Origin of the sequence: Streptomyces sp. NPDC005302 (genome assembly GCF_040607345.1) — a bacterium.
Classification (GTDB): domain Bacteria; phylum Actinomycetota; class Actinomycetes; order Streptomycetales; family Streptomycetaceae; genus Streptomyces.
In genome coordinates this window covers 402,101-458,994 of record NZ_JBEXGN010000004.1, presented here as the reverse complement: position 1 = coordinate 458,994, position 56,894 = coordinate 402,101, and the positions used below count along the sequence as shown (strand labels likewise).

The following is a 56,894-nucleotide window of genomic DNA, read 5'->3' as shown; positions in this document are numbered from 1 at the left end:
GACGGTGACGACCGCGCGGCCCAGGTCCCAGCCGAGGGACGTGGCCAGGCAGTAGGCCAGGAACCGCGAGAGGTTCGCTGGCAGGGCGGCGTGCGGGTCGAAGGCGACGTTCGAGGCCAGCGCGTCCATGAAGGGCCAGCCGGACAGGTTCATGACGGTGCCGTACGCGAAGGCGGCCAGGAACCCGTACCCGGCGAGCATCAGCAGCTCCCCGCGGCCGCGCAGCCGGTCGGGTCCCGGCAGCAGACCCGCCCCCATCGTGAACCACCCCATGGCCAGCATCTGGAACGGCATCCAGGGCCCCACCCCGCCCGTGAGCAGGGCGGAGGCGAACATCGTCACGGAGCCGAGCACGAACCCGAAGCCCGGCCCGAGCACCCGCCCGCTCAACACCATCAGGAAGAACATCGGCTCGATGCCCGCGGTCCCCGCCCCCACCGGGCGCAGCGCGGCGCCGGTCGCGGCCAGCACGCCGAGCATGGCGACCGCCTTCGGGCCGAGCCCCGACTCGGAGATCGTCGCCGCGACGACCGCGACCAGCAGGACCAGCAGCCCCGCGAACAGCCAGGGGGCGTCCTGGGCGTGCGCGCCGACCCGCGAACCCGGTCCCGCGAGGAGCGGCCAGCCGAACCCGGCGACTCCGGTCGCGCTGACCAGGGCCAGGGCGGCGACGGAGCGCGGGCCGAGGCGGACGGCTCTGGCCTGCGGCTGCACGGGCGGGGCGGTGGTCCCGGCCGTTTCCGGGGTGCTCATGCGAGGGCCTTCGCGACCTGGGCGACAGTGAGCCACGGCTCGGGCGCCAGGATCTTGGCGACCTGCGGGGCGAAGGACGGCGACGCGACGACCACCTCGGCCGTCGGCCCGTCGGCGACGACCTCGCCGTCCGCGAGGATCACCACGCGATGGGCCAGGTCCGCCGCGAGTTCCACGTCGTGGGTGGCCAGCACGATGGCGTGCCCCTCGGCGGCCAGCCCGCGCAGCACGGCCACCAGCCGGGCCTTCGCCGCGTAGTCCAGGCCGCGGGTCGGCTCGTCGAGCAGCAGCAGCGGGGGCCGGGCCGTCAGGACCACGGCCAGCGCCAGGGCCAGCCGCTGACCCTCGGACAGATCGCGGGGGTGCGTGTCGTCCGCGATGTCCGGCAGCAGCTCCGACACCAGCGCCCGGCAGCTCCCTGCCGTGGCCCCGGCGTCCTCGTCGGCCGCCGCGCACTCGGCGGCCACCGTGTCCGCGTAGAGCAGGTCCCTCGGCTCCTGGGGTACGAGTCCCACGCGGCGTACGAGATCACGGGGCGCCGTGCGGTGCGGCACCGCGCCGCCGACCCGTACGGACCCCGCCGCCGGTTCGACCAGCCCGACCAGCGCCCCGAGCAGCGTCGACTTCCCGGCACCGTTGCGGCCCATCAGCGCGATCGTCTCGCCGGGGCCGGCGGTGAGGTCCACCCGGCGCAGCGCCTCCACGCGTCCGCGCCGGACGGCCAGCGAGCGGACGACGGCCACCCCGGCCGGGTCGGACGAGGCGGGAGCGGGGTCGGTGTCGGGGGTGCGCCTGCCGAGGAGGCGGGCGCGCAGGGAGCGGGAGGGAGCCGCCGGTGCGGCGGCCGCCGGGTGCCCCGTCGGGCCGTGCGGTGCCGTGATTCCCGTCGGCGCTGCGGCGCCGGGGGACTGCCGCGTCCCGCGGACTGCCGCCAGGCGCTCGCGCAGGGGTTCCGCCCGGCGGCGGGCGTCGCGGACGGTCAGGGGGAGCGGGGACCAGCCGGCCAGCCGGCCCAGCTCCACCACCGGCGGGCGGACCGGGGAGACGGCCATGATCTCCGCCGGCGTGCCCAGCGTCAGGGGTGCTCCGGGCGCGGGGAGGAGGGCGAGCCGGTCGGCGTACTGGACGACGCGCTCCAGGCGGTGCTCGGCCATCAGGACCGTCGTGCCGAGGTCGTGGACGAGGCGCTGGAGGACGGCGAGGACCTCCTCCGCGGCGGCCGGGTCCAGCGCCGAGGTGGGCTCGTCGAGGACCAGCACCCGGGGGTGCGGGGTCAGCACCGAGCCGATCGCGACGCGCTGGCGCTGGCCGCCGGACAGGGTGGCGATCGGACGGTCCCGGAGGTCCGTCAGGGAGAGCAGGTCGAGGGTCTCCTCGACGCGGCGCCGCATCACCGCAGGCGCGAGGCCGAGCGACTCCATGCCGTAGGCGAGTTCGTCCTCCACCGTGTCCGTCACGAAGTGGGACAGCGGGTCCTGGCCCACCGTGCCCACCACGTCGGCGAGTTCACGCGGCCGGTGGGTGCGGGTGTCCCGTCCCGCCACGGTGACCCGGCCGCGCAGCGTTCCGCCCGTGAAGTGCGGGACCAGTCCGCTCACCGCGCCGAGCACCGTCGACTTGCCGACCCCGGACGGGCCGACGAGCAGCACGAGTTCACCCTCCGGGACGTCGAGATCCACTCCCCGGACGGCGGGTCCGGCCGCGCCGGCGTACGTCACGGAGACGTCCTCGAAGCGGATCATGAGGGCTCCTCCGGTGACGGGGTTCGCTGGGGGGACGGGGCCGCGAAGGCGGGAAGCAGGCCCAGCAGGACCGCCGCCGCGGGCCCGAGCGGCAGGGCGGGAGCGACCAGCGGGACGACACCGGGGCGCAGGGCGGCGGGGTCGCCCGACGCGGCCACGATCATCAGGGCCGCCACGGCCACGCCCGATCCGGCGACCAGCCAGGCCCGCACCCCCCACGGGTCGGGCCGGTAGCGGGTGCGCAGGGAACGCCGGCCGCCCAGCCACAGGCCGCCGAGCGCCGCGGCGAGCCCGGCCAGCAGCACCGGCAGCCCGTACGTGCCGCCCTCGGCGGTCAGCAGCCCGTAGGTGCCCGCGCAGACGCCGAGCAGCCCGCCCAGGGTGAGGGCGCCGGTGGTGCGGCGGACGGCGGGCGGGACCTGTGCCGTCCGTCCGTAGCCGCGCGCGTCCATGGCGGCCGCCAGCGCGACCGAACGCTCCAACGCGCCCTCGAGGACCGGCAGTCCGACGTGCAGCAGACCGCGCAGCCCCCGGTCGGGACGTCCCCGGAGCCGGCGTGCGGCGCGCAGCCGCTGGGCGTCGGCGATCAGATGCGGTGCGAAGGTCAGCGCGACGACCACCGCGACACCCGCCTCGTACAGCGCCCCCGGGAGCGACTTGAGCAGCCGCGCCGGGTTCGCGAGGGCGTTCGCCGCGCCGACGCAGACGAGCAGGGTGGCCAGCTTCAGGCCGTCGTACAGCGCGAAGACCACACCCTCGGCGGTGACCCGGCCGCCGATGCGGATGCCCTGCGCCCAGTGCGGCAGCGGGAGTTCGGGGAGGGTGACGATCACGTGCGTGCCCGGGATGGGCGAGCCGAGGATCACCGCGAAGGCCAGCCGGATGAGCAGGACCGCGCCGGCCAGTTTCACGAAGGCGGCGTAGGAACGGGCCCAGGGCGCGTCGCTGCGGTGGGTGGCCACCACATAGCCCGCGACGGCGATGAGGAGGGCGAGGAGCAGGGGGTTGGTGGTGCGGGAGGCCGCGGTGCCGAGGCCCAGGGCCCAGATCCACCAGGCACCGGGGTGCAGGGCGCCCGCGCGGTTCGACCACGGCGCCCGGGCAGGGGATCCGGGGTGCCCGGCCGGTCCGCCCTCGGTTTCCCGGCCCTGTTCCGGCAGGCCGGAGACCCGACGCCCCGCGGGACGGCGCAGGCGGCCGTGGTCCGTGGTCGCGGCGGTGGGATGTGCACGGTCGCCGGTGTTCATGGCCGGTGCTCAGCTCCTGCGGCGGCGGGCCTGCCGGACGGCCGCCGCGCCGAGCGCCGCCACCGCGGCCACGCCGGCCCACAGGCCGACCGAAGGACCGTGACCGGACGGCTCGGCGGCGCCCGGACGGGCGGACGCGGTGGGCCGGGACGCCGAGACCTGGTCGCCGCAGCCCGTGCGCGGATATCCGGAGATCGCGCACAGCAGGGCGTTGGTGTCGTAGCGCAGCGGCTTGGCGACCGAGGCCAGCGCCTCCGCGGTGGTCGCGTCGGGGGCGACGCGGGCACAGACGGTGCGCGCGGCGGGCGGGCGCTCGCCGGACGGCGCGTCCGCGGCCGTACCGGAGTCGATGACCAGCGCCACGCGCTTCTTGCCCCGCTCGGCGGCGGTGCCGGCGCAGATCGTGGCGAACTCCCGCTCCCCGCGCGGCTGCACGGCGTGCCGGGAGTCCTCGCTCACGGCGAAGCGGAAGCCCTCGACGTCACCGTCGGACGGCCGCGCGGTCGACGGGCCCTGGGTCGCGTACGTCCACTTCCCGCCGGCCAGGTCCCAGAAGGACCAGTAGCGGTAGCCGACCGCCCGGGCCTGCCCCGCGCCGCCGAGGACGAGGAGCAGGAGGGCGAGTGCGAGCGCCAGGGCCGGCGCGGTCGTCCGACGGACGGTCACAGCTGCCGGTTCTTGTTGCGGGCGCTGATCAGGAAGCCGATGCCGATACCGGCGACCAGGCCGACACCGACGATCCACCACACGCCGAGCCCGCCGCCGTCGTCCTTCTTCTCGTCGTCCTTCTTCTCGCTCGGCGTGGCCGAGGCGCCCGCCGTGCTCGGCGCCGGGCCCGTCGCGTTCAGCTTCGCGACCAGGTCCTGGCCGCCGAAGTCACGCGGGTCGGTGCCGGCGCTGTGCGCGGCGAAGATCAGCTGCGCGTACGCGGCGGGGCCGGACTTGGCGGCCCAGGCGGCGGAGTTCTTCTCCAGCCAGGCGAGCGGCTTCTTCGTGTCCTTCGTCGCGCCGATGGCCGACAGGGCCACGACCGCGTCGGCCGTGTTGCCGTAGTCGGGCTGGTCATCGGCACCGGGGAGCGCGGACGTCAGGTACGAGGTCTTCGCCATCGCCCCGGCGAGGTAGTTGGCGCCGTTCCCCGCCGCGTCCGCCATGTCGGGGGTGTCGGCGACGACGCACCCGGTGAGGGCGAACGCGTTCCCGGTCTGCGCCACGAAGCCCTGGCCCATGCCGGCCGTCACACCCGCCGCGGTCGCGTCCGCGTTCGCCGCGAGCCCGCCCTTCTTGTCGGGCTGGTAGGCGAACGCGCCGTCACCCTTCCCCTTGCACGGCAGGGACAGCTTCAGCAGCGCGTCGTAGGGGGACTTGCCGTCCTTGGAGACACTCTGGGGCTTCTTGCCGACCGCGTGCAGCGCGCCGATCACGACGGACGTCGAGTTGGTGTCGCTGGGCCCGCCGGCCATGTAGCCCCAGCCGCCGTCCTTGTTCTGCGCGGACTTCAGCCAGGTCACGGCCCGGCCCGCGGCGTCGTCGTGCCCGCCGAGCGCGGCGAGCGCCTGGACGGCGGCGGCGGTGCTGTTGGTGTCGACCTGCGTCTTGGCGTCGCACGCGGCGGAGGCGTCCGCGCGGAACGCGGCGAACGCGCCGTTCGAGCACTGCTGCCCGGTCAGCCAGTCCACGGCCTTCGCGGCGGGCCGGACACCGACGGTGTGCTGGGCGAGCAGCGCGAGGGACTGGCGCCACACCCCGTCGTACGTCGGGTCGGCGGAGCCGTAGAGGCCGGAGGGCGTCGCCGTCGACGGCGAGGGGGAGGAGTCCGCCGCGAGGGCGGCCGGTGCGAGCACCGCTCCGATCGCGGTGGTGGCGGCCAGTACCGCGGCGGTGCGGCGAACGAACATGACTCTCCCTGCGGGGAGCCGGGCAGCACCGGGCGCGAAACGCTCTCCCGGGCGGCTCCGGCTCCGTATCCCTCGACGGTGCCGGCCGTCGGCGGGCTGCCGAGGGCACGAGCCGGTCACATCCCGGGCGAGGCGATCCGGCTCACCGCCGAAGCGGCTCACGGTTGCGGGTCAGCGCCGGATTTGCACCGGCTTCTCCTCGTACGGGTGTGATGACGACGGGCTCACTCTACCGGCCGTACGAACGGACCTTCGTGCCGCCTGTGCGCCCGCCCGGGGTGGGGCTAGGTTCGGGCCATGCGGACGGGGAGACTGATCGGTTCGGGGCGTTCGGCGGACGTCTACGAGATCGACGAGGCGTGGGTGCTGCGCCGGGAGCGTGGCGACTGGGGCGACGCGACCGCCGAGGCCGCCGTCATGCGGCACGTCCAGGAGCACGGCTATCCGGTGCCCGGCGTGCGGGCCGCGACCCGCGCCGATCTGGTGATGGAGCGGCTGCCGGGGCCGACCATGCTGGAGGCGTTCGGGCAGGGGCTGCTCTCGGCCTCCGAGGCGGGTCTCGTCCTGGCCCGGCTGCTGCGCCGGCTGCACGCCGTGCCCGCGCGCCTCTCCGCCGATCCCGCCGTCCGTGTCCTGCACCTGGATCTGCATCCGGACAACGTGATGCTGACCCCGGACGGCCCCAAGGTCATCGACTGGGCCAACGCCGAGGAGGGGCCGCCCGGCCTCGACTGGGCCATGTCCGCGGTGATCCTCGCCCAGGTCGCGGTGGGCGGCGGGCCGATCGGCGACGTGGCGGGCGAGACGCTGGACGCCCTGCTCGACGCGAACGAGGACCAGGTGACGGACACCGCTCTGGCCGAGGCGCTGCGGCGGCGGGCGGCCAACCCGACGATGAGTGAACGCGAGGTCGAGTTGCTCGGGGACGCCGAGGAACTGATCCGGGTGGTGCTCGGCGGGCACTGAACGGGCGGCTGCCTCACCGGACCGGGGGCGGTCCCCCCCCCCGCCGCGCGGCGACGCGGGCGGCAGGAGGCACTGCCCGCGGGCCGCACGAGCCCGGACTCATCCGGCCGTCGCACGCCAGAAGTCGCGCATCAGGGGGGTGGGCGCCGGGCCCGTCATGCCGGTCTGGGTGAGGAGCAGGGCGACCGTGCCGGTGGACGGGACGAGGTGGCCGGTCGTGCCGGTGCCGCCCACCCAGCCGTAGCGGCCGGGGACGTTCCACGGCTCGGTCGGGGCGATGTCGACCTGGGCGCCGTAGCCCCAGCCCTGGCCCTCCAGGAACAGTGCGCCGATGTCGCGCTGGGCCCGGGTGAGGTGGTTGGTGGTCATCCGGCGTACGGAGTCGGCGGACAGCAGGGAGCGGCCGTCCACCGTGCCGCCGGCGAGCAGCATCCGGGCGAAGGCCAGCCAGTCGTCCGCCGTGGAGGCCAGGCCGCCGGCGCCGGAGGGGAAGGCCGGCAGGGCGCTCCACTCACCGTCGGAGCCGTCGGCCAGGGTGAGGCCGCCCTCCTCGTCGGGCCGGTAGTAGCTGGTGAAGCGGGCGCGCCGGGCCGCCGGCACCTCGAACGCGGTGTCCTTCATGCCGAGCGGCTCCAGGACCCGCTCCGAGAGGAACTCCGGCAGCGGACGGTCCGCGACCCGGGAGACCAGCACCCCCTGAAGGTCGGAGCAGGTGTTGTACAGCCAGGCCTCGCCCGGCTGGTAGAGCAGCGGAACCCGCGCGAGGTCCGCGAGCCACGTGTCGGGCGACGGGAGGGCGTCGGGCTTGCGGCCGTCCGGCTGGACCGTGAACAGCGCCCGCACCTGCGGCAGCGTGAAGTCGGAGGGGAAGCCCCAGCCGGCCCGGGAGGAGAGCAGGTCGGCGACGGTGATCGGCCGCCGCGCCGGGACCACGTCGTCGACCGGGGAGGCGGGCGTCCGGACGACCGCGGGCTTCGCCAGCTCGGGCAGCCACGCGTCGACCGGGTCGTCCAGGGCGATGGTGCCGTCGTCGACCAGCATCATCACGGCGGCGGCGACCACCGGTTTGCCGATGGAGGCGATCCGGAAGATCGAGTCCCGGGCCATCGGGGCACTGCCCTCGACGTCCAGCGACCCGACGGCCTCGACGTCGACCCGGTCGCCGCGTGCCACCAGGGCCACCGCTCCCGGCACCGTGCCGTCGTCGACGTATCCCTGGAGCAGGTCGCGCAGGCTGTTCATCGATTCGCACCTTCCGTACCGGTCCCTGGTTCCGTCCTCTGTCGGTACTGAGACTGCCGGGCCGCGGGGGAATCATCGGTCCGGCACGCGCCGGTGAGGCGGAGGGGCCGACGGGACCGGGGCACGGTGGGCCCGGGCGGAGCGTCGGGGCCACCCGTTCCGTCGATGGTGTCCGTCCGGTGGAGAGCCGACCGCATCGCGCCCGAAGATGCCCGGAACCGGTCTCGGTGTGCGGCCTTTCTGTCCGAGTGCGCGGAGCGGGACACCGGGCGCGTGTCCTGTGGTCACACTGGTGCGCGTGTCCGACAAGACGACGGGTGGGCGGCCCGGCAACCTGACCCCGCAGACGCGGAGCTTCGTCGGCCGGAGCGAGGAACTCGGCCTGCTGGAAGCGGAGCTGGACCCGGGGATCGGGATCGACCGGCTGGTCAGCCTGGTCGGTGCCGGCGGAGTCGGCAAGACCGGGCTCGCCCTGCGGGCGGCGGGCCGGGCCGAGCACCACTATCCGGACGGTGTCTGGCTGGTGGAGCTGTCGCCGCTGCACACCGCCGGCCTGGTCGGCCTCGCGGTCGTGGAGGCGCTGGGCCTCTCCGACCGGTCCACCCGGCCCGTCCCCGAGATCCTCGCCGCATGGGCCGCGGGGAAACGGCTGTTGCTGGTCCTCGACTCCTGCGAGCACGTCCTCGCGGACTGCGTGTCCTTCGCCGAGGCGCTGCTGCCCCTGCTGCCGGGCCTGCGCGTCCTCGTCACCAGCCGTGAACCGCTCGGCCTGCCCGGCGAACGCGTCCTGCGGCTGGATCCCCTGCCGGTCGCCGACGACGCGGTGGCGCTGTTCGCCGACCGCGCGGCCGACGCAGGCCGCACCCTCGACGCCGCCGACCGCCCCGCCGTGGAGGCCGTCTGCCGACGCCTCGACGGCATTCCGCTCGCCCTCGAACTCGCCGCCGCCCGGCTCGTGGACCTCACCCTGGACCAGTTGTGCGCTCTGCTCGGCGAGCGGCTGCCGTCCCGGCTCGACCTGCTCGCCGCCCGCGACGGCGACGGACCGCCCCGCCACCAGACCCTGCGCACGGCCATCGGCTGGAGCCACGAACTGTGCGCCCCGCTGGAACGACTGCTCTGGGCCCGGCTGTCGGTGTTCGCCGGCGGCTTCGGCGCGCGGGACGCCGAGGACGTCTGCGCCGGTGGCCCGCTGCCCGCCGGGCGCATCCCCGGACTGCTCGCCCGGCTCGTCGAGCAGTCCATCGTGCGCCGCCGGACCGACGACCCCTCCCGCTACCGACTCCTGGACACCGTGCGGGAGTTCGGCGCCGACTGGCTGCGCGCGCTGGGCGAGGAGCACACCGTACGGATGCGGCACCGGGACCACTTCCGGCGGCTGGCCCGCGAGGGCTGCGCCGAGTGGAACACCGGACGCCAGGCGGCCTGGTGCGAGCGCACCCTCACCGAGCACGCCAACTTCCGCGCGGCCGTGGACTGCGCGCTCACCGAGCCCGACGGACCGGTCGCCCTGCAGATGGCGGCCGACGTCGCCTTCCTGTGGCGGCACTGCGGCGCGCTGCGCGACGCCCAGCACTGTCTCGATCTCGTGCTGGCCGCCGACGCGCCCGCCGGGCCCGACCGCACCCGCGCCGCGTGGACGCGGGGCGCGGTCGCGCTGCTCCAGGGGGATCTGGAGGCCGCCGCCAACTGGGCGGTGCGCTGCGCCGACGCGGCGAACGCGCAGGGCGACCCGGTGGCGGTGGTGGCAGCCGTGTACCTCAAGGGAGGCCAACTCGCCCTGAGCGGGCGGTTGTCCGAGGCGGTAGAGGTGCTGGACGCGGCCCCCCGGCTGCCGGTGCGGCGGGACGCGCTCGGGGCCGCGCAGCTCCAGGTCCGGGTGGCGCTCGCCTTCGCGCACCTGCTGCGCGGCGACGACGAGCGGGCGCGGGCGGTCGCCGAGGAGGTGCGCGCGGCGAGCCGGGCGTGCGGGGAGTCGTGGGCGGGGGCCTTCGCCGACGGCGTCGTGGCCCAGGCCGACCTGGTCCGCGGCGATGTCGCCGCCGCCGTCGTGAACGCCCGCACCGCCCTGGCCGGGCACGCCCTGCTGCACAACACCGTGGGCGCGGCCATGGCCCTGGACGTGCTCGCCGCCGGGGTCGTCGCGGCGGGCGACGGCCGGCGCGCGGCCCGCCTCCTCGGCATCGGCGAACGCGTGTGGGAGCTGACCGGGCGCGCCCAGATGGACTCGCCGGACCTGATCGCCACCCGCCGCTCGCACGAGCTCCGCGTCCGCGCCGAGATCGGCGACCGGGCCTACGAGCAGGCGTACGCGCGGGGGCGCGCCATGCCGTACGAGGAGGGCTTGGACTTCGCGGCGCACGGCGGGTGAGGACCGCGCCGCCGGAGCTGCCGCCGGAGCCGCGTACGGGCAGGGGGCGAGGCGGCGGGCGGGCGGGGACTCGGGGCTGTGGGCGCCGGGGCGCTAGGTCGCCGCGTACGTCACCGGATCGGTGCCCGCCACCGCTTCGGCCCGGCCCAGTTTCACCAGGCGCCGTACATGCGCCTCGGCCTCCGAGACGGCGATGTTCCGTGACCCGTACGGAATGTCGGCCCAGGGCCGGTTCCACTCCATGCGCTCGGCGATCTGCCAGGCGGTGAGCGGGGTGGCGAGGAGGGTCAGCAGACCGGTGAGGCGCTCCTCGTGGTGGCTGAGCAGCTCGGCGACGCGGGCGGGCGCGTCGGTGAACACGTGCTGGTGGGCCGGGAGCACCTCGGCGGGGCCGAGCCGGCCGACGCGCTCCAGGGAGTCGAGGTAGTCGCCGAGCGGGTCGGCGATCTCCGCGAGGCCCTCGTCCCCGTCGGCGTACGGGGGGCGGCCGTGGGTGTCGGGGTCCTCGTACAGGCCGATGTGCGGGGTGATCCTCGGGAGCAGGTGGTCGCCGGAGAACAGACGGCCGTTGCCCGCCAGCCGGGCGGGGTGTTCCTCCTCCAGGTGGAGGCAGACGTGGCCCGGGGTGTGGCCGGGGGTCCAGACCGCGCGCAGCCGGCGGCCGGGCAGCGGGAGGAACTCGCCGGGGACGATCTCGCGGTCGGGCAGCGCGGGGGAGAAACCCGGCAGTGTGCTGGGGCGGCGCAGGGAGGTGCCCGCCTCACGCAGGGGGGCGATGTGGTCCTCCGGGGCGCCGGACGCCTCCAGTTTGGCGACCATGTAGGCGAACCAGCGCTCGGGGCGGTTCTCCCGGGTGCGCCGGACGATCGCGGTGTCGGCCGCGTGCATCGCGATCCAGGCGCCGGACGCCTCGCGGACGCGGCCGGACAGTCCGTGGTGGTCGGGGTGGTGGTGGGTGATGACGACGCCGTGGATCTCCTCGACGGAGGTGCCGCAGGCCGTCAGTCCTTCGGCGAGGGTGTCCCAGGACGCGGGGTCGTCCCAGCCCGTGTCGACGAGCACCGGTCCCGCGTCGGAGTCGAGCAGGTAGACGAGCGTGTGACCGAGGGGGTTGTCGGGGATGGGGACGCGGATCGACCGTACGCCCCCGCCGTGATCGCTCACCTGCGCCATGCGCTCCCACCCATCGCCGAGTTGCGGACACTATAACTAGAACGGGTTCCAATGGGAGCCCAAGTCGACTGTCCTGTACGTGGTGTTCGCCGGTCGGGTCCGCGCCGTGGACTCATGTGACCGGAACTGGTATCAGTTCTCGTATCTGATGAAGCGTCAGAAGCGCTGGCAGTGAGCGTCCCTGGGAGGCAGTCGGCCATGACCGAGCTCGTGGAACACGGACAGCTGTTCATCGGCGGGGAGTTGACCGACCCCCTGGGCAAGGACGTCATCGAGGTGATCTCGCCGCACACCGAGGAGGTCATCGGACGGGTGCCGCACGCCGCGACGGCGGACGTCGACCGGGCCGTCGCCGCGGCGCGCGAGGCGTTCGACGAGGGGCCCTGGCCGCGTATGAGCCTCGACGAGCGGATCGCGGTCGTCACCCGCATCAAGGACGCGATCGCCGTACGGCACGAGGAGATCGCCCGCGTCATCTCCTCCGAGAACGGCTCCCCCTACTCGTGGAGCGTCCTCGCGCAGGCCCTCGGCGCGATGATGGTCTGGGACGCGGCGATCACGGTCGCGCGCGGCTACCCGTACGAGGAGGCGCGCGACGGGGTCCTCGGCAAGCTGATCGTGCGGCGGGAGCCGGTGGGAGTGGTGGCGGCCGTCGTGCCGTGGAACGTCCCGCAGTTCGTGGCGGCGGCGAAGCTCGCGCCCGCGCTGCTCACCGGCTGCACCGTCGTCCTCAAGCCGTCGCCCGAATCGCCCCTGGACGCCTACCTGCTCGGGGAGATCGCGAAGGAGGCCGGACTGCCCGAGGGGGTGCTGTCGATCCTCCCGGCGGACCGCGAGGTCAGCGAGTACCTGGTCGGACACCCCGGCATCGACAAGGTCTCCTTCACCGGCTCGGTCGCGGCGGGCCGACGCGTGATGGAGGTCGCCTCGCGTCATCTCACCCGCGTGACCCTGGAGTTGGGCGGCAAGTCGGCGGCGGTGGTGCTGCCGGACGCGGACCTCGACACGGCGGTGCCGGGGATCGTCTCGGCGGCCTGGATGAACAACGGCCAGGCCTGCGTGGCCCAGACCCGCATCCTCGTCCCGCGCTCGCGCTACGACGAGTTCGCGGACGCCTTCGCCGGCGCCGCGAACGCGCTGGTCGTGGGCGACCCGCTCGACCCGGCGACCCAGGTCGGCCCGCTCGTCGCCGAGCGCCAGCGGCGGCGCAACCTCGACTACATCCGCATCGGCCAGGAGGAGGGCGCCAAGATCCTGGCGGGCGGCGGCCGCCCGCAGGGCCTCGACCGCGGCTGGTACGTCGAGCCGACCCTGTTCGGCGACGTCGACAACTCGATGCGGATCGCCCGCGAGGAGATCTTCGGTCCCGTCATCTGCCTGCTCCCGTACGGCGACGAGACCGAGGCCGTGAAGATCGCGAACGACTCCGACTACGGGCTGAGCGGCAGCGTCTGGACGGCGGACGTCGCCCACGGCATCGACATCGCCCGCCAGGTCCGCACCGGCACCTACTCGGTCAACACCTTCAGCCTCGACATGCTCGGCCCGTTCGGCGGCTACAAGAACTCGGGCCTGGGCCGGGAGTTCGGACCCGAGGGGTTCGGCGAGTTCCTGGAGCACAAGATGATCCACCTGCCGGCCGGCTGGGAGGCGTGAGGATGGGCGACCGCTGGCAGGTCGAGGTCGACCGGTCCGTCTGCATCGGCTCCGCCCAGTGCGTCCACCACGCCCCGGACGCCTTCCACCTCGACACCGCCCGCCAGTCCCACCCCGTCACCCCGGAGACCGACGCCACCGAACAGATCCTGGAGGCGGCCGAGGGCTGCCCGGTCGAAGCGATCATGATCACCCTGCTCGGCAGCCGGGAGCCGGTGTTCCCGCCGGAGGAGTAGGGGGCGGGGGACGGCAGGGGCAGCCGGTGGCCCGCACGGTCCCGCGTGCGGGCGGCCGGTCCCTACCGTTCCTCCGGGGCCGTCAGGTCGATCAGGCGGCAGACCGTCTCGATGTCTATCTTGACCTGGGCGATCGAGGCGCGGCCGGAGAGCCAGGTGATCAGGGCCGAGTGCCAGGTGTGTTCGATGACGCGGACCGCGGAGAGCTGCGCCGGGGTCGGGTCGTCGAGGCCCATCGCGTCCAGGATGATCACCGTGGTCTGCCGGGACACCTGGTCGACCTCGGGGCTGACGCTGCGGTCGGCGAAGGTGAGCGCCCGGACCATGGCGTCGGCGAGGTGCGGCTCGCGCTGGAGGGCGCGGAACGCCCGCATCAGCGTCTCCGCCACCCGCTCCGCGGCGCTCTCGCCGGCCGGCGGCCGCTTGCGCAGCGTTCCGTGCATGTGCTCCAGCTGGTCCTGCATCGTGGCGACCAGCAGATGCACCTTCGAGGGGAAGTACCGGTACAGCGTGCCGAGCGCGACCTGCGAGGACTCCGCGACCTCGCGCATCTGCACGGCGTCGAAGCCGCCCCGGCTGGCCAGTTGCGCGCTCGCGTGCAGGATCCGGCGACGGCGCGCCTCCTGCCGCTCGGTGAGCGGCGCGGACGCCGGGCGGGAGGTGATGTGCGGGGTGGAGTGCGTGGGCGCGTGGCGCGCGCCGGAGGGCGTGGCAGGCGTGCCGGCCCCCGGCGCCGGTCGCGCGTTCTTCGAGTCCGCCTTGGCTTCCGCAGACATGGGTCCGTTCCGTGACATCGGCTAGGGAGCGAGGAGTCGGCACGGCAGGGCCGTCCGCCGCGCCGCGGACCAGCCGACCCCGCCGCGCGGTCGTGGCGTGAATCACCTGATCCACCGCTCACACTGGCGCTACCTGCCGGTAGATTCAATGCTCCTTGAACGATCAAGTCTGAAACTTGTTCTAGATTAGCGTCCCGGCGTAATCTCGCGGGAAAGTGCAGGGAGAAGGGGGCCGGAAGTGACCGCTGAGGCCATGGAGGCGGGCCCCGGAGAGGGTGCGGCAGCCGACGGGGAACCACCCCTGAGCATCGCGCTCCTCACGTACAAGGGAAACCCGTTCTGCGGCGGCCAGGGTGTGTACGTACGACACCTCTCGCGCGAACTCGCCCGTCTCGGGCACCGGGTCGAGGTCATCGGCTCGCAGCCCTACCCCGTCCTCGACGAGGGTCTGCCCGACCTGAGCCTCACCGAACTGCCCAGCCTCGACCTCTACCGCCAGCCCGACCCCTTCCGCACCCCGGCGCGCGACGAGTACCGGGACTGGATCGACGCCGTCGAGGTCGGCACCATGTGGACCGGCGGTTTCCCCGAGCCGCTGACCTTCTCGCTGCGCGCCCGCCGTCATCTGCGCGCCCGCCAGGGTGAGTTCGACGTCGTCCACGACAACCAGACGCTCGGGTACGGCCTGTTGGGCGACGTCGGCGCCCCGCTGGTGACGACGATCCACCACCCCATCACCGTCGACCGGCAGTTGGAACTGGACGCCGCCGAGGGCTGGAAGCGCCGCGCGTCCGTCCGCCGCTGGTACGCCTTCACCCGGATGCAGAAGCGCGTCGCGCGCCGCCTCCCCTCGGTGCTCACCGTCTCCGGCACCTCCCGCCAGGAGATCGTCGAGCACCTGCGGGTCGAGCGGGATCGTATCCACGTCGTCCACATCGGCGCGGACACCGACCTTTTCTCGCCGGATCCGTCCGTGCCCCAGGTGCCCGGCCGCATCGTCACCACCTCCAGCGCGGACGTGCCGCTCAAGGGCCTGGTCTTCCTCGTCGAGGCGCTCGCGAAGGTACGCGCCGAACACCCGGGCGCCCACCTCGTCGTCGTCGGCAGGCGCGCCGAGGACGGACCGGTCGCGCAGGCCATCGAGCGCTTCGGTCTCGACGGCGCCGTCGAGTTCGTCAAGGGCATCTCCGACGCCGAACTCGTCGGCCTCGTCCGCTCGGCCGAAGTCGCCTGCGTGCCCTCCCTGTACGAGGGCTTCTCCCTGCCCGCGGCCGAGGCGATGGCCACCGGCACGCCGCTGGTGGCCACCACCGGAGGCGCGATCCCGGAGGTCGCGGGTACCGACGGCGAGACGTGCCTCGCCGTTCCTCCCGGCGACTCGGGCGCCCTGGCGGCCGCCCTGAGCCGGCTCCTCGGCGACGCCCCGCTGCGCGCGCGGCTCGGCGCCGCAGGGCGCGCGCGGGTCCTGGAGCGCTTCACCTGGGCGCGGGCGGCCGAGGGCACGGTGGCCCACTACCGCGCGGCCATCGCGCTCTCCGCACCCCGGCGCCCGGCCCGCCGGACGACCCCCGCGGTGACGCCGGCCGCGGCCGTCCCGGCCGTCGTCCCGGACGCCGGGCGCGCGGCCGTCCCCGACGCCGGGCCCGCCGACACCGCGGCACAGACTCCCGCCACCGAACCCGTTGCAGCCAACCGCGAAAGCAGGGCCACGTGCTGACCGTCGACTTCTCCCGGTTCCCGCTCGCCCCGGGCGACCGTGTCCTGGACCTCGGATGCGGTGCCGGCCGGCACGCGTTCGAGTGCTACCGGCGCGGCGCCCAGGTCGTGGCGCTGGATCAGAACGGTGAGGAGATCCGCGAGGTCGCGAAGTGGTTCGCGGCGATGAAGGAGGCCGGCGAGGCGCCCGCCGGGGCCACCGCCACGGCCATGGAGGGCGACGCGCTCCATCTGCCCTTCCCCGACGAGTCCTTCGACGTCGTCATCATCTCCGAGGTCATGGAGCACATCCCGGACGACAAGGGCGTCCTCGCCGAGATGGTCCGCGTGCTCAGGCCGGGCGGCCGGATCGCCATCACCGTCCCGCGCTACGGGCCGGAGAAGGTCTGCTGGTCCCTGTCCGACGCCTACCACGAGGTCGAGGGCGGCCACATCCGCATCTACAAGGCGGACGAACTGCTCACCAAGATCCGCGAGGCGGGGCTGCGGCCCTACGGCTCCCACCACGCGCACGCCCTGCACTCGCCCTACTGGTGGCTCAAGTGCGCGTTCGGCGTCGACAACGACAAGGCGCTGCCCGTGCGGGCGTACCACAAGCTCCTGGTCTGGGACATCATGAAGAAGCCGCTGGCCACCCGGGTCGCCGAACAGGCGCTGAACCCGCTGATCGGCAAGAGCTTCGTGGCGTACGCGACCAAGCCCCACCTGCCGCGCCTCGCCGGTGCGGCGGACTCCGGCGCGACCACCCCCGAGGCGGACGCCACGTGACCACTCCCCGGACAGAACATCTCGTCCTGCCCGGGGTCCTCACCGCGGAGGAGGCCGCCGTCACCGTGCGCGGCATCCTCGCGGTGCAGCGCCCCGACGGAGCCATCCCGTGGTTCCGCGGCCACCACCTCGACCCGTGGGACCACACCGAGGCGGCCATGGCGCTCGACGCGGCCGGGGAACACGAGGCCGCCGAGCGCGCCTACGTGTGGCTGACCCGGCACCAGAACGACGACGGATCCTGGTACGCGGCCTACGCCGACGGCCAGTTCGACGACGTCACCGACCGCGGCCGGGAGACCAACTTCTGCGCGTACATCGCGGTCGGCGTCTGGCACCACTACCTCGCCACCGGCGACGACGGGTTCCTGGACCGCATGTGGCCCGCCGTCCACGCGGCCGTCGAGTTCGTGCTGCGGCTGCAGCAGCCCGGCGGGCAGATCGGCTGGAAGCGTGAGGACGACGGGACGGCCGTCGACGACGCACTGCTGACCGGGAGTTCGTCGATCCACCACGCGCTTCGCTGTGCGCTCGCCATCGCCGAGCAGCTCGAAGAGCCGCAACCCGACTGGGAGTTGGCGGCCGGCGCACTGCGCCACGCGATCAGGTGCCACCCGGAGCGGTTCCTCGACAAGGACCGCTACTCCATGGACTGGTACTACCCGGTGCTCGGCGGCGCGATGACCGGCGCCGAGGCCACGTCCCGCATCGAGGAGGGCTGGGACCGCTTCGTGGTGCCCGGCTTCGGGGTGCGGTGCGTGGTCCCCAACCCGTGGGTGACCGGCGGCGAATCGGCCGAACTCGCCCTCGCCCTCTGGGCGGTGGGCGAGTCCGACCGTGCCTTGGAGATCCTTCAGTCCATCCAGCACCTGCGCGATCCGAAGACCGGCCTGTACTGGACGGGGTACGTCTACGAGGACCGGGCCGTCTGGCCCGAGGAACTCACCACCTGGACGGCGGGCTCCGTGCTGCTCGCCGTCGCCGCACTGGGCGGCGACGAGCCCACCTGCGCCGTCTTCAGCGGTGAGCGCCTGCCGACGGGGCTGGACCCCGACTGCTGCGCCCGGGTCTGACCGGCGGATCGGACCCGGGGTCCGCTGGACATCCGGACCCTCCGGATGTTCCCGGTCGTCAGTGCCGGTGCATGCGGTTCGCGACCGCGTGGCCCACGAACAGGTAGACGACGGCGGCGAGACCGTAGCCGGCGACGACACGCGCCCACTGCTCGTCGAAGGTGAACAGGTCACGCGACCAGCCGGCCAGCCAGCTTGCCGCGTCGTGGATGAACTGCACGAGATCGTTGCCACGGTTGGCATCGAGCAGATACATCAGAATCCAGAGACCGAGGATGACGGCCATAACATCCGCGACGATCGCGATGACCGTCCCCGCAGAATTCGAGCCGTTGCGATATCGAGGGGACATGACCAGCGTGTTGCCCGCTCCTGCCGAATGAAACCCGAACGGGTTCGGTCAAGTGGCGCACGTGTGCGAACCGGGTGAGGCTGCCGTGGAGAGCCGTGTCGCCCCGGGACAGGGGAGGACCGGCGGACCAGGGAGAACCGTTGCCCACCCGGAGGATCCCGTGCCCGCACCCGTACGGCGCCTGTTCGTGGCGTTGACCCTCTGCTGTGCCCTGATCGGCGGTGCCACCGCCTGTGGCAGCGGCAGTTCCGACTCCTCGCAGCAGGACACCGCCGTCGTCGTCCCCGCGAAAGGGACGCCCACGCCGACGACCTCCGCCGAGAAGCAGAAGTTCGCCAAGACCCGTTTCGTGGCGAACGCGGGGCTCGCGGCCGGCGCGACCTACCAGTGGATCGTCAAGCCGTACAAGGCGGGCACGTTCAAGAAGGGCGCCAAGGGGCGCAGACTCGCCCTGGTCAAGGCCGGACTCGCGGGCGCCTTCGCGTACAACCGCCTCAAGGCCGCCTCGAACAACGCCAAGGGCGACCCCGCGCTCGCCAGGGCCGTCGCCCCGCTCACCGCGGGCATCGATGCCCTGAAGGGCCTGCCGGCCAAGCTCCGCAAGGGCGACTCCACCGACTCCGTCGCGAACTCCTTCGACGACATCATCAACAAGGTGAAGGACGCCGGCAAGAGCGCGGGCGCCGAGGTCAAGGACAAGGTGCCGTCGGCGTCGCAGCTCAGCGGCGGCTGACCGTATCGGGTCCCGTCCTCCGTCGCCCGCCTAGGAGTTGAGCTCCGCGAGCACCCGGAGCGTGTGGGGGTCCGGGGACAGGACCAGCAGGTCGGTCACCGGGCCCTTGCGCCACGACTCCAGCCGTTCGGCGATGCGTTCACGCGGTCCGACGAGCGAGATCTCGTCCGCGAAGGCGTCCGGCACGGCCATCACGGCCTCCTCGCGGCGCCCTTCGAGGAACAGCCGCTGGATCCTGCGGGCCTCCTCCTCGAACCCCATCCGGGCCATCAGGTCGGCGTGGAAGTTGCGGGCCGCGTGCCCCATTCCGCCGATGTAGAAGCCGAGCATCGCCTTGACCGGCAGCAGCCCCTCGGCCACGTCGTCGCAGACCCGCGCGCGGGCCATCGGCGCCACCAGGAAGTCCGCGGGCAGGTCGTCGAGCGCCGCCCCGTACGCCTGCGGCCGGTTCGGCGCCCAGTACAGCGGCAGCCACCCGTCCGCGATCCGGGTCGTCTGCGCCACGTTCTTCGGGCCCTCGGCACCGAGCAGGACGGGCAGGTCCGCCCGGAGCGGATGCGTGATCGGCTTCAGCGCCTTGCCGAGCCCCGTCCCGTCCGGTCCCCGGTACGGGTGCGAGTGGAAGCGCCCGTCCAGCTCGACCGGACCGTCGCGCCGCAGCACCTGGCGTACGACGTCGACGTACTCCCGGGTCGCGGTCAGCGGCGACGTGGGGAACGGCCGCCCGTACCAGCCCTCGACGACCTGCGGACCCGACAGACCGAGCCCGAGCATCATGCGCCCGCCGGACAGATGGTCGAGGGTGAGGGCGTGCATCGCGGTCGTGGTGGGGGAGCGGGCCGCCATCTGCGCGACGGCGGTGCCCAGCCGGATGCGCGAGGTCCGCGCCGCGATCCAGGTGAGCGGTGTGAACGCGTCCGAACCCCAGGACTCCGCCGTCCACACCGAGTGGTAGCCGAGCCGCTCCGCCTCCTGGGCGAGCGGCACATGGTCCGCAGAGGGGCCGCGGCCCCAGTAGCCGAGCGCGAGACCGAGCCGCATGTCGCCTCCAGAGCAAGCGTTCTGACGGACCGTCAGTTCACGGGTGCTGCGACTGTACGACAACGGCCCCCCGCCGGAAAGGGCGAGGGGCCGGTGCGAGGGCGAAGCGGGGGTCAGCCGCGCTGGATCCCCGAGGTGTCCTGCAGGACGCCACGACGGCCGTCCTGCGTCTGCGCCACCAGGGAGCCACCGCGCTGCTCGACGGCCAGGTACCAGGTGCCCGGCGCCAGTTCGGCGATCGGCGACTGCGCGCCGTCCTCCGAGAACAGCGGCCGCGCGACCGGCACGGCGAACCAGAACGGCGAGAAGTCCTGGGAGGCCTGCTGCGGCGGCGGGGTCGACGACTGCGGCTGCGGCTGGCTCGGCTGCCCGCCGAACGGCTGCCCCTGCTGCGCCGGCTGCGACGGCTGAGCGCCGTACGGCTGACCGGGCTGCCCCGGCTGCCCGGCACCCGGGTACCCGTAACCACCCTGCGGCTGACCGCCGTAGGGCTGGGGGGTGGGGGGCTTGGGGGCGCCGACGAGGGCGGCCTGGAGCGCGGGAACGAGGGGGGTGGCCACGGCGGCGGCGGCGAGGACGAGGGCGGCGATGAGGCCGAGGATGGCTCCGATGCCGGAGTCGATGTTGCTGCCCGCGCCCGATCCGCCGTTGTCGAAGCCGGCGGCGGGGTCGAAGATGTTGCCGAGCGCGCTCCAGGCGGCGAACACCGTGAAGGCGACGCCGAACTGGCCCATGTCGAGGCCGGCGACCTTCAGGGGCTGCGGCATGCCGCGCGTGACGACGATGAGCGCGGCGCCGATGATGCCGGCGAGGAACACGCCCATCAGGAGCTGCGCGTTGCCCCACGCGTTGGGGAAGTCGGCGCCCGAGACACCGTCGACGGAGTAGATGTCGAGGAACGACGCGATGAACAGCAGTACCGCTGCTCCGATCACCACGCCGTCGCCTCGAGTGAGGGAGCGGATATTCACTTCAGGTCCTTCGTCAGTCGTCTCGTCATCGGTGGAGGCATCGCTGTTCACCGTGGTGCCGTCATGGTGTCGCCGTCGGGTCCCGGTGTGCAGCGCGGGGGCGGCCCCTCATCGTACGGACGACACTATCGCCCGCCCTATGGGGGTGTCCGCCGGGTTGCACGCGTCGATCACTACCCGTGCAGGAAGCTCACGATTCCCTCAGAGATCCCCCGTGCCGCCTTCTGTCGCCAGGCGCCGCTGGTGAGCAGCGCGGCGTCCTTGCTATCGCGCATGTTGCCGCACTCGATGAACACCTTGGGAACCGTTGACAGATTGAGACCGCCGAGGTCCGTCCGCACGTCGAGACCGGTGCCGTCGCCGATGTAGTTGGAGGGGGCGCTGCCCGTCTCGCGGACGAAGAGGCCCGCGATGCGCTCGCCCAGTTCGCGCGAGGACGCGACGATCGGGCGGGTGTCGGCGCCGCCCGCGTGCACGGAGCCCGGCAGGATCACGTGGAACCCGCGGTTGCCGGACGCCGAGCCGTCGGCGTGGACGGAGACGACGGCGTCCGCGTGCGCCTTGTTGCCGATCCGGGCCCGTTCGTCGACGCAGGGTCCCCAGGAGCGGTCGCCGTCCTGGGTCAACTTCACCGTGGCGCCCTCGCGTTCGAGGATCGTCCGCATCCGGTTCGCCACGTCGAGGGTGAAGATGGCCTCCGCGTAACCCGCGTTGGTCGACGTCCCTGTCGTGTCGCACTCCTTGCGGTTCGTGCCGATGTCCACCTTGCGGTTGATCTCGGACGTGTGCTGGAAGTTGCCGGGGTTGTGCCCCGGGTCGATCACGACGACCTTGCCCTTGAGGGGGCCGGAACCGGCGGGCTTCGCGCCGGAGGCGGAGGCCGAGGGGGACGGCTTCGGGGACTTCCCCGGTTTGCCGTCGTCCCGCGCGGTCGCGGAGGCGGAGCCCGCCGCGGAGGGGGCGCCGGAGCCGGGCGCCGAGGACGACGTGGCGGGGGCGGCCCGGTCGGACCCGCCGCCCGAGTCGTCCCCCACGGCCATCCACACCAGCCAGCCGGCCAGTGCGCCCGGGACGAGCGCGGCGGCGGCGACGGTGAGGGGTCCGCGCCGGAAACGGCGCGGCTGGGGCGGATCGAAGTCAGGGCCTACGTACGACACGTCAGCCACCTTAAGGGCCGTGCGTGTACTCCGCAGACTCCTTCAGGTCTCCGAGGCGCGACCGTGTCCTCAACCGAGGGCGTCGACGGCCCTCACGATCAGAGCACGCGCGTCCGGGTCCGCCTGGTCTCGGCAGGGATGACGCCGAGGGAGACCGTGGGCAGGGCACCGGCCGTCGGGAGGTTGCCGAGCTGGGCGGCCATGCCGAGTACGGCGCGTGCGTAGCCCTGCCTCTGGAGCAGGCCAGGTGCGAGGCTGGAGGAGTCCTGCCAATGCCGGTACAGGATTCGGCGTTGACCGACTGGATGACGAGATCCTGCGCCCGGTCCTCGGCTCGGGTCGCGGTGCACCACCGGCGGATGTCCGTTGCCGAGGGGCCGGTGAGAGCGTTCTCGATGCGTGAGGTCTTGGAGTAGTGCCATCCGCAGGCGGCAGCCAGTTCCACGACCGTCAGACCGGCTTCCTTGCGCAGGTCACGCAGAGTGTCGGCGACGGTCTGGCGTGCGGCTTGTGCGGATGAGGAAGGCGAGGCGGGTATGGGCTGGCTGCCGGTGCTTTCTGTTCAGCGAATCGTGTACTGGTCGTGCGGGACGGCCCGGCCCCAGACGGTGTCGAACGCCTCGGAGCACAGCTTGGCGGCGGCCTGGTCCTCGGAGACTTCGTGCCCGACCATGGCGCCGTCGCCGGAGAAGTGGCCCCAGCGGATCACCTTGTCGTCGAACAGCCAGAAGTCGTTGCCGGGCAGGGCGATGTCCGAGGCGCGGCGGCGGGGAAGCCAGCGCACCTCTTCACCCGCGTGCACGTTGACGACGGTCGAGGCGTGCTCGTACCGGATGTAGTCGGTGACCGGTTCGGACACGATGCGCGCCCGCCGCACCGAGACCCCTCGCGCGACGGCCTGCGAGACGAGAGCGACCCAGGGCGCCCACTCCGAGGAGTCGGGGTCCTTGTCGAGCCGCCCGGTGTCGAGCCAGGCCCGGAAGTCCTCGGCTTCGGCCACGGTCCCGTACTGATCCCGCATTTCCAGGTGGACGGCGGACCGTGCGCAACCGCTGACGAGTTCAGCGATCGTCGGTTCGCTCGACGGCATCGCACGCCTCCCTGATCATCGGGACCATCCTCGCGGGGATAAGGATCACAGCGTCGTCCGTCGGGATGCCGACCGCGTGCCCGGCGACCTCGAAGGCGGCGCACTCCGCTTCGCGCCGCTCAGATCCCCGCCCCGGTCCGCCGCAGGACGCGCAGGGAGTCCGTGGCCGCGAGTTCGGTGAACGCGCCCGATTGCAGGGCCCTGAGGTAGACGCGGTAGGGGGCCTGCCCGGTGAACTCGTCGGCGGGGTCCGGGAACACGTCGTGGATGACGAGGAGGCCGCCCTCGGCGACATGGGGTGCCCAGCCCTCGTAGTCGCCGCTCGCGTGCTCGTCGGTGTGGCCGCCGTCGACGAAGACGAGGGCGAGCGGTGTGCGCCAGAACGCGGCGATCTGCGGCGAGCGGCCGACCAGCGCGACGACGTGGTCCTCCAGGCCCGCCCGGTGCAGGGTCCGGCGGAAGGTGGGCAGGGTGTCCATGCGCCCGATCTCCGGGTCGACCGTCGAGGGGTCGTGGTACTCCCAGCCCGGCTGCTGCTCCTCGCTGCCCCGGTGGTGGTCCACCGTGATGGCGGTCACGCCCGCCTCACGTGCCGCGCCGGCGAGCAGGATCGTCGAGCGGCCGCAGTAGGTGCCGACCTCCAGGAGCGGCAGCCCGAGCCGTCCGGCCTCGACGGCGGCCTCGTACAGCGCGAGCCCCTCGGCCGTCGGCATGAACCCCTTCGCGGCCTCGAAGGCGGCGAGGATCTCGGGCTTGGGTGCCGCGGGCATGGGGGTCCTCCATCGGTGCGAACGGCGTCAGGGGTGCGGACTTCGCGAGCGGTGCAAGCGAAAGGCCGCCCCATCGTGCACCACACCCCCGCCGCGGGGGCGACGGGGGTGTGGGTGATCACGTACGGAGCGGCGGGGTCAGGCCGTGACGCCCGCGTTCTCGCCGGGCAGCGCCAGGTCGAGGTCGACCGCCCGGTCGTCGCCCGCGTGCGTCGCCGACGAGGCGAGCGGGCCGTGGCCCGCGGCCCGGGCGGCGAGCACGTACGCGCCCTGCGCCGGGACGGCGAGCGCGTAGCCGCCGTTCTCGTCGGAGAGGGTGGCGCCCGCCTGGCGGCCGCGCCGGTCGATCAGGGTCACCTTGGCGCGGGCGACCGGGTCGCCGGCCGCGTTCAGGACCCGGCCGCGGAAGCCGCCGAGCACCTCGTGCGCGCGCTCCACCGCCGCGTCCTCCTCGCTGCTCGCACGCAGCTGCGGCGCGGAGGCCTGGCGCTGGCGGGGCAGGAAGAGTGCCATGACGAGGCCGACCGCGACCGCACCGGTGGCGATCATGAAGGACACCCGGAAGCCGTGCATGGTCGGGATCGCGGCACCACCGACGTGGTTCGCCGTGTTGGCGAGCACCATGCCGATGACGGCACTCGACACGGACGTGCCGATGGAACGCATCAGGGTGTTCAGGCCGTTCGCCGCACCCGTCTCCGAGGCCGGGACGGAGCCGATGATCAGGGCGGGCAGCGAGGAGTAGGCGAGGCCGATGCCCGCGCCGAGGACCACGGCGATGACCAGGGACTGCCAGGCGGCGCTCATCAGTCCGAGACCGGCGCCGTAGCCGATCCCGATGATCACCATGCCGAGGATGAGGGTGACCTTGGGGCCGTACTTCGCCGACAGCCGCGCGTACACGGGCGCCGTGACCATCATCGTCAGGCCGAGCGGCATCACGAGCAGACCCGCGCTCACCATCGACTGGCCCAGGCCGTAGCCGGTGGACTTCGGGAGCTGGAGCAGCTGCGGCAGGACGAGGGAGACGACGTAGAAGGAGACGCCGACCATGATCGAGGCGAGGTTGGTGAAGAGGACAGCCGGGCGGGCCGTGGTGCGCAGGTCGACGAGCGGGGCCTTCAGGCGCAGCTCCATCACGCCCCACAGCAGCAGCACGGCGACGGACGCGCCGAACAGGCCGAGCGTGGTGGGCGCGGTCCAGCCCCAGTCGCTGCCCTTGGTGATCGGCAGCAGGAAGAGCACGAGCCCGATGGACAGGCCTATCGCGCCGAGCACGTCGAAGGTGCCCTGGGCCCGCATCGGGGACTCCGGGACGACGAGCAGGGTCAGGACGATGGAGATGACGCCGAGGGCCGCGGCACCGTAGAAGAGGGCGTGCCAGTTCGCGTGCTGGGCGACGAGGGCCGCGGCGGGCAGCGCGAGACCGCCGCCGACGCCGATCGAGGAGCTCATCAGCGCCATCGCGGAGCCGAGCTTCTCGCGGGGGAGCATGTCGCGCATCAGACCGATGCCGAGCGGGATGGCACCCATCGCGAAGCCCTGGAGCGAACGGCCCACGATCATCGGCAGCAGGGCGCTGGTCAGCGCGCTGACCAGGGCGCCGACCACCATGATGGACAGGCTGGTCAGCAGCATGCGCCGCTTGCCGAAGAGGTCGCCGAGGCGGCCCATGATCGGGGTGGCAACGGCGCCCGCGAGCAGGGTCGAGGTCAGGACCCAGGTGGCGTTGCTGGGCGCGGTTCCCAGCAGTGCCGGCAGGTCCTTGATGACCGGGACGAGCAGGGTCTGCATCACCGCGACAACGATGCCCGCGAACGCGAGCACCGGCACGGTCGCGCCGCTCGGCCTCCGCGCGGGCTGGTCGGTCGTCGTGTGCGTCATTGCGTGGGGCCTCCAGGCCGTAAGAAAGCGAGCGCTCAAGGAGCGCTCAGAAGAAAGGTGGAGCGAAAAGGGGTGATCCGTGCGGATTCGAGGGACGGTCGGTCGGGCTGATCCATGCGGATGCGGGGACGTCGGTCGGCTGATCCGTGCGGGATACGTGCAAGGGGAACCCGGTGTGCCCGGGCAACTATTCCGATGCTTCGGCGTACTAACGAATTCTTGACCGTCTCATGGGGATCTGACCTACCGTCAGAATGGAACGTGTTCTAGTCTGGCGCGGATCCACGCACCTTGGGCCACGTCGGGGAGGCACGCATGGGCATCGCGATCACGCCGGAACAGCGGGAGCTGGCCGAGGCCGTCCGCGGCTGGATCGCCCGCGCCGTGCCACCCGAGGAGGTCCGCAAACTCCTCGACGCCCCGGGCGCCGGGCGGCCGCCGTTCTGGGACGCGCTCGCCGCACAGGGACTGCTCGCCGTGCACCTTCCCGACGCGTACGGCGGGGGCGGCGGCGACCTCCTCGACCTCGCCGTGGTCGTCGAGGAGGCCGCGCGGGCGGCCCTGCCGGGACCGTTCCTCGCGAACGTCCTCGCGGCAGCGGTCCTCGCGTCGGCCGTCCCGGCGTCCGCGGCTGTGGCCGCAGGGGATTCCCGCGGAACGGGCGACCGGAGCGGTGACGGGCTCGGCGATCTCCTGCGCGACCTCGGATCCGGGGAGCGCGTCGGGGCCGTCGCGTTCGGTGCCGGCTCCCTCACCGCCGTCGCCACGGCCGGCGGCGGATACGTGCTCGACGGGGTCGCACCCCCCGTCCTGTCCGGCGCCGACGCGGACGTCCTGGTGCTCACCGCCTCCGTCGTGGACGGCGGGCCCGCCGGGCATCCGCAGGCCGGTGACGCGCAGGAGGGTGAAGCGGAGGTGCGCGATCCGGCGGCCGGCGAAGAGACCGCGTCCGCGAGCGGGCCCGTCTGTCTGGTCGTCGACACCCGGGATCTCGTCGTACGGGCGCACGAGAGCGCCGATCCGACGCGGGGGACCGCCGAGGTGCGCGCCGCGGGGGTCCGGGTCGGCGCCGACCGGGTGCTCGCGGTGGCCCCGTCGACGGTCCGGGACCTCGCCGCCGTCGTCCTCGCCGCGGACGCCTGCGGCACCGCCGCGTGGGCGCTGGACACGGCGGCCGGGCACGCCCGGGTCCGCGAACAGTTCGGCCGCCCCATCGGACGGTTCCAGGGCGTCAAGCACCTGTGCGCCGGCATGCTCGTCCGGCTGGAACAGGCCGGAGCCCTCACCTGGGACGCGGCACGCGCCGGACGGGAACCGGCCCCCGTGCGGGAACTGGTGGCGTCCCTCGCCGCGGGCACCGCCCTCGACGCCGCCCTCGGCTGCGCCGAGGACTGCGTCCAGATCCTCGGCGGCATCGGGTTCACCTGGGAGCACGACGCCCACCTGTATCTGCGCCGGGCCCTGGTGGCACGTCAGCTGTACGGGGCCGGGAGCGGACACCTGCGCCGGGCCGCGCGGCTCGCCCGGGACGGCGTACGACGGGAACTGCGCCTCGAACTCCCGCCGGAGGCCGACCGGTACCGGTCCGAGGCCCGCCGGGTGATCGACCCGGTGCGCGGTCTCGACCCCGCGGCGGTACGCCGGTCGCTGGCACCCACCGGTTACGCCGCCCCGCACCTGCCCCCGCCGTACGGACTCGGCGCGGGCCCCGTCCGGCAGCTCGCCGTGCAGCAGGAACTGGCGGCGGCGGGCGTACGGATCAGCGACCTCGGGATCGCCACCTGGGTCGTGCCGTCCCTCATCGCCTACGGGACCGCCCTCCAGCAGGAGCGCTACCTGCTGCCCACGCTGCGCGGCGACCTGCTGTGGTGCCAGCTCTTCTCGGAACCGGACGCCGGCTCCGACCTCGCCTCGCTGCGCACCCGCGCCGAGCGCACCGCCGACGGCCGGTGGCGGATCAACGGACAGAAGGTGTGGACGAGCGCGGCGCAGTGGGCCGACCACGGCATCCTGCTCGCCCGGACGAACCCGGACGCGCCCAAGCACCGGGGGCTGACCTACTTCCTCGTCGACATGAGGACCACGGACGGCATCGACGTCCGGCCGCTGAAGGAGATCACCGGGGACTCCCTGTTCAACGAGGTCTACTTCGATGACGTCCTGCTGCCCGCCGACGCGGTCGTCGGCGAGGTCGACGACGGCTGGCGGGTCGCCCGCAACACGCTCGGCAACGAACGCGTGCACATGGCCGACCAGTTGACCTTCGACACGGATCTGGAGGCGCTGATCCGGGCCGACGTCGACGAAGCCCGGCTGGGCGCCCTCCTCGCCGAGGCGCACGCCCTGGCCTGCATCGGGCTGCGCACCACACTGGAGCGGGTGTCCGGCACCGAACCGGGTGCGGGCGCCTCCGTACGGAAGCTGGTGCAGACCGCCCACCAGCAGCGGGTCGCCGCACTCGCCCTCGAACTCCTCGGCCCCGAGGGCGCGTCGTGCGAGGGCCCCGGCGAACGGGCCGTCCACGGCTTCCTGCTCTCCCGCTGCCTGACGATCGCCGGCGGCACCACGCAGGTCCAGCTCAACGTCGTGGCCGAACGCATCCTCGGCCTGCCACGAGACTAGGAGCGCCACTGCCATGACCACCGACACCACCGACACCACCAAGTCGGCCGACACCGCCAACACCGCAGGCACCGCGAGGACCACAGGGAAGTCGTACGTCGTCGGGGTCGGCATGACCCGGTTCGAGAAGCCCGAGACCCGGGACTGGCAGTACTGGGACATGGTCCGTGAGGCCGGTTCCGGCGCCCTCGCGGACGCGGGGATCGCCTACACCGACGTCGAACAGGTCCCCGTCGGCCACTGCTTCCAGGCCTCCACCGCCGGCCAGCGCGCCGCCTACGAACTCGGCCTGACCGGCGTGCCCGTGTACAACGTGAACAACAACTGCGCCACCGGAGCCAGCGCGTTGATGCTCGCGCGGCAGTTCGTCGAGGGCGGCCTCGCGGACTGCGTCCTCGCGTTGGGCTTCGAGAAGATGAAGCGCGGGGCCCTCGGATCGGGCGCGGACGGCGGGGACTTCTCCACCTCGCCCGTCGCCCGCCACTACGGGATCATGGCCGCCCGGCACGGCTTCGAGATGACCCCGCCCACCGCGCAGATCTTCGGCGACGCGGCCCGTGAGCACATGGAGCGGTACGGCACCACGGAGGCCCAGCTCGCCGCCGTCGGCGCCAAGAACCACCGGCACTCGGCGCACAACCCGTACGCCCAGTTCCAGGACGTCTACTCCGTCGACGAGATCCTCGCCGCCCGGACCGTGCACCGGCCGCTCACCAAGCTCCAGTGCTCGCCCACCTCCGACGGGGCCGCCGCCGCCGTCGTCGTGTCCGAGCGCTTCGTCGACCGCCACGGGCTCGGGGACAGGGCCGTCGAGATCGTCGCGCAGGCCATGACCACCGACACCGAGGAGTCCTTCGCCTCAGGCTCCTGCATCGACGTCGTCGGCCGGCCGATGTCCCGCGACGCCGCGCGCCAGGTCTACGAACGCTCCGGACTCGGCATCGAGGACGTGGACGTCGTCGAACTCCACGACTGCTTCTCCATCAACGAGCTGCTGACCTACGAGGCGCTCGGCATGTGCGAGGAGGGAGAGTCGGGCAAGCTCGTCGAGTCGGGCGCGACGACCTACGGCGGACGCTGGGTGGTGAACCCCTCCGGCGGCCTGATCTCCAAGGGGCATCCGCTGGGAGCCACCGGCATCGCCCAAGTCGCCGAACTCGTATGGCAGTTGCGGGGCGAGGCGGCGGCCCGCCAGGTACCGGACGCGCGCGTCGGACTCGCCCACAACATCGGCCTGGGCGGCGCTGCCGTGGTCACCCTGCTGCGCGCGGGAGTCTGAGCGGCGGTCACCGTGCCGCGCGCGGGTGCCCGAGCCGGCCCGCGCGCGCTCCCCGAGGTCCTAGGTCCGGCGGCGCACGCCCCGCTGCGTCGAAATCCCGATGCCAGGAGCGTCCACCGGTTGAGAGCATGACATTCATGCTCCGAGCCGCTGAAGACACCCGCATATCCGCACCGGTCGCGCCACCCGCCTGGGTGGTGATCGCGCTCGCCTGCGCCGGGCAGTTCCTCGTCGTCCTCGACGTGTCGGTCGTCAACGTGGCCCTGCCGTCCATGCGGGCCGACCTCGGGCTGAGCGCGCCGGGCCTGCAGTGGGTGGTGACGCCTACTCGATCGCCTTCGCCGGGTTCATGCTGCTCGGCGGCCGGGCCGGGGACCTGTACGGGCGCAAGCGGATGTTCCTGGTCGGGCTTGCCCTGTTCACCCTCGCCTCGGTCGGCGGAGGCCTCGCGCAGGAGGGCCCGCAGCTCCTCGCGGCGCGGGCCGTGCAGGGGCTCGGCGCCGCCGTGCTCGCCCCCTCGACACTGACGATCCTGACCTCCGCCGTCCCGGCGGGCGCCGCACGCGCGCGGGCCATCGCCACCTGGACGGCCGTCGGGGCCGGCGGCGGCGCCGCGGGCGGACTCGTCGGCGGGCTCCTGGTCGACGGACTGTCCTGGCGCTGGGTCCTGCTCATCAACGTGCCGGTCGGCGTCGTGGTCCTGGCCGGCGCCGCCCGCCTGCTGGTGGAGAGCCGGTCCGGGAACGGGCGGCGCCTGGACCTGCCGGGCGCGCTCCTCGTGACGGCCGGTCTCGCCACCCTCGCCTACGGGATCGTGCAGACGGAGGCCGAGGGCTGGGCCTCGGCGGCGACCCTGGTGCCGCTCTGCGCCGGGCTGGCCCTCATCGGCGCCTTCCTGGCCGTCGAGGCACGGACCAGGGCGCCCCTGATGCCGCCGGCACTGCTGCGGGTGCGGTCGGTGGCCTCGGCGAACGCGGCGATGTTCGTCAGCGGCTCGGCCATGTTCTGCATGTGGTTCTTCCTGACCCTCTACGCGCAGAACGTCCTCGGCTACTCGCCCCTCGGCGCCGGCCTCGCCCTGATGCCCAGCTCCCTCGCGGTGGTCCTCGGCTCGAAACTGGCACCCCGGCTGATGCCGGTGACCGGACCGCGCGCCGTGGCCGTCCTCGGCACCCTGCTCGCCGCGGCCGGCTTCGGCTGGCAGTCCACGATGACGGCGGACGGCACCTACCTGACGGCGATCATGTTTCCGGGGATCCTGATGATGGCGGGCGCCGGCCTGGCGCAGACCCCCCTCGCGTCCCTCGCCACCTCCGGCGCGACCCCGCAGGACGCGGGCCTGGTATCGGGACTGGTCAACACCTCACGCGTGATGGGCGGTTCGCTGGGCCTCGCCGTCATGTCCACCATCGCCGCGGCCCGTACGGCGGACAGCGCCTCCGCCGAGTCCCTGACCGCCGGCTACGCCCTGGCCTTCCGCACCAGCGCCGCCCTGCTGCTGGCCGGCGCGGCCCTGATGCTCGTATGGCTGCCACGGAGAACGTCACGGGGATGAGGCAACGGGATCGGCCCCTCGTGGACTCCTTCACGCATCGAGGAGGTGTTCATGGGGGATCGGAAGCAGTCCCGGGACGAGGAGTTCCACCGTTTCGTCCTCGGCCGCTGGCCGCGGCTGATGCGTACGGCGTTTCTCCTGACGGGCGAGCAGCACGCCGCTGAGGACCTGGTCCAGACGACGCTGGAGCAGGTGTACGTCGCCTGGCGCAGGATCGCCGCGGCGGACGAACCGGAGGCGTACGTACGGCGGGTGATGATCAACGCGCACGCGCGCCGGCACCGCAGGAAGCTCAAGGAGTTCCTCGCGCCGAGAGACGACTCGGGCCTGACACACGAGGTTCCCGACCGCGGGGACCCGATCGCGCGGGCCGACGACCGCGGCGCTCTGCTCACCGCACTCGCCCAACTGCCCCCGCGGCAGCGCGAGGCGGTGGTCCTGCGCTACTGGGAGGACCTGAGCGAGATCCAGACGGCCGCGGCGATGGGCTGCTCGGTGGGCGCCGTGAAGAGCAACGCGGCCAAGGGAATCGCGAAACTCCGTGTCGTGCCGGGCCTGGCCGACATGGTGACCTACGGAGGGCGGGCGTGATGGGCGGGAACGCGGAGACGGACCACGACACGGCGGCGGACGGGGACTTCGCCCTCCTGCTCGCGGAGGCGGCCGACGGGGTCAGGATCGGTGCCGTCCCGTACCGGGACCTGGTGCGCGGTGGACGCCGGCGCCGGACACGCCGCTGGGCCCTCGTCGCGGCGGCGGCCCTCGTCGTCGCCGGTTCCGCGGGAACGCTGGCCCTGGCCGGAGGAGCGGGCGGCGAGGGACGCCGGGTCGTGCCGGTCGCGACCGCCCCGGCGACACCGGACCACCGGCAGGTGGACAAGGCGCGGAGCACGGCCGTGGCGCGCGGGACCGACCACGGTGAGGACTGGACCGTGGAGGCCCTGGTGTGGGGGGCGCCGCGGAACGCGTCCGAGGCGCGCGCCCAGTTGGCCACGATGAAGAGGTACGGCCTCGCCCCCACCGGCGTCCACGCCCCCTCGGACCTGGTCGGCAACGGCTGGTACTACGGCCGTCTGATGCGGGACGGCGGGACGGTGTCGACGTTCATGAACGCGCGGGTGGAGAAGGCGGGCGCGCCCGACGACGGGCGGGTCGAGGGCGCCGCGACGCTGCTGGACCCGGACGCCGCGGACGGCTCCCGGCGGCTCGTCGTCGGCCGGGTCGCTCCGTCCGCGACGGAGGTCACCTGCACCTGGGACGACGGCACGAAGGTCAAGGCCGCTCCGGCCGCTCCGGGCACGGGTCTCGTCGGCGGCTTCGAGGACCTGGTCCGGCCGGTGGACGGGTCGCGGGCGAACTGGTTCACGTGCGTGGCACCGAAGGGCGCGGACTACCGCTCGGGGGTGGCGAAGGTGACGAAGGTGGCGGAGCGGTCCTGAGGACCGGTCGCCCGGCCGGCCGTCCGCGCTACAGCCACCCCTGCTGGCGCGCCTCGCGCATCGCCTCCATGCGGTTGCGGGTGCCCGTCTTGCCGATGGCGGAGGAGAGGTAGTTGCGGACCGTGGACTCCGAGAGGTGGACGCGGGCGGCGATGTCCGCGACCGTCGCGCCGTCGGCCGACGCCTTCAGGACGTCGCACTCGCGCGGGGTGAGCGGGCTGGGCCCCGCGCTGAGCGCGGCGGCGGCGAGCGCCGGGTCGATGACGGTCTCGCCGGTCAGCACTCGGCGGACCGCCTGCGCGAGTTCCTCCACCGGCCCGTCCTTGACGAGGAACCCGGCCGCGCCGGCCTCCATGGCCCGCCGCAGATAGCCGGGGCGGCCGAAGGTGGTGAGGATCAGCACCCGGCAGTCGGGCACCTCCGCGCGCAGAGCGGCGGCGGCGTCCAGCCCGCTCATCCCGGGCAACTCGATGTCCAGCAGGGCCACATCGGGCCGGCTGACGAGCGCGGTGTCCACGATCTCGTCGCCCGCGGAGACCTGGGCGACCACCTCGATGTCCGCCTCCATCCCGAGGAGCAGGGCGAGCGCCCCGCGCATCATCCCCTGGTCCTCGGCGAGCAGCACGCGGATGGACTTGGCGGGGCGGTGGTCCCGGGGCATCTCGTTCACGGGCCAAGGGTAGGCGGCGCCGTCCGCGACCGGCCGGTCATCGGCCCTTCGCCGGTGAGGACGCGCGGCGACGCCGGCCCCGCGGGCCCACCGGACCGCGCCGGCCCGCCCGGTTCCCGGCCCGGCGTCGGCGCCCGCGGGCGAGCGGCCCCCGTACGGCCGTTGCCGCCGCCCGGCGTCACCCGGCGTCACCCGGCGAGCACCCTCGGCGCCGAGGCCCCGCCCGCCCTAGCCGGCAATGCCCGTCAAGTCCGCTGCCTCGACCGGCAGTTCGGCTCTCACCCGGAAACCTCCGCGGGGCGTCCGGCCCGCCTCCAGGGAGCCGCCCGCCGCGGCGAGACGTTCGGTGAGGCCCTTGAGGCCGGTGCCGCCGCCCGCTTCGGGCTCGGCCGGGGCGGCCTCGGTGCCGTTATCCGAGACGGTCAGCCGGACCAGGTCCGCGGTGCCGTCGACGGTGATGTCGCAGCCGGTCGCGTCACTGTGGCGCACGATGTTCGTGACGGCCTCACGCAGCACCCAGCCGAGCAGAACCTCGGTCTGCGGGACGAGCGGCGGCCCGGACTGCCGTACGACCGGCTCCACCCGTGCCGCGGACAGTGCCGAGCGGGCGCGGTCCAGCTCCGTGGCGAGGCTGCCCTCCCGGTAGCCGGTCACCGCCTCGCGGATCTCCGTGAGGGCCTGGCGGCCCACCGACTCGATGTCCGTGACCTGCACGAGCGCCGCGTCCAGGTCACGCGGGGCCAGCCGGCGGGCCGCCTCCGACTTCACCACGATCACGGACAGCGTGTGCCCGAGCAGGTCGTGCAGGTCCCGGGAGAAGCGCATCCGCTCCTTCTCGACCGCCTGCCTGGCCAACTCCTCGCGCGCCGAACGCAGTTCACGCACCGCCTCGGAGAGGGAGAGGATCGCCGCCGTCACCATCGTCGACAGGAACGTGCCGTACGCGACGTTCACCGCGTCCCAGCCCGCCCGGACGGAGGACACCACCGCGGCGAGCGCCGTCAGGGCGAGCCCCGTCCTGCCGAGCCACGGACCGCGCAGCACCGCCCCGGTGGCCAGCCCGAGCAGCGGGAAGAAGTACAGCCAGCTCCCGCCGTACCCGACGGCCAGCCCGCACGTGATGAAGCCCATCACGACGAGCGCCACCCGCGTGGAGCGCGACTCCCGCTTGTCCTTCACGAACGCCCGGAAGGTCACGTAGATGTACAGCGAGTTGAAGGCGAGCAGGCCCACGGCGCCGATCCACGGCTGGGCCGTCCTGCCCTGGAGCAGGTTCGAGAAGGAGCCCAGCCCCATCAGCAGCCACGGCAGCAGCGCGAAGCCGGTGGGCGGCGGGCCGGGGTTCTCGGGCACCTTCCCGCCACCGCGGCGCGCCGCCCGCCGGTCGGCCTTGAACCGCTCCATGTCGGCCTTCCAGACGGCTCGCTCCGCCCGCCACGCCCGCACCTGACAGGTGAGGCCTTTCATCAAGGACATGTCCGCTCCCCGTTCAGACGGTTCGTGCGGAACGACGGTACGAGACGCCGGCGTACCAGCCGAAGGCCAGCAGCCAGGCCGTCAGCACCGCCACCGCGGCGAGCGACGGCGCACGGCCCTCCGTGACCGACACACCGAGCTGCGCGAACCGGTTCGTGGGCGTGTACGCCGCGACGGAACGCAGCCAGCCGGGGAAGAGCGCGAGCGGGAACCACAGCCCGCCGACCACCGACAGACCCAGGTTGCACACCATGTTCGCGACGCCCGCGGTCTGCGCGGTCAGGCGGTAGCCGTTCCCGAGGCCCAGCAGCGTGAAGGGGACCGAACCGACCCACAGCAGCACGGCGGTCACCGCCCACTGCCAGACGTCCAGCCGGACGCCGTTGACCAGTCCGCCGGCCGCCAGCACCGCCACGATCGCCGGCAGCACCGTCACCGAACCGGTCAGCGCCCGCCCGAGCACCACCTGGCGCGAGGTCATCGGCGTGACCCGCAACTGCCGCAGCCAGCCGGTCACCTTGTCCTCGGCGACACCGCCCCCGGTGTTGAGCGCCGAACCCACCGCGCCGTACGCGGCCATGCCCACCATCGACGCCGTCTTCCACGCGCCGTCGTCCCCGCCGCCCAGGTTGGTGAAGAGCAGGTACATCATCACCGGCATCGCCACACCGCCGATCACGAAGCCGGTGTCGCGCAGCGTCCGGCGTACTTCGAGCCGCAGGTAGTCGAACATCACACCGTCTCCAGAGCGTGCGAGGTGAGGGCCAGGAAGGCGTCGTCCAGCGACGCGGGGGCGACCTCCAGGCCGCGTATCGCACCCAGTGCGGCCAGCGCGATCACCGTCGCGTCCGGATCGTCCGTGCGCAGCCGGGCCCGGTCCCCGCGCACCTCCACGGCCACCACGCCGGGCAGCAGCGCGAGACCCTCGGAGCCCCGCCCGGCCAGGTCGAACGCGACCAGGCCGCCGCCCGCCGAGCGCCTCAGCTCCTCCCCGGTGCCGTCCGCGACGATCCGCCCCCGGTCGAGGACGACGATCCGGTCGGCGTGCGCGTCGGCCTCCTCCAGGTAGTGCGTGGAGAAGAGCACGGTGTGGCCGCGCAGAGCGTAGGCCCGCATCGACTCCCAGAACGCGTGCCGCGCCTCCACGTCCAGCGCCGCCGTCGGCTCGTCGAGGACGATCAGCGCGGGGTCCCCGGCGAGCGCCAGCGCGAACCGCACCCGCTGCGCCTGGCCGCCGGACAGCCGGTCCACGCGCCGCCCCGCCAACTCCTCGACGCCGGCGAGCCGCAGTGTCTCGGTCACCGGGAGCGGCGCGGGATAGCGGCCGGCCACGAAGGAGACCAGCTCCCGGACGGTGACGCGCGACACCGGCCGGGTGTCCTGGAGCATCGCCCCCACCCGGCCGGCCCGCACCGACTCCTCCGGTCGGCCCCCGAACAGCGCGACCGAGCCCCCGTCCGGTTCGTTCAGGCCGAGCAGCAGCGAGATCGCGGTCGACTTCCCCGCGCCGTTGCGCCCCAGCAGCGCCACCGTCTCACCGCGCGCCACGTCCAGGTCGATGCCGGCCACCGCGCGCACCGCGCCGAACGTCTTGACCGCCCCCGTGAAGGACACGGCCGGTGGTGTCCTCGTCGTCTGTGTCATGACAACGACGCTAGGGGTCGGGCGAAGCCACCGGCAGATGCAGTTGTCAGCAGTCGGCCGGGACAAATGTCACGGTCGCCGCGGCGTCGGTCCGTCGCCCCCGGCGGGCGGCCGCCACGACTCGATCTGACATGGCGTCAGGAGTCTTCACAAGTGCTGGGAGCTGGGCTATACAGGGGTTCGCCGGACTGGAACGCGTTCTAGAACGGGCGGGTTCCCCGGCCCCGGTGTCGACCTCGGTGCGGCCGACGGTGCGGACGGCCGCACCGAGGTCTTTCGCGCAGTCGAGTCAGGAGCCCCATGCCCATTGACGCCGCCAAGGCCGTCGCCGCCGAACCGCGGACCGGCGAGATCGCCTGGAACCACAAGGACGTCCAGCTCTACCACCTCGGCCTCGGCGCGGGCGTTCCCGCGACCGACCCCGACGAGCTGCGCTACACCCTCGAATCCAGGCTGCACGTCCTGCCGAGCTTCGCCACCGTCGCGGGCGCCGGCTCACCGGGCGTGATCAGCGGTCTCTCCATGCCCGGCGTCGACGTCGACCTCGCCCGCGTGCTGCACGGCGGCCAGACCGTCCGGCTGCACCGCCCGATCCCCGCCGAGGGCACGGCGACCGCCACCGGCAGGATCGCCGCGGTCTACGACAAGGGCACGGCGGCCATCCTGGTCATGCGCACCGAAGTCGCCGACGCAGAAGGCCCCTTGTGGACGAACGACGCCCAGATCTTCGTACGGGGCGAGGGCGGCTGGGGCGGTGACCGGGGACCCTCCACCCGCCTCGAAGCGCCGTCCGGTGAACCCGACCGGACCGTCGAACGCCCGGTGCGTGAGGACCAGGCCCTTCTCTACCGGCTCTCCGGCGACTGGAACCCGCTGCACGCCGACCCCGAGTTCGCCAAGCTCGCCGGGTTCGACCGGCCGATCCTGCACGGGCTGTGCACCTACGGGATGACCCTCAAGGCCGTCGTCGACACCCTCCTCGGCGGCGACGTGACCCGCGTCCGCTCGTACACCACCCGCTTCGCCGGCGTCGTCTTCCCCGGCGAGACCCTGCGCATCCGGATGTGGCGCCACGACGGCGCCGTCCGGGTGGCGGTGAGCGCGGCCGAACGGGACGACGCGCCGGTCCTCGCCGACACCACCGTCGATCACACCTGACCGTCGTATCCACGTGACCCGTCGCACGAACCATCCCGAGGGGAGCCGCACCATGCGCGCAGCCGTACTGCACGAGATAGGCCAGGACAAGCTCGAAGTCCTCGACGACGTCGAGGCGGTGGGCTTCGGGCCCGGAAAGGTGCGCATCCGGGTCCGCGCCACCGGGCTGTGCCATTCGGACCTGTCCGCGATGAACGGCGTGCTGCCGCAGCCCGCGCCGTTCGTCCCCGGCCACGAGGGCGCCGGCGAGATCATCGAAGTCGGCGACGGGGTCGGGCACCTGAAGGCCGGTGACCGGGTCGTCGTCTGCTGGCTGCCGGCCTGCGGCGCCTGTCCGGCCTGCAAGCGCGGCCAGACCGAGCTGTGCCTGGCCGGCTTCATGAACGCGGGCACCCCCAACTTCCGGCGCCCCGGCGGCGACGTCTTCGGCTTCGCCGGCACCGGCACCTTCACCGAGGAGGTCGTCGTCGACGCGGGCTGCGCCGTCTCCATCCCCGACGACGTGCCCTTCGACATCGCCGCCCTGATCGGCTGCGGCGTCACCACCGGACTCGGCGCCGCCCTCAACACCGCCGACGTGGAGGCCGGTTCGTCGGTCGCCGTGATCGGCTGCGGAGGCGTCGGCATCTCCGCGATCCAGGGCGCCCGCCTCAAGGGAGCCGCCGAGATCGTCGCCGTCGACCCGGTCGCCTCACGCCGTGAGGCCGCCCTCCGCTTCGGCGCCACCAAGGCCGTGTCGCCCGAGGAACTCGGTGACGCCAAACAGTCGGTGACCGCGGGCGAGGGCTTCGACTACGTCTTCGAGGTCGTCGGCAGGTCCGCCACCGCCCGCACCGCCTACGACCACACCCGTCGCGGCGGCACGCTCGTCGTCGTCGGGGCGGGCGCCATGGACGACTTCCTCCAGCTCAACATGTTCGAGCTGTTCTTCGACGAGAAGCGCATCCTGCCCTCCATGTACGGCGGCGGCGACGTCCTGCGCTCCTACGAACGCACCATCGCCCTGTGGCGCGCGGGACGCATCGACCTGGAGAGCCTGATCACCCACCGGGTACCGCTCGCGGGGATCAACGAGGCCCTCGACCAGATGCGTTCGGGCACCGCGCTGCGGACCTGCATCGAGATCTGACCCGCTCCGGGACCGCCGAGGGGCCGCCGAGCGCGAGGAGGGCGGGGGGTCCCGCGGGACACCGCCCTCCGAGGCCCTCCACGACAACCGCTAAGGACCCTGATGTCACTGCCACTTGACGGGCTGACCGCGATCGTCACCGGCGCGGGCCGCGGCCTCGGCCGGGCCGAGGCACTGGAACTCGGACGGCTCGGCGCGGCCGTCGTCGTGAACGACTTCGGACAGCCCGGACGGGACGGTTCGGGCGAGGCCTCGGCCACCCCCGCGGAGCAGGTCGCCGCGGAGATCCGCGCCGCGGGCGGCCGGGCCCTCGCCCACACCGGCGACGTGGCCGACCACGAACAGGCGGGAGAGCTCGTCGAGTCGGCCGTCACCGAGTTCGGAAGACTGGACATCCTCGTCAACAACGCGGGCATCCTGCGCGACCGCATGGTCTTCTCGATGACCGAGGACGAGTGGGACTCCGTCATCCGCGTCCATCTCAAAGGACACTTCAACACCACCCACTTCGCCTCGGCGCACTGGCGGGCCCGCTCCAAGGCCACCGGCGCGCCGGTGTACGGACGGATCGTGAACACCTCCTCGGAGGCCTTCCTCGCCGGATCGGCAGGACAGCCCAACTACGCTGCGGCGAAAGGCGGGATCGTCGGGCTGACGACCTCGACAGCCCTCGCGCTCGCCAAGTACGGCGTCACGGCCAACGTCATCTGCCCCCGCGCCCGGACCCGTATGACCGAGGACGTCTTCGCCGGATTCGGACGGCCGGACGAGGGACTCGACCCGCTCGCGCCCGAGCATGTCGCCCCGCTCGTCGGCTACTTGGCCTCACCCGCCGCCGCGGACGTCAACGGACAGCTCCTCGTGGTGCACGGCGGCATGGTCGCCGTCGTCGAACGTCCCCGTGTGACGGCCCAGTTCGACAGCAAGCAGGACACCTTCAGCCACGACGAACTCGACGCGCTGCTCACCCCGTACTACGCGGACCGGCCGCGCGGTGAGACGTTCGCCGCGGCCGAGGTGCTGGGCCTCAAGAGGGACCGGGACGGCGCCACTCACTGAGCGGTTCCGCCGCCCGTCGACGGATCGCACGGCGCGAGCGGCCTTCACGCACACGGACACGGAACGGCCCCGCTCGCCATGGTGCGAGCGGGGCCGTGTGCCGTCGGAGCGACGAGGACTGTCGGAGCCCTCAGATCGTCGTGCCGGACTGGCCGGACGGCTTGCGGTGACGCCCTTGGGGGCTCGCCTCGTCGTCGTGGCCGGAGACCGGTCCACGGTGCTTGCCGTGGCCTTCCGACCGGGCCGCCGACGTCTCGTGGACGTCCGAACCCCGCGTTTCCGTGGTGCTGGTGTCGTTCATTGAAGTGTTCACCCCGTATGCAAGATCCTTCTTTTCAGCCGGGGGAGTCTAACGTGCCGTCATCGTCCGGGTGGCGGAGGGTGACGTTTCTTCATCCTCTCCGCCCGTTTCCTCCCCGCCGCCGGCGGCGGCCGTCACCGGATCCCCGGCCATGGCTCCGTCCGGGCCCACGGCGGCGGGCAGCACGCCCTCTCCTCCCGCGTTCTCTCCGCCGGGGACCGGCCCGACGGGCATGGGCGGGCCGGCGTGCAGCGGGCGGCGGTGGGTCGGCGGTGTGCGACGGGCGGGGACGTCCTGATGCTCCGGACGGTCCGGGGCCGCCGTACGGTCGGCGCTCTCAGGGTTCTCGGGGCCCCGCTCCGGATGGTGCGCGGGTGCCTGCGGGTGGGCCGGGGGCGCGGTGCCCCACGGCTGCTCGGGCGGGAGGTCCTCGGACGCGAAGCTTCGCAGTGGCGTCTCCCCCCGGAACTCGGTGAAGTCCGTGAAGCTCCCGGGGCCGGGGGAGTCCGCGATCTTCGTGAAGCCTGTGAACTCCGGCGCACCCGCGAGCCGGGCGGAACCGGGGAGCTGCCGGTGGTCGGGGAGGGGAGCCGAAGCGAGAGGCTGCTGGTGCGGGGGGAGCTGGGTGGAAACCGAGTACTGCTGAGCGTCGGCGTACTGCCCAGCTTCGGGGAGCTGCGGGGAGTCGGCGTACTGCTGGGCTTCGGGGGGCTGTGGGGAGTCCGAGTACTGCTCGGCGTCCGCGAGCTGCTGGGAGCCGGGGAGCTGAGGGGAGTCGGCGTACTGCTGGGCTTCGGGGAGCTGCGGGGAGTCGGCGTACTGCTGAGCTTCGGGGAGCTGCTGGGCGCCGGGAAGCTGCGCAGGGGCGCCGAACTCCGGCTGCGCCGACGGCAGTTCACTTCCGCCGAAAGGTGAACGCTCCAGAGGCGGTTGGCCTCCGCCGGAGTTCGGCTGCTCCGGCGGCAGTTCGGTCCCGCCGCCCGTGACGACCGCGGGGCGCACCTCGACCTCACGGGGCAGCGCCGCGATGAACCCGGCGCCGAGACTCCTGCCGGGCGGGGGCGTCGCGGCGACCTTGGTCCAGAGGCCCGGCCTGGGCCGACGGGGTTCCGCCGGCTCGGGGGCACCCGACGGGACGGGCCGCTCCGGTTCGAACGGACCTGCGGCGGCGTTGATGTGAGGGGCCGGGGCGCGCTGGGCCTCCACCGCCTCGACCACCTCGACCGGTGCGGCGTGGAGATGCGGACCCGTGGGCGACGCCTCCGCTGCGGATACCCCCGCACCCGGCGTTCCCGCACTCGGCGTCCCCGCACCCGGCGTCTCCGTACCCCGCGTTCCCGCGATCGGCGTCTCCGCCCCCGCACCCGGTGTCTCCGCGTGCCGGGGTTCCGGGGCGGCGGCGTTCTGGCGTACCCCGGCGGCCGGGATCACGAGGCCGGCGTCCGCGCCCGGAGGCCGCCGGGTGACGTCCGCGTGCCGGGCCGGGTGCGCCGAGGAAGCGCGGACCACCGGCCCGGCGCCCACCACCGGGTTCCTCGAGGTGGTCAACCGGCCGTTCAGGGAGGCCTGTTGGAGGGGGACCGGCCGAGGGGCGGGGCGCTCCGAGGGAGCCGGGTCCCCCCGGTCCGGTTCCCTCGCGTCCGTGGACACCTGCAGCCGGGCGACACCGCACGGCACGCCCCCGCTCGCGTACGGCAGGTGGAGCACGCCCTCCCGGGTCCACAGGCCCGTGCCCGCCAACCAGCCCTCGGGCGCGGGCCGGTGGTCGATCCGGCGCTCGGACGGGCGCCACATGCCCACCCAGGTGCCGCCCGGACCGTCGATGCGCAGGGCGACCGCGCACGCCTCCGGCGTCAGCACCTGACCGGGCTGGATGGCGAACGGCGTGATCGAGCAGCCCGTCGCCGTCAGGCACTCCGGGAAGCGGACCGGCAGCGTGCTGCCGAGCACTCCCCAGCCGAGCCGCTCCCGGCCGGGCGACGGGGCGTCGGAGCGGATCAGCAGGAGTCCGCTGTCCGCGTCCGCGAGGAGCAGCCGGTCGTTGCTGCGCTCGGCGATCTGGAGGAGCGGCGAGACCTCGCCGCCGCGCCCCAGGTCGACGACGACGGTCTTGGTGCGGCCGCCGTGGAAGCGGTCCAGCGCGAGCAGCCGGCCCGCGCTGTCCAGCCACACCCCTCCCGAGCAGTGGCCCGGGACCTCCGCGAGATGCTCGGGGCCGAACGCGCCGCCCGCGACCAGCCACACCGCCGTGGACCCCCGTCCCACGGCGAGCGCGTACGCCCGCTCCCCGTCCGGCGCGGGCGGCAGCAGCCGCAGCCGGGTGCCCGGGTCGGGGCACTCGACCGCACCGAGCGGCAGCTCACCGGTGCCCGGCCCGGTCGGGTACAGCAGCGAGAACGTGTGCCGTCCGTCGGCGACCCGGTGGATCAGCACCCTCCCGTCCGTCAGCGGCAGCACCTCGGTGCCGGGCTCCTCCGGCTGGTGGGCGGGCAGCGGCACGGCATACGGCTCCGGCCCGTCCAGCGTCCAGCGCTCCGGGTACCAGGACTCGCCGTCGCTGGTCAGCCGCGCCCCGTAGGTCCCGTCCGCGGTGATGACACAGGCGGGCGGAGCGGCCCACCCGCTCGCGACGTCGTCGTCCCCGTCGCCCATCCCGCCCTCACTCGCCATCACGGGCTCCGTCGCACCGGCCGTCATCGTTCGGTCACCTCCGGCGACGAAGCTAGTTTTCGCACGCACAGACGGGGGACCGACAGGCTGTGGCTTCACACATAAGGGTGGCCATGTCGGGATTCGCCTGAGGGAACGGGGGCGGATGTGCTGAACCGAGCGGGAAGGGGAGGGGCGAGCGCGCCCCGCGACGGGGACGGACGGAGCCGGTGCGGCGGCTTCCGGGGACGGTCGGCCGCCCGGGCGCCGGCCCGGTGGTCCGCGGCCGGTCGGAGAGGCACCCGGGCCAGGTAGCCTTTCCCCGTGCCCCGTCTGTCTGAAGTCATCACCGCGCTCGAATCCCTCTGGCCTCCTCAGCAGGCCGAGAGCTGGGACGCGGTCGGCACCGTCTGCGGCGATCCGGACCAGGACGTCACGCGCGTGCTGTTCGCCGTCGACCCGGTCCAGGACATCGTCGACGAGGCGGTGAAGCTGGGCGCCGGCCTGCTGGTCACGCACCACCCGCTCTATCTGCGCGGTACGACGACCGTGGCGGCGGACACCTTCAAGGGCCGCGTCGTGCACACCCTGATCAAGAACGACATCGCGCTGCACGTCGCCCACACCAACGCCGACCGTGCCGACCCGGGCGTCAGCGACGCCCTCGCCGGAGCGCTGGACCTGCGGGTCGTACGGCCCCTCGTGCCCGACCCCACGGACCCCGAGGGACGCCGGGGCCTGGGCCGCGTGTGTGAACTGGACCACCCGCTGACCGTGCGCGAGCTCGCGGCGCGGGCCGCCGAGCGGCTGCCCGCCACCGCGCAGGGCATCCGCGTCGCGGGCGACCCCGAGGCGCTGGTGCGAACCGTCGCCGTCAGCGGCGGCTCGGGCGACAGCCTCTTCGACGAGGTACGCGCCGCGGGTGTGGACGCCTTCCTCACCGCGGACCTGCGCCACCACCCCGTCTCCGAGGCGCGTGCCCACAGTCCTCTCGCGCTGCTCGACGCGGCGCACTGGGCCACCGAGTGGCCCTGGTGCGAGCTGGCCGCGGCCCAGCTCGACGAGATCTCCGACCGGAAGGGATGGGGACTGCGCGTCCACGTCTCCCGGACGGTCACCGACCCCTGGACCGCTCACGCGGCCTCTCACAACGACACATCAGGAGCCCCCAACTGAACGCCGAGCCCGCCGACCAGATCCGACTTCTCGACGTCCAGGCATTCGACGCCCGCCTGCAGCAGCTCGCGCACCGGCGGAGGTCGCTTCCCGAGCACGCCGAGATCGAGTCGCTGAACAAGGACCTCACCCAGCTGCGCGACCTGCTCGTCGCCGCGCAGACCGAGGAGAGCGACTGCGCCCGCGAGCAGATCAAGGCCGAGCAGGACGTGGACCAGGTGCGCCAGCGCGCCGTCCGTGACCAGCAGCGTCTCGACTCGGGTGCCGTCACCTCCCCCAAGGACCTGGAGAACCTCCAGCGCGAGATCACCTCGCTCGCCAAGCGCCAGGGCGACCTGGAGGACGTGGTCCTGGAGGTCATGGAGCGCCGTGAGTCCGCGCAGGAGCGGGTCGCCGAGCTGACCGAGCGCGACGCCTCCGTCCAGTCGAAGATCGACGACGCGACCGGGCGGCGCGACGCGGCGTTCGAGCAGTTCGACTCCGAGGCCGCCACGGTGACCAAGGAGCGCGCGGTCATCGCCGGCACCGTGCCCGCCGATCTCCTCAAGCTCTACGACAAGCTGCGTGAGCAGCAGGGTGGCGTCGGTGCCGCCCGGCTGTACCAGCGCCGCTGCGAGGGCTGCCGCCTGGAGCTCAACATCACCGAGGTCAACGAGGTGAAGGCGGCGTCCCCCAGCACCGTGCTGCGCTGCGAGAACTGCCGTCGCATCCTGGTGCGTACGTCCGAGTCCGGCCTGTAGCAGTTTCCGGCCCGTAGCAGTCAGGGAGTCCGTCGCGTGCGGGAGTTCATCGTCGAGGCCGACGGAGGTTCCCGGGGCAACCCGGGGCCCGCGGGCTACGGATCCGTGGTGATCGACGCGGTCACGGGGGAGACGCTGGTGGAGCGCGCCGAGTACATCGGGGTGGCCACCAACAACGTCGCGGAGTACCGCGGCCTGGTCGCCGGACTGTCGGCGGCCCGTGACCTGGACCCGGCCGCGCGGGTCCGGGTCCGGATGGACTCCAAGCTGGTCGTCGAGCAGATGTCCGGCCGCTGGCAGATCAAGCACCCGGACATGAGGCCCCTGGCCGCGGAGGCGGGCCGTATCCTCCCGCGCTCGCAGGTCACCTACGAGTGGATCCCCCGGGCGGAGAACAAGCACGCCGACCGCCTGGCCAACGAGGCGATGGACGCGGGCAAGCGCGGCGAGACCTGGTCCCCGTCAGGCGGCGAGGCCGCGGGTCCGGGGGCGCCGGTCGAGGGGCGCGGGGAACTGCGCGCCCAGCCACAGCGTTCCGGCACCGGGACTGTCCAGGGGCGCGGGGAACTGCGCGACCAGCCACAGCCGAGCGGCAGCCGGACGACGACCGAGGCCCGCACCTCGCCCTCCGGCGGCGAAGCCGCGAGTGCAGGGGCGCCGGTTGAGGGGCGCGGGGAACTGCGCGACCAGCCACAGCCGAGCGGCAGCCGGACGACGACCGAGGCCCGCACCTCGCCCTCCGGCGGCGAAGCCGCGAAGGCCACGGACGACAGACGCGCCGCGCACAACGTGGCGACCACCCCCACCGTCGGCTGGGGCTCGGCCCCCGACATGGGCGCCCCCGCCACCTTCGTCCTCCTGCGCCACGGCGAGACCCCCCTGACCCCGCAGAAGCGGTTCTCGGGCAGCGGCGGCAGCGACCCGTCCCTGTCGGCCGTAGGCCGCGAACAGGCGGAACGGGCCGCGACGGCGCTGGCCGCACGCGGCACCGTGCAGGCCGTCGTGGCGTCCCCGCTGGCCCGCACCCGCGAGACCGCGGCGGTCGTCGCCGCCCGTCTCGGCCTCGACGTGACCATCGAGGACGGCCTGCGCGAGACGGACTTCGGCGCCTGGGAGGGACTGACCTTCGGCGAGGTCCGCGACCGGTACCCGGACGACATGAACGCCTGGCTCGGCTCCCCGGACGTCGAACCGACCGGCGGCGGCGAGAGCTTCGCCGCGACCGCCCACCGCATGGCGGAGACCCGCGACAGACTGACCGCCGCCTACGCGGGCCGCACCGTCCTGCTGGTCACGCACGTCACCCCGATCAAGACCCTGGTACGGCTGGCCCTGGGCGCCCCGCCGGAATCCCTCTTCCGGATGGAACTGTCGGCGGCGTCCCTCTCCGCGGTGGCCTACTACGCGGACGGCAACGCGAGCGTCCGGCTGTTCAACGACACCTCGCACCTGCGCTGAGCACCCGCCGGCGACGACCGCACCGGCGTCGCGGGGACGGACCCGGCCGGCTCAGCCTCGCCGGGCGGCGCGGCTCCGGAGGATCTCGGCGCTCTCCCGGTCCGCGGGGAGGAACGCCTCCAGATGGAGTTCGGCGAGCGTCACGTCCACCGCCGTCGCGAACGACGTCAGCGTGGTCAGCAGCCTCAACTCGCCCTCCTCGCACCGCAGTCGCAACGGCACCGCGAATCCGAGGTGGTCGGCGCCGGGCGGCCCGGCCGGCACGTACCGTGCCAACTCCTCGGCCAGTGCGTCGAGCCGGGGATCGGGACTGCGTACGGACCGGGCCCGCAGGTTCTCGACGATGTGCTGCCCCCACGCGTCCAGGTTCACCACCCGGGACGCCATGCCGCGTGGATGCAGGGCGAGGCGCAGGACGTTCACCGGCGGTGCCAGCAGGTCGGGCGCGGCCCCCTCGGCCAGTACGTCGAACGCCGCGTTCGCCGCGACCAGTTCACCGTGCGGCCCCGCCACCACCGCCGGATACGGCAGATGCCCGTCGAGAATGCTGTCCAGTGCCTCCCGTACGGGCTTCAGGATCTCCGCGTCGAGCGGCGACTCGGCGAACGCGGGCGCGTAACCGGCGGCCAGCAGCAGCGCGTTGCGTTCCCGCAGGGTGAGGCCCAGCGATTCGGCGAGCCTGATCACGATCTCCCGGCCGGGCACCGACCGTCCCCGCTCGATGAAACTGACGTACCGCTGCGTCGTCCCGGCGCGTGAGGCCAGCTCCAGCTGACTCACCTGGCGCGCGGTGCGCCAGCGCAGCAACTCCCGTGCGAAGGGCGGTGGTTCGGCGGACAGCGAAGTGCCGGTCGTCATGACGTCAGTTGTACGGCAGAGGACCGGAACCTGGCGCCGGGACCCGCCTCCCGGAGCCCGCCCGGTGGCCGTTCCAACCTGTCATACCCTGACGGGAATTGAGCGGCGGCGCCGCCCCGAACAGCATGGACGCATCCACATCGGAGCCCACGCGGGGAGCGGGACATGCGCGCGTACCACATCGAAACCCTTGGCACCGTCGACGGCATCGTCCGGCGCGAGCAGGCCCGGCCCGAACCGGGACCCCGTGACATCCTCGTCCGGATCCGCGCCGTGTCCCTCAACAAGCGCGACCTGCTGATCCTGAGGGGGACCTACCCGCTGCAGGCCGTACCGGACGTCGTCCCGGTGAGCGACGGGGCGGGGGAGGTCGTCGCGGTGGGGGCGGAGGTGACCCGTTTCGCGGTGGGGGACCGGGTGACGGGCACGTACTTCCCGAACTGGCTGGGCGGACGGATCACCCCGGACCGGTTCGACCAGCCCGGCGCCACCCTCGACGGCATGCTCACCGAGTACGCCCGCATCGACCAGGAAGCCGCGGTGCGCGTCCCCGACCATCTGACCTGGGAGGAGGCGGCCTGCCTGCCCTGCGCCGGGGTGACCGCCTGGCACTCCCTGACGGGCGGCGAGCCGCTGGCTCCCGGCGACACCGTCCTCACGCTGGGCACCGGAGCGCTGTCCCTGTTCGTCGTGCGGTTCGCCAAGATGCTGGGAGCCGAGGTCGTCGCGACGACGTCGAGCCCGGTGAAGGCGGACCGGCTCAAGGCGCTGGGCGCGGACCATGTCGTGAACTACGCCGAGAACCCCGAATGGGGGCTGGAGGTGAAGGAGTTGACCGGTGGCCGAGGCGCCGACCTCGTCGTCGAGACCAACGGCCCCGAGACCATCGAGCAGTCGGTGCGGGCCGCCGCTCTGTACGCCGAGATCGTCCTCCTCATCACCGGCGGGCCGCACCGGTCCGGCATCGAGATCTCCAACGCCGCGTACGCGGGGAGCCTGGCCACGATCCGCCGGGTGTTCGTCGGCAGCCGCGCCCACTTCGAGTCGATGAACAGGGCGCTGCGGCTGCACGGCGCGCGACCGGTCGTGGACCGCGTGTTCGGCTTCGACGAGGTGCGGGAGGCGTACCGCTACTACGCGAGCGGCGCGGCCTTCGGCAAGGTGGTCGTCCGGGTGGCCTGAGCACGCCGACGCGGTGAGTGCCCCGGCCGGGGTCCTAGCCGCGCAGAGCCGAGGCCTCCCGGGCCAGCCGCTCGACCCGCTGCCAGTCCCGTGCGGCGACCGCGTCCGACGGAAGCATCCAACTGCCGCCCACACAGCCGACGTTCGGGAGGGCGAGGTAGTCCGGCGCGGTGTCGAGGCCGATACCGCCGGTCGGGCAGAACCGGGCCTGCGGAAGCGGCCCCGCCAGCGACCTGAGGTACGCCGTACCGCCCGCGGCCTGCGCCGGGAAGAACTTCATCTCGCGCACCCCGCGCTCCAGCAGCGCCACCACCTCCGACGTGGTCGACACCCCCGGCAGGAACGGCACTCCGGACGACTTCATCGCGTCGAGCAGGACATCCGTCCAGCCCGGGCTGACCAGGAACCCGGCGCCCGCCGCGACCGACTCCGCCACGTGTCCCGGCGTCAGCACGGTGCCCGCGCCGACCACCGCGTCCGGCACCTCCGCCGCGATGGCCCGGATCGCGTCGAGCGCGGCCGGGGTCCGCAGCGTCACCTCGATCGCGGGCAGCCCGCCGGCGACCAGCGCCCGCGCCAGGGGAACGGCGTCGGCGGCGTCCGCGACCACGACGACGGGGACGACGGGCGCGAGATCCAGGACGGAGGCATGCGAGGACGGGGGCAGCGGCGAAGTCATGCGCACATCCTGCCCGCGGTGTGCATCATGCGCAAAGGTCGTTGCGCATGATGCAACGAGGGCGAGTGGCTCTCAGTGGATCTCCGTCACCACCACGTCGAGAGCCCAGGGCCGCCCCGCCCGGCCGGGCGCCTCCGCCTCGACCGTGTGACCGAGGTCCCGCAGCGCGTCGACCAGCTCGGCGGGGTTCTTCGGCGCCGTACCCGTACGGAGCAGACTCCGGACGATCTTTCCCTTGGTCGCCTTGTTGAAGTGGCTCACGACGGAACGCCTCTCGACGCCGTCCACCACCTGCGCGTGCAGCACCCGTACCGTCGCCGTCCGCTCCGCGACCTCGCCCTTCGGCTTCCAGGCCGCCGTGTACGCCGACGACCGCAGGTCCAGCACGAGCCCGTCGCCCGCCGCCTCGGGAAGCGCGCTCGCCATCGGCGTACGCCAGTGCGCGCCCAGCGCCCCGAGGCCGGGCAGCTTCACCCCCATCGAGCAGCGGTACGAGGGGATCCGGTCCGTCACCCGCACCGCGCCCCACAGCCCGGAGAACACGAGCAGGGAACGGCCCGCGCGCCGCTTGGCCGCGGTGTCCAGCGACGCCAGGTCGAGGGAGTCGTACAGGACCCCGGTGTAGATCTCCCCGGCCGGACGCGCGCCCGCGGTCCGCAGCTCGGTGTTCTTCGCGATCTCCCCGCGCAGCCCCTCGCTCAGCCCGAGCACCTCGCGCGCCTTCTCCTCGTCGGCCGCGCACAGCTCGGCCAGCTCGTCGACCACCGCCTGGCGCGCCTCCGTGAGACCCGGCAGCGACAGCGACTCCAGCTTGAGCGGGGTTCCCCGGCCGGAGGAGGCCTTGCCTTCGGAAGGGGGCAGCAGCACGAGCACGGTTGGATCTCCTCACGGTGGAAACGGCCCGTCGCCAGCCTAAGGGGTGTGCCGGGGCCGTCCGGACGGGCTCGGAGGCGCCTGATCGGCGCCGCGTTCGGGGTGCCCATCCGGGACCCCCGGCCTAGGCTCGACCCATGCCTCGCCGTCGCGTCCGTGTCACCGGTGCACCGGAGGCTCCGCTGCGAGCCGCCCTCAGCGCGTTGCGCACGGAACTCGGCGTGCCCGAGACCTTCCCCGCCGAGGCGTTGGCGGAGGCGGCACAGCCGCCCCGGCTGCCCTCCTACGACGCGACGGACATCCCGCTGTTCACCATCGACCCGCCGACGTCCGAGGACCTCGACCAGGCGATGCACCTGTCGCGCCGCGACAAGGGCGGCTACCGCGTCCGGTACGCCATCGCCGACGTGGCCGCCTTCGTGACCCCCGGCGGAGCCCTGGACGCCGAGGCCCACCGCCGCGTGATGACCCTCTACTTCCCCGACGAGAAGGTCCCCGTCCACCCGCCCGGCCTCTCCGAGGGCACCGCCAGTCTCCTTCCGGACCAGACCCGCCCCGCCGTCCTGTGGACCGTCGACCTCGACGCCGACGGGCGCGCGGAGGCGACCGACGTCCGCCGCGCCCTGGTCCGCAGCCGCGCCAAGCTCGACTACGCGCACGTGCAGCGGCGGATCGACGCGGGGACGGCGGAGGAACCCCTCGCGCTCCTCAAGGACGTCGGCACCCTCCGCGAGGCCCTGGAGATCGAGCGCGGAGGCATCTCGCTGAACGTGCCCGAGCAGGAGATCGTCGAGAAGGACGGGACGTACGAACTCGCCTACCGCGCCCCGCTGCCCGCCGACGGCTGGAACGCCCAGATCTCCCTGCTCACCGGCATGGCCGCGGCGGACCTGATGCTCGCGTACGGCACGGGCGTGCTGCGCACCCTGCCCGCCGCTCCCGACGGGGCCGTCGGACGGCTGCGCCGCACCGCCAGGGCACTGCGCATCGACTGGCCGCACCACGTCTCCTACGCACAGCTCATCCGCTCCCTCGACCCGCACAAACCGCACCACGCGGCCTTCCTCCAGGAGTGCACGACCCTGCTGCGCGGCGCCGGCTACACCGTCTTCCGGGACGGCGCCCTCCCCGAGGTCACCGCGCACGCCGCCGTCGCCGCGCCCTACACGCATTGCACGGCCCCGCTGCGCCGGCTCGTCGACCGCTACGCCGCCGAGATCTGCCTCGCGGCCGTCGCCGGAAAGACGTCGCCCGAGTGGGCCCTCGCGGCTCTCGACGCCCTCCCCAAGGAGATGGCGGACGGTGGCCGGCGCGCGGGGACCGTCGAGCGCGAGTGCGTCGACATCGTGGAGGCCGCCCTGCTCAAGGACCGGGTCGGCGAACTCTTCGAGGGCTGCGTGGTGGACGTCCAGGAACACGAACCCACCGTCGGAACAGTCCAGTTGGAGTCCCCGGCAGTCTTCGCACGGATCACCGGCGGCTCCTCCCCGCTGCCCCTGGGCGAACGCCTCCGGGTCCGCCTCACACAGGCCGACCCGGGCACGACGAAGGTCGAGTTCGCCCCGGCCTGACCGCGCCGGAGCCGGAAGAGCCCCGCGCCCCGGGCCCGTCGCCGTACCGAGGACCGCCGCCCGGCATGGAATCGGCACCCGCCCGCGTTGTCCCCCCAGCGGCACCGGCACACGGCGCCGGACGGACACGGGGGAGTACGGGACGGTGACGGACAACGCCGGGGCGGTGCAGCCCCCGACCCGCCGGGAGGAGGCCCGCTGGACCCGGGCCACCCTCGGGCGGGACGGACAGCCGCTCGACCTGCTGACCGCCCGTTTCGACCGGCACCGCTACGCGCCCCACGCCCACGACGAGTTCACCATCGGGGTGTGCGTCGGCGGCTCCGAGATCATCGACTACCGCGGCGGCCACATCCGCGCCGTCCCCGGATCCATCGTCGTCCTCGCACCCGGCGAGATCCACACCGGCGGCCCGGCCGCCTGCGACGGCTACGCCTACCGCGCCCTGTACGCGCAGCCGTCGCTCCTCACCGAGGCCGTCGTCGGCCCGCCGCCGCACTTCCGCGAACCCCTCCTCGACGACCCCGCACTCGCCGCCGCGCTGCGCACCGCGCACACCGAACTGAGCGCCTGCCCCGACCCGTTGGAGGCCGAGTCACGCTTCCCCTGGCTGCTGGCCGCGCTCGTCCGACGCCACTCCACGGCCCGCCCGGACCGCGACGAGATCCCGGGCGCGGCGGGCGTCGCCGCCGTCGTACGGGACCGCCTGGCCGGCGAGCTCCAGGCGCCGCCCTCCCTCGCGGACCTCGCGACCGACCTGGGCCTGTCCCGCTACCAGCTCCTGCGCGCCTTCCGTACGGCCGAGGGGATACCCCCGTACGCCTGGCTCGCCCAGCACCGCGTGCAGCGGGCCCGCCGGCTCCTGGAGTCCGGGCTGCGCCCCGCCGAGGTGGCGGGCCTCGTCGGCTTCGCGGACCAGGCGCACCTGACCCGCTGGTTCCGCAGGGTGCTGGGGGTGACCCCGGCGGCGTACCGCACGAGCGTCCTCCCCGGGCGACAGGGAGCCGCGCCCGTCCCGACGGCCGCGCAACAGCGTTCAAGACGGGCCGGCGCCGGGCGCCCGAGACTGCCCGTATGACTGCACGTGGCTGGTTCCTGTTCTCCCTGATGGGAGTGGTCTGGGGCATCCCTTACCTGATGATCAAAGTGGCGGTGGACGAGGTGTCCCCGTCGGTGGTGGTGTTCACGCGCTGCGCGATCGGCGCCGCGCTGCTGCTGCCCTTCGCGATCCGCCGGGGCGGCCTGACCCGGACGGTACGGACCCACTGGCGCCCGATGCTGGCCTTCGCGTGCATCGAGATCGTCGTCCCGTGGTGGACGCTGACCGACGCCGAACGCCACCTGTCCAGCTCCACCGCCGGCCTGCTGATCGCCGGCGTGCCGATCGTCGGGGTGGCCGCGGCCCGCCTCCTCGGCGACGCGGAGCGCCTCGGCGCCCGGCGCGTCATCGGCCTCGCCCTCGGCCTGTCCGGCGTCGCGGTCCTCACGGCCCCGCACCTGACCGGCGGCGACACCCGGTCACTCGTGGAGGTGCTGCTGACGGTCGTCGGCTACGCGACGGCGCCGGTGATCGCGGCCCGCCGCCTCAAGGACGTGCCCTCGCTCCACCTGACGGCCCCGTGCCTGGCACTGGCGGCCCTGGTCTACGCCCCCGCGGCGGTCCTCACCCGCCCCGACGAGGTCCCCTCCGCCCACGCCCTGGCCGCCCTCGCCGGCCTGGGCGTCATCTGCACGGCGATCGCCTTCGTGGCCTTCCTTGAGCTGATCAGGGAGGCGGGCCCGACGCGGGCGACGGTGATCACGTACGTCAACCCGGCGGTGGCCGTGGCCGCGGGCGCGCTGTTCCTGGACGAGTCGCTCACCACGGCCGTGGTGGTCTCCTTCACCCTCATCCTGGCGGGCTCGGTCCTCGCGACGGCGGCCGCCGGTCCGCGCCGCCCCGTCCGGCCGGTACCATGGTCGACACGGCAGACGAGCCGGGCGGGCGGCCGCGTGGAGGTCCTTGTGGACCTTCCCGAGGAACGTCCGGGCTCCACAGGGCAGGGTGGTGGCTAACGGCCACCCGGGGTGACCCGCGGGACAGTGCCACAGAAAACAGACCGCCGAGAACTCCGGTTCCCGGTAAGGGTGAAACGGTGGTGTAAGAGACCACCAGCGCCTGAGGTGACTCAGGCGGCTAGGTAAACCCCACCCGGAGCAAGGTCAAGAGGGAGCACCTCGGTGCTCCTGCGCGGACGTTCGAGGGCTGCTCGCCCGAGTCCGCGGGTAGACCGCACGAGGCCGGCGGCAACGCCGGCCCTAGATGGATGGCCGTCGCCGCGACGTCCGCGAGGACCCGCGGTACAAAACCCGGCGTACAGCCCGACTCGTCTGCCGCTCTTCGCGTCCGGGCCGAGCGCAGGTGGTCCCTGCCTCGGCCGCACCGTGGGGCCGGTTCCCACCGAGCGGCCACCGACCCGGCAGCCCGCGGGTGCGAGGCGACTCCTGTCGATCGTCCAGCCGATGGTGCGCGATTCACCGGAAGCCCCGCTACGTCGTGGTCGGGGCCGGCACTGTCGCGTTGAGGGATTTGCCCGCGCCCGCCCCCCGCCCCAGCACCCCCGCCAGCTCACCCCGCCCCCGCACCCCCAACTTTCGGAACGCGCTGGTCAGGTGGGTTTCCACGGTGCGGCGGGCCAGGTGGAGGAGGGTGGAGATTTCCGGGTTGGTGTGGCCGTTGGCGGCCAGGGTGGCTATGCGGCGTTCGCTCGGGGTGAGGGCGTCCGTGCCGGTGCGGGGCGCCGTCGCGCGGCGGGCGCCGGCCCCGCGCAGGGCCTGTTGGGCCTGGGCGTGCAGGCGGACCGCGCCGAGGCGCTCCGCGCGTTCGGCCGCCTCGCGCAGGGGCTCGCGGGCGCGCGTCCGCTCACCGGCCGCGGCCAGCTGGCGGCCCTGGGCGATCAGCGCGGCCGGGAGTTCCGTACCGGCGGGTGCCTCGCGGAGCAGCCGTACGGCGCGGTCCGCCAGGTCCAGGCCCTGTCTGCCGCCGGTCGCCGTCCCGAGGCTGCTCAGCGAACGGCCCACCAGGCGGGGCGTGTTCCAGACGGTGGCCAGGCGCAGCTCCTCCCGCGCCAGCGCGAGGGCCTCCTCCGGGCGGCCGAGGGCCACCCGGCACTCCGCCGCCGCCGTGCGCCAGGGCGTCACCACGGGACTGAGCACCTCCCGCGCCGACTGGCGACGCCCGCACTCCAGGAAGTCGTCCAGCGCCCCTCCCGGATCGCCGTCGGCCGCTCGGAGGACTCCGCGTGCGTAGAGGAAGCGGTTCGCCTCCCAGGAGCCGGGGGTGTCCCGCAGTTCGAAGTCGTCCGCGAGGGTGGTGGCCGTCTCCGTGCGGCCCTGCTCCACCAGGGCGAGGACGGCGAGCGCGTCCTGGTTGCCCGGGGCGCGGCGGGCAGGTCCGGCGGGGCGGGGGGCCGGGGTGACGTCCTCGTGGGTGCCGCGGGCCGCCGCGATGTCCGCCCGTACGTTCAGCAGGGCCGCGTGCATCGGATGGAGGAGCGAGGCACTCTGTCCCGCCAGGCCCCGCTCCACCAGCCGTTCCGCCTCGTCCAGTTCGTCGGCCCACTGGGCGACGGCGGCTGCCGTGCCCAGCAGGAACGGCTCGCCGAGCGGGTCCGACGGCTCCTCCAGGAGGGCGCGGACGCGTCGTACGGCGGCCTGCGCCGACGTCAGGCCGGCCGTCGCCTCATACCGCACGAGCAGCGCCCGGCCCGCCGTGCCGACCAACTGGGGGGAGCGGTCCGCGGTCTCGCGCAGCCAGCGGTACATCTCCCGCCGTACGTCGGGATCCTGGTCCGACAGCAGTGTCGAGGCCGTCCGGACGGTTCGGACCAGGCCGGGGTGGTCGCGCAACTGCTCGTCCAGGGAGCGCAGTACGCCGATCGCGGCCCGCGTCTCGCCCTGCCCGGTCAGCGCCGTGCCCAGCGCCACCGCCGCCCGCACCCGGTCACGCGGCGTGCCCGGCAGCCGTACGGCCTCGGCGAGCCGGGACATACCCGCGGCCCGCCGGACGGTCACGAACTCCAGCGAACCCAGCTCGGTGAGGACCGCGGACCGGCGTTCGGGCGTCAGCGGTTCCTCCAGGGCGCGCCGCAGGAAGGCGGGCGCGTCGCCGGGCCGGCCCGCGCGGACCGCGGCCGACGCGGCGTCCAGCAGCACGCCGACCGCCCACGCGGCACCGATCGCGGGCGCCCGCAGTACGTGCCCCGCGACCGCCTCCGCCGGATCACCGCGCCGCATCATCGTCTCCGCCGCCGCCCGGTGGGCCGCCTGGCGCCGGGCACCGGGCCAGCCGCTCGACACGGCGTCCCGGAGGAGGGGATGCGCGTAGTCGGGGTGGCCGCCGTCGGGGGAGGGCCGCAGCACTCCGAGGCGGGTCGTCGACGTCAGCCAGCCGGGGACCCGTGCGGGGTCGGCGTCCGCCATCCCGGCGAGCAACTCCGCGTCGGCGTACGGCGCGTGGCCGGCGGAGTCCGCCGTGGCGAGCGCGAGCGAACGGGCCACGTCGGCGGTCGCCGGGCCCGCGCAGTCAAGCCACCACGCCACGGCCGCCGGGTACGCGCCGGGGTACAGGGCGGCGCAGGTCGCCGGGACCGGCGCGGGGGTGCGCGTGCCGGGCACCGCGCGCAGGTCGTCCAGGAGGGCGTGCAGAAGCAGCGGGCTGCCCGCGCAGGCCCGTACGCAGTCGTCCACCCAGGCGTCCGGAAGGGCGTCGTCGAAGGCCGAACGGACCAGCTCCGCCGCCGAGTCGGCGCTCAGCGGAGCCAGGGTGTGGGTACGGACGAGGTCGGGCGAGAGCGCGTGGGCGAGGCCGGGGCCGGCCGGGTCGACGTCGTACTGCGTGCGCTCGGTCACCACCAGCAGTACCGGCAGGCGGTCGATCCGCCGTGCGGCGGCGGCGAGCCACTGCCGAGAGCGCTCGTCGGCGCGGTGGACGTCGTCCACGGCCACCAGCAGCGGCGCGTCGCCCGCGTGAGCCAGCAGCAGGCGCCACAGCCGGGCGGCCGCACGGCCGTCGTCATGGGCACGGCCATCATCGTCCTGGATAGGGGCGTGGGCGTGGGCGTCGGCAGGGGAGTGGGTATGCGCGGGCGCGGTCACTCCGGTTCCGGCTCCGGCACCCTCCTCGACCCGGACCTCGACCCGGACCCCGGCCCCGGCCCCGACGTCGGCTCCGGCGCCCCCCGGGGGCCCGGCTTCCGCTCCCGCCTCCGGCCCGCGTCCGCTCCGCTGCCACAAGGCGTCCTGGTCCAGGGACAGCAGTTGCAGCACCGCCGCGAAGGGCGCGTTCGTGTCCGGGGAGCAGCGGGCCCGCAGGACCCGCATCCCGTGCGTCTCCCCGTGGGCGGCGGCCGCTTCGAGGAGGGCCGTGCGGCCGGTGCCGGTGGCGCCCGACAGGAGGAGCAGCCGGCCGGTGCCGCTGCGGGCCCGCGCGGCCTCGGCGGCCACCAGCTCCAGCGCGTCCCCGCGTTCGCGAAGCGGTCCGCGTACGGACATCCCGGCCTCCCGCCGTAGTGGATCCGCTCACGCCGATCTCGTGGTGCCTCTCGTGGTCCTCCACGATTGTGCGGACCTCTCCTGGCACAGGAGTGTGATTTCAGCCCTCTGTCACCGACCCCACAACGACGGAGGGCACGTGGACTCGGGAGAAGCGGTTGCACAGTTCAGGCCGGACGACAGGCATCGAAGCGGCCCCGGAACCGGCATCCGGACCGGGCACCGGCAA

45 protein-coding genes, 1 other RNA gene, 4 pseudogenes and 1 riboswitch (1 of these 51 cut by a window edge) are annotated in these 56,894 nt (G+C 73.7%); of the genes and pseudogenes, 24 read left to right on the top strand and 26 right to left on the bottom strand.

Annotation, left to right across the window (positions count from 1 at the left end; translation table 11 throughout):
* The 5 genes in view from ABZT74_RS08735 to ABZT74_RS08715 are tightly spaced (at most 9 nt apart) and all read right to left on the bottom strand, a layout consistent with a single transcriptional unit that may run on beyond the window.
* Positions 1-753: the 5' portion of an ECF transporter S component gene (locus tag ABZT74_RS08735; protein WP_356433816.1), read on the bottom strand. The gene continues 99 nt to the left of window position 1, outside the view; only the first 753 of its 852 coding nucleotides appear in the window; the start codon lies at positions 751-753; its stop codon lies off the left edge, out of view.
* The gene (locus ABZT74_RS08730) at positions 750-2,495 is read right to left on the bottom strand and encodes an ATP-binding cassette domain-containing protein (RefSeq protein WP_356433815.1); all 1,746 of its coding nucleotides are present in this window, start codon (positions 2,493-2,495) and stop codon (positions 750-752) included. The genes ABZT74_RS08735 and ABZT74_RS08730 overlap by 4 nt, the downstream gene beginning before the upstream one ends.
* A complete protein-coding gene (locus tag ABZT74_RS08725) occupies positions 2,492-3,742 on the bottom strand; it encodes an energy-coupling factor transporter transmembrane component T (protein ID WP_356433814.1) in 1,251 nt (416 codons plus the stop codon). The genes ABZT74_RS08730 and ABZT74_RS08725 overlap by 4 nt, the downstream gene beginning before the upstream one ends.
* A gap of 9 nt (positions 3,743-3,751) precedes the next feature.
* Positions 3,752-4,408, bottom strand: a complete 657-nt coding sequence (locus ABZT74_RS08720; protein ID WP_356433813.1) for an SCO2322 family protein — start codon at positions 4,406-4,408, stop codon at positions 3,752-3,754.
* Complete coding sequence (locus tag ABZT74_RS08715; protein ID WP_356433812.1) at positions 4,405-5,640, bottom strand: prenyltransferase/squalene oxidase repeat-containing protein; 1,236 nt, start codon at positions 5,638-5,640, stop codon at positions 4,405-4,407. The genes ABZT74_RS08720 and ABZT74_RS08715 overlap by 4 nt, the downstream gene beginning before the upstream one ends.
* Before the next feature lie 134 nt (positions 5,641-5,774).
* A riboswitch (cobalamin riboswitch) is annotated at positions 5,775-5,838 on the bottom strand.
* A gap of 99 nt (positions 5,839-5,937) precedes the next feature.
* Between ABZT74_RS08715 and ABZT74_RS08710 the strand changes: the two genes are divergently transcribed.
* On the top strand, positions 5,938-6,606 hold the full coding sequence (locus ABZT74_RS08710; RefSeq protein WP_355877254.1) for a phosphotransferase: 669 nt from the start codon (positions 5,938-5,940) through the stop codon (positions 6,604-6,606).
* A 99-nt stretch (positions 6,607-6,705) separates the two neighbouring features.
* Here ABZT74_RS08710 and ABZT74_RS08705 read toward each other — a convergent pair whose 3' ends face one another.
* Positions 6,706-7,848 (bottom strand): serine hydrolase domain-containing protein, encoded by a 1,143-nt coding sequence (locus ABZT74_RS08705; RefSeq protein ID WP_356433811.1) that lies wholly within the window; start codon positions 7,846-7,848, stop codon positions 6,706-6,708.
* Positions 7,849-8,146: 298 nt separating this feature from the next.
* Between ABZT74_RS08705 and ABZT74_RS08700 the strand changes: the two genes are divergently transcribed.
* Positions 8,147-10,219 (top strand): hypothetical protein, encoded by a 2,073-nt coding sequence (locus tag ABZT74_RS08700; RefSeq protein ID WP_356433810.1) that lies wholly within the window; start codon positions 8,147-8,149, stop codon positions 10,217-10,219.
* A gap of 93 nt (positions 10,220-10,312) precedes the next feature.
* On the opposite strand, the gene ABZT74_RS08695 is transcribed toward ABZT74_RS08700, so the two are convergent.
* Positions 10,313-11,392 (bottom strand): MBL fold metallo-hydrolase, encoded by a 1,080-nt coding sequence (locus ABZT74_RS08695; RefSeq protein WP_356433809.1) that lies wholly within the window; start codon positions 11,390-11,392, stop codon positions 10,313-10,315.
* Between the two features lie 198 nt (positions 11,393-11,590).
* Between ABZT74_RS08695 and ABZT74_RS08690 the strand changes: the two genes are divergently transcribed.
* Positions 11,591-13,048, top strand: a complete 1,458-nt coding sequence (locus tag ABZT74_RS08690) for an aldehyde dehydrogenase (RefSeq protein WP_356433808.1) — start codon at positions 11,591-11,593, stop codon at positions 13,046-13,048.
* A 2-nt stretch (positions 13,049-13,050) separates the two neighbouring features.
* Positions 13,051-13,284 carry a ferredoxin gene (locus tag ABZT74_RS08685; RefSeq protein WP_355877268.1) on the top strand — a complete coding sequence of 78 codons (234 nt, stop codon included), beginning with the start codon at positions 13,051-13,053 and terminating at the stop codon, positions 13,282-13,284.
* A 62-nt stretch (positions 13,285-13,346) separates the two neighbouring features.
* Here ABZT74_RS08685 and ABZT74_RS08680 read toward each other — a convergent pair whose 3' ends face one another.
* Positions 13,347-14,060, bottom strand: coding sequence for a TetR family transcriptional regulator (locus ABZT74_RS08680; RefSeq protein WP_356433807.1), 714 nt, complete (start codon positions 14,058-14,060; stop codon positions 13,347-13,349).
* A 238-nt stretch (positions 14,061-14,298) separates the two neighbouring features.
* Here ABZT74_RS08680 and ABZT74_RS08675 point away from each other — a divergent pair, with 238 nt between their 5' ends.
* From ABZT74_RS08675 to ABZT74_RS08665, 3 genes are read left to right on the top strand one after another with little or no spacing between them, the layout of a single operon-like run.
* Positions 14,299-15,777 (top strand): glycosyltransferase family 4 protein, encoded by a 1,479-nt coding sequence (locus ABZT74_RS08675; RefSeq protein WP_356433806.1) that lies wholly within the window; start codon positions 14,299-14,301, stop codon positions 15,775-15,777.
* Positions 15,771-16,544 carry a class I SAM-dependent methyltransferase gene (locus ABZT74_RS08670; protein ID WP_355877277.1) on the top strand — a complete coding sequence of 258 codons (774 nt, stop codon included), beginning with the start codon at positions 15,771-15,773 and terminating at the stop codon, positions 16,542-16,544. The genes ABZT74_RS08675 and ABZT74_RS08670 overlap by 7 nt, the downstream gene beginning before the upstream one ends.
* Entirely contained in the window at positions 16,541-17,617 is a 1,077-nt protein-coding gene (locus tag ABZT74_RS08665; RefSeq protein ID WP_356433805.1) for a prenyltransferase, read from the top strand. The genes ABZT74_RS08670 and ABZT74_RS08665 overlap by 4 nt, the downstream gene beginning before the upstream one ends.
* A 58-nt stretch (positions 17,618-17,675) precedes the next feature.
* Here the strand turns inward: ABZT74_RS08665 and ABZT74_RS08660 are convergent, their stop codons facing one another.
* The gene (locus ABZT74_RS08660) at positions 17,676-17,969 is read right to left on the bottom strand and encodes a hypothetical protein (protein ID WP_081216966.1); all 294 of its coding nucleotides are present in this window, start codon (positions 17,967-17,969) and stop codon (positions 17,676-17,678) included.
* A gap of 160 nt (positions 17,970-18,129) precedes the next feature.
* Between ABZT74_RS08660 and ABZT74_RS08655 the strand changes: the two genes are divergently transcribed.
* Complete coding sequence (locus tag ABZT74_RS08655; protein WP_356433804.1) at positions 18,130-18,702, top strand: hypothetical protein; 573 nt, start codon at positions 18,130-18,132, stop codon at positions 18,700-18,702.
* A gap of 30 nt (positions 18,703-18,732) precedes the next feature.
* Here the strand turns inward: ABZT74_RS08655 and ABZT74_RS08650 are convergent, their stop codons facing one another.
* From ABZT74_RS08650 to ABZT74_RS08620, 7 genes and pseudogenes are all read right to left on the bottom strand, one after another.
* Positions 18,733-19,743, bottom strand: a complete 1,011-nt coding sequence (locus tag ABZT74_RS08650; protein WP_356433803.1) for an LLM class F420-dependent oxidoreductase — start codon at positions 19,741-19,743, stop codon at positions 18,733-18,735.
* Between the two features lie 113 nt (positions 19,744-19,856).
* Positions 19,857-20,714 carry a hypothetical protein gene (locus tag ABZT74_RS08645; protein ID WP_356166053.1) on the bottom strand — a complete coding sequence of 286 codons (858 nt, stop codon included), beginning with the start codon at positions 20,712-20,714 and terminating at the stop codon, positions 19,857-19,859.
* A 173-nt stretch (positions 20,715-20,887) separates the two neighbouring features.
* Positions 20,888-21,871: an N-acetylmuramoyl-L-alanine amidase gene (locus ABZT74_RS08640; protein WP_356166051.1), complete on the bottom strand. Its 984-nt coding sequence runs from the start codon at positions 21,869-21,871 to the stop codon at positions 20,888-20,890.
* 122 nt (positions 21,872-21,993) lie between these two features.
* Positions 21,994-22,409: pseudogene (locus ABZT74_RS08635) on the bottom strand (helix-turn-helix transcriptional regulator); the annotation flags it as partial.
* A 24-nt stretch (positions 22,410-22,433) separates the two neighbouring features.
* Entirely contained in the window at positions 22,434-22,961 is a 528-nt protein-coding gene (locus tag ABZT74_RS08630; protein ID WP_356166045.1) for a DUF6879 family protein, read from the bottom strand.
* A 119-nt stretch (positions 22,962-23,080) separates the two neighbouring features.
* Positions 23,081-23,731: a class I SAM-dependent methyltransferase gene (locus ABZT74_RS08625; RefSeq protein ID WP_356166036.1), complete on the bottom strand. Its 651-nt coding sequence runs from the start codon at positions 23,729-23,731 to the stop codon at positions 23,081-23,083.
* Between the two features lie 138 nt (positions 23,732-23,869).
* On the bottom strand, positions 23,870-25,615 hold the full coding sequence (locus ABZT74_RS08620) for an MFS transporter (protein ID WP_355877310.1): 1,746 nt from the start codon (positions 25,613-25,615) through the stop codon (positions 23,870-23,872).
* Between the two features lie 315 nt (positions 25,616-25,930).
* Between ABZT74_RS08620 and ABZT74_RS08615 the strand changes: the two genes are divergently transcribed.
* The 5 genes and pseudogenes from ABZT74_RS08615 (at position 25,931) to ABZT74_RS08595 (ending at position 32,510) form a co-directional block, all read left to right on the top strand.
* Positions 25,931-28,237, top strand: coding sequence for an acyl-CoA dehydrogenase (locus tag ABZT74_RS08615; RefSeq protein ID WP_356166034.1), 2,307 nt, complete (start codon positions 25,931-25,933; stop codon positions 28,235-28,237).
* A gap of 13 nt (positions 28,238-28,250) precedes the next feature.
* The gene (locus ABZT74_RS08610) at positions 28,251-29,516 is read left to right on the top strand and encodes a lipid-transfer protein (RefSeq protein WP_356166032.1); all 1,266 of its coding nucleotides are present in this window, start codon (positions 28,251-28,253) and stop codon (positions 29,514-29,516) included.
* 128 nt (positions 29,517-29,644) lie between these two features.
* Positions 29,645-31,071, top strand: a pseudogene (locus ABZT74_RS08605) (DHA2 family efflux MFS transporter permease subunit).
* 51 nt (positions 31,072-31,122) lie between these two features.
* The gene (locus ABZT74_RS08600) at positions 31,123-31,662 is read left to right on the top strand and encodes a SigE family RNA polymerase sigma factor (RefSeq protein WP_356166026.1); all 540 of its coding nucleotides are present in this window, start codon (positions 31,123-31,125) and stop codon (positions 31,660-31,662) included.
* Positions 31,662-32,510 carry a hypothetical protein gene (locus ABZT74_RS08595; RefSeq protein ID WP_356433802.1) on the top strand — a complete coding sequence of 283 codons (849 nt, stop codon included), beginning with the start codon at positions 31,662-31,664 and terminating at the stop codon, positions 32,508-32,510. The genes ABZT74_RS08600 and ABZT74_RS08595 overlap by 1 nt, the downstream gene beginning before the upstream one ends.
* Before the next feature lie 28 nt (positions 32,511-32,538).
* Here ABZT74_RS08595 and ABZT74_RS08590 read toward each other — a convergent pair whose 3' ends face one another.
* The 4 genes from ABZT74_RS08590 to ABZT74_RS08575 form a co-directional block, all read right to left on the bottom strand.
* The gene (locus tag ABZT74_RS08590; RefSeq protein WP_355877404.1) at positions 32,539-33,171 is read right to left on the bottom strand and encodes a response regulator transcription factor; all 633 of its coding nucleotides are present in this window, start codon (positions 33,169-33,171) and stop codon (positions 32,539-32,541) included.
* 237 nt (positions 33,172-33,408) lie between these two features.
* Entirely contained in the window at positions 33,409-34,656 is a 1,248-nt protein-coding gene (locus ABZT74_RS08585; protein ID WP_356433801.1) for a sensor histidine kinase, read from the bottom strand.
* 13 nt (positions 34,657-34,669) lie between these two features.
* Positions 34,670-35,389, bottom strand: coding sequence for an ABC transporter permease (locus ABZT74_RS08580; RefSeq protein WP_356166017.1), 720 nt, complete (start codon positions 35,387-35,389; stop codon positions 34,670-34,672).
* Entirely contained in the window at positions 35,389-36,300 is a 912-nt protein-coding gene (locus ABZT74_RS08575; protein ID WP_356433800.1) for an ABC transporter ATP-binding protein, read from the bottom strand. The genes ABZT74_RS08580 and ABZT74_RS08575 overlap by 1 nt, the downstream gene beginning before the upstream one ends.
* Positions 36,301-36,600: 300 nt before the next feature.
* Here ABZT74_RS08575 and ABZT74_RS08570 point away from each other — a divergent pair, with 300 nt between their 5' ends.
* The 3 genes from ABZT74_RS08570 (at position 36,601) to ABZT74_RS08560 (ending at position 39,646) form a co-directional block, all read left to right on the top strand.
* Entirely contained in the window at positions 36,601-37,458 is an 858-nt protein-coding gene (locus ABZT74_RS08570; RefSeq protein WP_356433799.1) for a MaoC/PaaZ C-terminal domain-containing protein, read from the top strand.
* Positions 37,459-37,510: 52 nt separating this feature from the next.
* A complete protein-coding gene (locus ABZT74_RS08565) occupies positions 37,511-38,587 on the top strand; it encodes a Zn-dependent alcohol dehydrogenase (RefSeq protein ID WP_356433798.1) in 1,077 nt (358 codons plus the stop codon).
* A 102-nt stretch (positions 38,588-38,689) separates the two neighbouring features.
* The gene (locus tag ABZT74_RS08560) at positions 38,690-39,646 is read left to right on the top strand and encodes a 3-oxoacyl-ACP reductase (protein WP_356433797.1); all 957 of its coding nucleotides are present in this window, start codon (positions 38,690-38,692) and stop codon (positions 39,644-39,646) included.
* A 130-nt stretch (positions 39,647-39,776) separates the two neighbouring features.
* On the opposite strand, the gene ABZT74_RS08555 is transcribed toward ABZT74_RS08560, so the two are convergent.
* Both ABZT74_RS08555 and ABZT74_RS08550 read right to left on the bottom strand, forming a co-directional pair.
* Positions 39,777-39,947 carry a hypothetical protein gene (locus tag ABZT74_RS08555; protein WP_355877342.1) on the bottom strand — a complete coding sequence of 57 codons (171 nt, stop codon included), beginning with the start codon at positions 39,945-39,947 and terminating at the stop codon, positions 39,777-39,779.
* A gap of 1,545 nt (positions 39,948-41,492) precedes the next feature.
* A pseudogene (locus tag ABZT74_RS08550) lies at positions 41,493-42,599 on the bottom strand (hypothetical protein); the annotation flags it as partial.
* Between the two features lie 321 nt (positions 42,600-42,920).
* On the opposite strand from ABZT74_RS08550, the gene ABZT74_RS08545 reads away from it, so the two are divergent.
* The 3 genes from ABZT74_RS08545 to ABZT74_RS08535 are packed head-to-tail and all read left to right on the top strand — an operon-like array spanning position 42,921 to position 45,970.
* The gene (locus ABZT74_RS08545; RefSeq protein ID WP_356166005.1) at positions 42,921-43,772 is read left to right on the top strand and encodes a Nif3-like dinuclear metal center hexameric protein; all 852 of its coding nucleotides are present in this window, start codon (positions 42,921-42,923) and stop codon (positions 43,770-43,772) included.
* The gene (locus ABZT74_RS08540; protein WP_355877407.1) at positions 43,769-44,512 is read left to right on the top strand and encodes a C4-type zinc ribbon domain-containing protein; all 744 of its coding nucleotides are present in this window, start codon (positions 43,769-43,771) and stop codon (positions 44,510-44,512) included. The genes ABZT74_RS08545 and ABZT74_RS08540 overlap by 4 nt, the downstream gene beginning before the upstream one ends.
* Positions 44,513-44,548: 36 nt before the next feature.
* Positions 44,549-45,970, top strand: a complete 1,422-nt coding sequence (locus tag ABZT74_RS08535) for a bifunctional RNase H/acid phosphatase (RefSeq protein WP_356433796.1) — start codon at positions 44,549-44,551, stop codon at positions 45,968-45,970.
* A gap of 51 nt (positions 45,971-46,021) precedes the next feature.
* Here the strand turns inward: ABZT74_RS08535 and ABZT74_RS08530 are convergent, their stop codons facing one another.
* Entirely contained in the window at positions 46,022-46,828 is an 807-nt protein-coding gene (locus tag ABZT74_RS08530; RefSeq protein ID WP_356433795.1) for a helix-turn-helix transcriptional regulator, read from the bottom strand.
* A 165-nt stretch (positions 46,829-46,993) separates the two neighbouring features.
* Between ABZT74_RS08530 and ABZT74_RS08525 the strand changes: the two genes are divergently transcribed.
* On the top strand, positions 46,994-48,010 hold the full coding sequence (locus tag ABZT74_RS08525) for an NAD(P)-dependent alcohol dehydrogenase (protein WP_356433794.1): 1,017 nt from the start codon (positions 46,994-46,996) through the stop codon (positions 48,008-48,010).
* 34 nt (positions 48,011-48,044) lie between these two features.
* On the opposite strand, the gene eda is transcribed toward ABZT74_RS08525, so the two are convergent.
* On the bottom strand, positions 48,045-48,689 hold the full coding sequence (gene eda / locus ABZT74_RS08520; RefSeq protein ID WP_356165993.1) for a bifunctional 4-hydroxy-2-oxoglutarate aldolase/2-dehydro-3-deoxy-phosphogluconate aldolase: 645 nt from the start codon (positions 48,687-48,689) through the stop codon (positions 48,045-48,047).
* 72 nt (positions 48,690-48,761) lie between these two features.
* Complete coding sequence (gene yaaA, locus ABZT74_RS08515; RefSeq protein ID WP_356165990.1) at positions 48,762-49,562, bottom strand: peroxide stress protein YaaA; 801 nt, start codon at positions 49,560-49,562, stop codon at positions 48,762-48,764.
* 137 nt (positions 49,563-49,699) lie between these two features.
* Between yaaA and ABZT74_RS08510 the strand changes: the two genes are divergently transcribed.
* The 4 genes and pseudogenes from ABZT74_RS08510 (at position 49,700) to rnpB (ending at position 53,506) form a co-directional block, all read left to right on the top strand.
* Entirely contained in the window at positions 49,700-51,133 is a 1,434-nt protein-coding gene (locus ABZT74_RS08510; protein WP_356433793.1) for an RNB domain-containing ribonuclease, read from the top strand.
* Positions 51,134-51,278: 145 nt separating this feature from the next.
* Positions 51,279-52,211, top strand: a complete 933-nt coding sequence (locus ABZT74_RS08505) for an AraC family transcriptional regulator (RefSeq protein ID WP_356433792.1) — start codon at positions 51,279-51,281, stop codon at positions 52,209-52,211.
* Positions 52,208-52,987, top strand: a pseudogene (locus ABZT74_RS08500) (DMT family transporter); the annotation flags it as partial. The gene ABZT74_RS08505 and the pseudogene ABZT74_RS08500, both read left to right, overlap by 4 nt.
* A 118-nt stretch (positions 52,988-53,105) precedes the next feature.
* Positions 53,106-53,506: RNase P RNA component class A (rnpB, locus tag ABZT74_RS08495), an RNA gene on the top strand.
* 156 nt (positions 53,507-53,662) lie between these two features.
* Here rnpB and ABZT74_RS08490 read toward each other — a convergent pair.
* Positions 53,663-56,665: an AAA family ATPase gene (locus tag ABZT74_RS08490; protein WP_356433791.1), complete on the bottom strand. Its 3,003-nt coding sequence runs from the start codon at positions 56,663-56,665 to the stop codon at positions 53,663-53,665.
* Positions 56,666-56,894 lie beyond the last annotated feature (229 nt).

Coding starts and splice junctions, on each gene's coding strand:
- ABZT74_RS08730 (WP_356433815.1), bottom strand. CDS start 2,495: ATGATCCGCTTCGAGGACGTCTCCGTGACGTACGCCGGCGCGGCCGGA.
- ABZT74_RS08725 (WP_356433814.1), bottom strand. CDS start 3,742: ATGAACACCGGCGACCGTGCACATCCCACCGCCGCGACCACGGACCAC.
- ABZT74_RS08715 (WP_356433812.1), bottom strand. CDS start 5,640: ATGTTCGTTCGCCGCACCGCCGCGGTACTGGCCGCCACCACCGCGATC.
- ABZT74_RS08710 (WP_355877254.1), top strand. CDS start 5,938: ATGCGGACGGGGAGACTGATCGGTTCGGGGCGTTCGGCGGACGTCTAC.
- ABZT74_RS08705 (WP_356433811.1), bottom strand. CDS start 7,848: ATGAACAGCCTGCGCGACCTGCTCCAGGGATACGTCGACGACGGCACG.
- ABZT74_RS08695 (WP_356433809.1), bottom strand. CDS start 11,392: ATGGCGCAGGTGAGCGATCACGGCGGGGGCGTACGGTCGATCCGCGTC.
- ABZT74_RS08690 (WP_356433808.1), top strand. CDS start 11,591: ATGACCGAGCTCGTGGAACACGGACAGCTGTTCATCGGCGGGGAGTTG.
- ABZT74_RS08685 (WP_355877268.1), top strand. CDS start 13,051: ATGGGCGACCGCTGGCAGGTCGAGGTCGACCGGTCCGTCTGCATCGGC.
- ABZT74_RS08680 (WP_356433807.1), bottom strand. CDS start 14,060: ATGTCTGCGGAAGCCAAGGCGGACTCGAAGAACGCGCGACCGGCGCCG.
- ABZT74_RS08660 (WP_081216966.1), bottom strand. CDS start 17,969: ATGTCCCCTCGATATCGCAACGGCTCGAATTCTGCGGGGACGGTCATC.
- ABZT74_RS08650 (WP_356433803.1), bottom strand. CDS start 19,743: ATGCGGCTCGGTCTCGCGCTCGGCTACTGGGGCCGCGGCCCCTCTGCG.
- ABZT74_RS08630 (WP_356166045.1), bottom strand. CDS start 22,961: ATGCCGTCGAGCGAACCGACGATCGCTGAACTCGTCAGCGGTTGCGCA.
- ABZT74_RS08625 (WP_356166036.1), bottom strand. CDS start 23,731: ATGCCCGCGGCACCCAAGCCCGAGATCCTCGCCGCCTTCGAGGCCGCG.
- ABZT74_RS08620 (WP_355877310.1), bottom strand. CDS start 25,615: ATGACGCACACGACGACCGACCAGCCCGCGCGGAGGCCGAGCGGCGCG.
- ABZT74_RS08615 (WP_356166034.1), top strand. CDS start 25,931: ATGGGCATCGCGATCACGCCGGAACAGCGGGAGCTGGCCGAGGCCGTC.
- ABZT74_RS08610 (WP_356166032.1), top strand. CDS start 28,251: ATGACCACCGACACCACCGACACCACCAAGTCGGCCGACACCGCCAAC.
- ABZT74_RS08600 (WP_356166026.1), top strand. CDS start 31,123: ATGGGGGATCGGAAGCAGTCCCGGGACGAGGAGTTCCACCGTTTCGTC.
- ABZT74_RS08595 (WP_356433802.1), top strand. CDS start 31,662: ATGGGCGGGAACGCGGAGACGGACCACGACACGGCGGCGGACGGGGAC.
- ABZT74_RS08590 (WP_355877404.1), bottom strand. CDS start 33,171: ATGCCCCGGGACCACCGCCCCGCCAAGTCCATCCGCGTGCTGCTCGCC.
- ABZT74_RS08585 (WP_356433801.1), bottom strand. CDS start 34,656: ATGTCCTTGATGAAAGGCCTCACCTGTCAGGTGCGGGCGTGGCGGGCG.
- ABZT74_RS08580 (WP_356166017.1), bottom strand. CDS start 35,389: ATGTTCGACTACCTGCGGCTCGAAGTACGCCGGACGCTGCGCGACACC.
- ABZT74_RS08575 (WP_356433800.1), bottom strand. CDS start 36,300: ATGACACAGACGACGAGGACACCACCGGCCGTGTCCTTCACGGGGGCG.
- ABZT74_RS08570 (WP_356433799.1), top strand. CDS start 36,601: ATGCCCATTGACGCCGCCAAGGCCGTCGCCGCCGAACCGCGGACCGGC.
- ABZT74_RS08565 (WP_356433798.1), top strand. CDS start 37,511: ATGCGCGCAGCCGTACTGCACGAGATAGGCCAGGACAAGCTCGAAGTC.
- ABZT74_RS08560 (WP_356433797.1), top strand. CDS start 38,690: ATGTCACTGCCACTTGACGGGCTGACCGCGATCGTCACCGGCGCGGGC.
- ABZT74_RS08555 (WP_355877342.1), bottom strand. CDS start 39,947: ATGAACGACACCAGCACCACGGAAACGCGGGGTTCGGACGTCCACGAG.
- ABZT74_RS08530 (WP_356433795.1), bottom strand. CDS start 46,828: ATGACGACCGGCACTTCGCTGTCCGCCGAACCACCGCCCTTCGCACGG.
- ABZT74_RS08525 (WP_356433794.1), top strand. CDS start 46,994: ATGCGCGCGTACCACATCGAAACCCTTGGCACCGTCGACGGCATCGTC.
- eda (WP_356165993.1), bottom strand. CDS start 48,689: ATGACTTCGCCGCTGCCCCCGTCCTCGCATGCCTCCGTCCTGGATCTC.
- ABZT74_RS08510 (WP_356433793.1), top strand. CDS start 49,700: ATGCCTCGCCGTCGCGTCCGTGTCACCGGTGCACCGGAGGCTCCGCTG.
- ABZT74_RS08490 (WP_356433791.1), bottom strand. CDS start 56,665: ATGTCCGTACGCGGACCGCTTCGCGAACGCGGGGACGCGCTGGAGCTG.